General features: G+C 66.2%; 51 protein-coding genes (1 of these 51 only partly in view). 21 read left to right on the forward strand and 30 right to left on the reverse strand.

Annotation, left to right across the window (positions count from 1 at the left end):
- Positions 1-246 carry the 3' portion of a rhomboid family intramembrane serine protease gene (locus tag SOM47_RS13260; RefSeq protein ID WP_042613285.1) on the forward strand. 378 nt of this gene lie to the left of the window's left edge, so the window shows 246 of its 624 coding nt (coding positions 379-624); its start codon lies off the left edge, out of view; it ends in the stop codon at positions 244-246.
- Here SOM47_RS13260 and SOM47_RS13265 read toward each other — a convergent pair.
- Positions 194-427, reverse strand: coding sequence for a hypothetical protein (locus SOM47_RS13265; RefSeq protein WP_320505928.1), 234 nt, complete (start codon positions 425-427; stop codon positions 194-196). The two genes, SOM47_RS13260 and SOM47_RS13265, sit on opposite strands and share 53 nt — an antisense overlap.
- A 198-nt stretch (positions 428-625) precedes the next feature.
- Here SOM47_RS13265 and SOM47_RS13270 point away from each other — a divergent pair, with 198 nt between their 5' ends.
- The 3 genes from SOM47_RS13270 to cfa are packed head-to-tail and all read left to right on the forward strand — an operon-like array spanning position 626 to position 2,987.
- Positions 626-925 carry a GNAT family N-acetyltransferase gene (locus SOM47_RS13270; protein WP_320505920.1) on the forward strand — a complete coding sequence of 100 codons (300 nt, stop codon included), beginning with the start codon at positions 626-628 and terminating at the stop codon, positions 923-925.
- A 38-nt stretch (positions 926-963) separates the two neighbouring features.
- On the forward strand, positions 964-1,854 hold the full coding sequence (locus SOM47_RS13275; protein ID WP_414715804.1) for a PdaC/RsiV family protein: 891 nt from the start codon (positions 964-966) through the stop codon (positions 1,852-1,854).
- Positions 1,855-1,868: 14 nt separating this feature from the next.
- On the forward strand, positions 1,869-2,987 hold the full coding sequence (cfa, locus tag SOM47_RS13280) for a cyclopropane fatty acyl phospholipid synthase (RefSeq protein ID WP_080335111.1): 1,119 nt from the start codon (positions 1,869-1,871) through the stop codon (positions 2,985-2,987).
- Positions 2,988-3,053: 66 nt separating this feature from the next.
- Here the strand turns inward: cfa and SOM47_RS13285 are convergent, their stop codons facing one another.
- On the reverse strand, positions 3,054-5,222 hold the full coding sequence (locus tag SOM47_RS13285) for a M3 family metallopeptidase (RefSeq protein WP_042613287.1): 2,169 nt from the start codon (positions 5,220-5,222) through the stop codon (positions 3,054-3,056).
- A gap of 116 nt (positions 5,223-5,338) precedes the next feature.
- On the opposite strand from SOM47_RS13285, the gene SOM47_RS13290 reads away from it, so the two are divergent.
- The gene (locus SOM47_RS13290; protein WP_320505843.1) at positions 5,339-5,812 is read left to right on the forward strand and encodes a glutathione peroxidase; all 474 of its coding nucleotides are present in this window, start codon (positions 5,339-5,341) and stop codon (positions 5,810-5,812) included.
- A gap of 88 nt (positions 5,813-5,900) precedes the next feature.
- Here the strand turns inward: SOM47_RS13290 and SOM47_RS13295 are convergent, their stop codons facing one another.
- From SOM47_RS13295 to sigJ, 5 genes are all read right to left on the reverse strand, one after another.
- Positions 5,901-6,680 (reverse strand): ferredoxin--NADP reductase, encoded by a 780-nt coding sequence (locus tag SOM47_RS13295; protein ID WP_320505844.1) that lies wholly within the window; start codon positions 6,678-6,680, stop codon positions 5,901-5,903.
- Between the two features lie 93 nt (positions 6,681-6,773).
- Positions 6,774-8,645: an ABC transporter ATP-binding protein gene (locus SOM47_RS13300; RefSeq protein WP_320505845.1), complete on the reverse strand. Its 1,872-nt coding sequence runs from the start codon at positions 8,643-8,645 to the stop codon at positions 6,774-6,776.
- A gap of 57 nt (positions 8,646-8,702) precedes the next feature.
- Positions 8,703-10,580: a sulfatase-like hydrolase/transferase gene (locus tag SOM47_RS13305; RefSeq protein ID WP_320505846.1), complete on the reverse strand. Its 1,878-nt coding sequence runs from the start codon at positions 10,578-10,580 to the stop codon at positions 8,703-8,705.
- Positions 10,581-10,783: 203 nt separating this feature from the next.
- On the reverse strand, positions 10,784-11,230 hold the full coding sequence (locus tag SOM47_RS13310; protein WP_320505847.1) for a carboxymuconolactone decarboxylase family protein: 447 nt from the start codon (positions 11,228-11,230) through the stop codon (positions 10,784-10,786).
- 36 nt (positions 11,231-11,266) lie between these two features.
- Positions 11,267-12,166 (reverse strand): RNA polymerase sigma factor SigJ, encoded by a 900-nt coding sequence (sigJ, locus tag SOM47_RS13315; RefSeq protein WP_192083358.1) that lies wholly within the window; start codon positions 12,164-12,166, stop codon positions 11,267-11,269.
- 153 nt (positions 12,167-12,319) lie between these two features.
- On the opposite strand from sigJ, the gene SOM47_RS13320 reads away from it, so the two are divergent.
- Positions 12,320-13,837, forward strand: coding sequence for a fumarate hydratase (locus SOM47_RS13320; protein WP_320505848.1), 1,518 nt, complete (start codon positions 12,320-12,322; stop codon positions 13,835-13,837).
- A gap of 156 nt (positions 13,838-13,993) precedes the next feature.
- On the opposite strand, the gene SOM47_RS13325 is transcribed toward SOM47_RS13320, so the two are convergent.
- Both SOM47_RS13325 and SOM47_RS13330 read right to left on the reverse strand, forming a co-directional pair.
- Positions 13,994-15,148: a phospholipase A gene (locus tag SOM47_RS13325; protein ID WP_192083360.1), complete on the reverse strand. Its 1,155-nt coding sequence runs from the start codon at positions 15,146-15,148 to the stop codon at positions 13,994-13,996.
- Positions 15,149-15,273: 125 nt separating this feature from the next.
- Positions 15,274-15,759, reverse strand: a complete 486-nt coding sequence (locus SOM47_RS13330; protein WP_042615392.1) for a DUF456 domain-containing protein — start codon at positions 15,757-15,759, stop codon at positions 15,274-15,276.
- A 233-nt stretch (positions 15,760-15,992) separates the two neighbouring features.
- Here SOM47_RS13330 and SOM47_RS13335 point away from each other — a divergent pair, with 233 nt between their 5' ends.
- On the forward strand, positions 15,993-16,196 hold the full coding sequence (locus tag SOM47_RS13335; RefSeq protein WP_019185917.1) for a cold-shock protein: 204 nt from the start codon (positions 15,993-15,995) through the stop codon (positions 16,194-16,196).
- Positions 16,197-16,277: 81 nt separating this feature from the next.
- Here SOM47_RS13335 and SOM47_RS13340 read toward each other — a convergent pair whose 3' ends face one another.
- Positions 16,278-16,769: a glycine zipper 2TM domain-containing protein gene (locus tag SOM47_RS13340; protein WP_042615391.1), complete on the reverse strand. Its 492-nt coding sequence runs from the start codon at positions 16,767-16,769 to the stop codon at positions 16,278-16,280.
- Positions 16,770-16,953: 184 nt separating this feature from the next.
- Between SOM47_RS13340 and SOM47_RS13345 the strand changes: the two genes are divergently transcribed.
- On the forward strand, positions 16,954-17,766 hold the full coding sequence (locus tag SOM47_RS13345; RefSeq protein ID WP_320505849.1) for a tRNA threonylcarbamoyladenosine dehydratase: 813 nt from the start codon (positions 16,954-16,956) through the stop codon (positions 17,764-17,766).
- A 31-nt stretch (positions 17,767-17,797) separates the two neighbouring features.
- Here SOM47_RS13345 and SOM47_RS13350 read toward each other — a convergent pair whose 3' ends face one another.
- Positions 17,798-18,577 (reverse strand): TatD family hydrolase, encoded by a 780-nt coding sequence (locus SOM47_RS13350; RefSeq protein WP_192084132.1) that lies wholly within the window; start codon positions 18,575-18,577, stop codon positions 17,798-17,800.
- Positions 18,574-18,786, reverse strand: coding sequence for a DUF6116 family protein (locus SOM47_RS13355; protein ID WP_320505921.1), 213 nt, complete (start codon positions 18,784-18,786; stop codon positions 18,574-18,576). Before SOM47_RS13355 ends, SOM47_RS13350 begins: the two co-directional genes overlap by 4 nt.
- A gap of 161 nt (positions 18,787-18,947) precedes the next feature.
- Here SOM47_RS13355 and SOM47_RS13360 point away from each other — a divergent pair, with 161 nt between their 5' ends.
- From SOM47_RS13360 to SOM47_RS13380, 5 genes are all read left to right on the forward strand, one after another.
- A complete protein-coding gene (locus SOM47_RS13360) occupies positions 18,948-19,778 on the forward strand; it encodes a glycine zipper 2TM domain-containing protein (RefSeq protein ID WP_319277628.1) in 831 nt (276 codons plus the stop codon).
- Positions 19,779-19,858: 80 nt separating this feature from the next.
- Positions 19,859-20,404: a GNAT family N-acetyltransferase gene (locus SOM47_RS13365; protein WP_320505850.1), complete on the forward strand. Its 546-nt coding sequence runs from the start codon at positions 19,859-19,861 to the stop codon at positions 20,402-20,404.
- Positions 20,405-20,515: 111 nt separating this feature from the next.
- Positions 20,516-21,076 (forward strand): NADPH-dependent FMN reductase, encoded by a 561-nt coding sequence (locus SOM47_RS13370; protein WP_320505851.1) that lies wholly within the window; start codon positions 20,516-20,518, stop codon positions 21,074-21,076.
- A 231-nt stretch (positions 21,077-21,307) separates the two neighbouring features.
- The gene (locus SOM47_RS13375) at positions 21,308-22,732 is read left to right on the forward strand and encodes a replicative DNA helicase (protein ID WP_042615386.1); all 1,425 of its coding nucleotides are present in this window, start codon (positions 21,308-21,310) and stop codon (positions 22,730-22,732) included.
- A gap of 151 nt (positions 22,733-22,883) precedes the next feature.
- The gene (locus SOM47_RS13380; RefSeq protein WP_101098542.1) at positions 22,884-23,099 is read left to right on the forward strand and encodes a hypothetical protein; all 216 of its coding nucleotides are present in this window, start codon (positions 22,884-22,886) and stop codon (positions 23,097-23,099) included.
- A gap of 88 nt (positions 23,100-23,187) precedes the next feature.
- Here the strand turns inward: SOM47_RS13380 and lpdA are convergent, their stop codons facing one another.
- From lpdA to purB, 6 genes are all read right to left on the reverse strand, one after another.
- Entirely contained in the window at positions 23,188-24,624 is a 1,437-nt protein-coding gene (gene lpdA, locus SOM47_RS13385) for a dihydrolipoyl dehydrogenase (RefSeq protein ID WP_042615384.1), read from the reverse strand.
- A gap of 132 nt (positions 24,625-24,756) precedes the next feature.
- Positions 24,757-25,968: a dihydrolipoyllysine-residue succinyltransferase gene (sucB, locus tag SOM47_RS13390; RefSeq protein ID WP_182656755.1), complete on the reverse strand. Its 1,212-nt coding sequence runs from the start codon at positions 25,966-25,968 to the stop codon at positions 24,757-24,759.
- Positions 25,969-26,009: 41 nt separating this feature from the next.
- On the reverse strand, positions 26,010-28,841 hold the full coding sequence (locus SOM47_RS13395; protein ID WP_320505852.1) for a 2-oxoglutarate dehydrogenase E1 component: 2,832 nt from the start codon (positions 28,839-28,841) through the stop codon (positions 26,010-26,012).
- Between the two features lie 187 nt (positions 28,842-29,028).
- Positions 29,029-29,931, reverse strand: a complete 903-nt coding sequence (locus SOM47_RS13400; RefSeq protein ID WP_320505853.1) for a GNAT family N-acetyltransferase — start codon at positions 29,929-29,931, stop codon at positions 29,029-29,031.
- 2 nt (positions 29,932-29,933) lie between these two features.
- Positions 29,934-31,361, reverse strand: coding sequence for a ribosomal protein uL16 3-hydroxylase (locus SOM47_RS13405; protein ID WP_320505854.1), 1,428 nt, complete (start codon positions 31,359-31,361; stop codon positions 29,934-29,936).
- A 588-nt stretch (positions 31,362-31,949) separates the two neighbouring features.
- The gene (gene purB / locus SOM47_RS13410; RefSeq protein ID WP_320505855.1) at positions 31,950-33,317 is read right to left on the reverse strand and encodes an adenylosuccinate lyase; all 1,368 of its coding nucleotides are present in this window, start codon (positions 33,315-33,317) and stop codon (positions 31,950-31,952) included.
- A 201-nt stretch (positions 33,318-33,518) separates the two neighbouring features.
- On the opposite strand from purB, the gene SOM47_RS13415 reads away from it, so the two are divergent.
- Positions 33,519-34,955, forward strand: a complete 1,437-nt coding sequence (locus SOM47_RS13415; protein ID WP_320505856.1) for a class II fumarate hydratase — start codon at positions 33,519-33,521, stop codon at positions 34,953-34,955.
- A 293-nt stretch (positions 34,956-35,248) separates the two neighbouring features.
- Here SOM47_RS13415 and SOM47_RS13420 read toward each other — a convergent pair whose 3' ends face one another.
- From SOM47_RS13420 to SOM47_RS13445, 6 genes are all read right to left on the reverse strand, one after another.
- Entirely contained in the window at positions 35,249-35,674 is a 426-nt protein-coding gene (locus SOM47_RS13420; protein ID WP_042615505.1) for a hypothetical protein, read from the reverse strand.
- An 89-nt stretch (positions 35,675-35,763) separates the two neighbouring features.
- Positions 35,764-36,339: a hypothetical protein gene (locus SOM47_RS13425; protein ID WP_192083371.1), complete on the reverse strand. Its 576-nt coding sequence runs from the start codon at positions 36,337-36,339 to the stop codon at positions 35,764-35,766.
- A gap of 27 nt (positions 36,340-36,366) precedes the next feature.
- The gene (locus tag SOM47_RS13430) at positions 36,367-37,248 is read right to left on the reverse strand and encodes a DUF4097 family beta strand repeat-containing protein (protein WP_192083372.1); all 882 of its coding nucleotides are present in this window, start codon (positions 37,246-37,248) and stop codon (positions 36,367-36,369) included.
- A gap of 18 nt (positions 37,249-37,266) precedes the next feature.
- On the reverse strand, positions 37,267-38,283 hold the full coding sequence (locus SOM47_RS13435; protein WP_042615508.1) for an ABC-2 transporter permease: 1,017 nt from the start codon (positions 38,281-38,283) through the stop codon (positions 37,267-37,269).
- The gene (locus SOM47_RS13440; RefSeq protein ID WP_042615509.1) at positions 38,280-39,155 is read right to left on the reverse strand and encodes an ABC transporter ATP-binding protein; all 876 of its coding nucleotides are present in this window, start codon (positions 39,153-39,155) and stop codon (positions 38,280-38,282) included. The genes SOM47_RS13435 and SOM47_RS13440 overlap by 4 nt, the downstream gene beginning before the upstream one ends.
- Positions 39,152-39,514 (reverse strand): GntR family transcriptional regulator, encoded by a 363-nt coding sequence (locus tag SOM47_RS13445; protein ID WP_042615510.1) that lies wholly within the window; start codon positions 39,512-39,514, stop codon positions 39,152-39,154. Before SOM47_RS13445 ends, SOM47_RS13440 begins: the two co-directional genes overlap by 4 nt.
- 984 nt (positions 39,515-40,498) lie before the next feature.
- Here SOM47_RS13445 and SOM47_RS13450 point away from each other — a divergent pair.
- The 4 genes from SOM47_RS13450 (at position 40,499) to SOM47_RS13465 (ending at position 43,197) form a co-directional block, all read left to right on the forward strand.
- Positions 40,499-41,095 (forward strand): glutathione peroxidase, encoded by a 597-nt coding sequence (locus SOM47_RS13450; RefSeq protein WP_080335243.1) that lies wholly within the window; start codon positions 40,499-40,501, stop codon positions 41,093-41,095.
- 95 nt (positions 41,096-41,190) lie between these two features.
- Entirely contained in the window at positions 41,191-42,168 is a 978-nt protein-coding gene (locus tag SOM47_RS13455) for an FKBP-type peptidyl-prolyl cis-trans isomerase (RefSeq protein ID WP_042614872.1), read from the forward strand.
- Between the two features lie 81 nt (positions 42,169-42,249).
- Positions 42,250-42,492, forward strand: coding sequence for a SlyX family protein (locus tag SOM47_RS13460; RefSeq protein WP_101100590.1), 243 nt, complete (start codon positions 42,250-42,252; stop codon positions 42,490-42,492).
- A gap of 9 nt (positions 42,493-42,501) precedes the next feature.
- A complete protein-coding gene (locus tag SOM47_RS13465; RefSeq protein ID WP_320505857.1) occupies positions 42,502-43,197 on the forward strand; it encodes a DUF2058 domain-containing protein in 696 nt (231 codons plus the stop codon).
- Positions 43,198-43,397: 200 nt separating this feature from the next.
- On the opposite strand, the gene metH is transcribed toward SOM47_RS13465, so the two are convergent.
- Genes metH through SOM47_RS13480 form a run of 3 tightly spaced genes read right to left on the reverse strand, consistent with a single transcriptional unit; the run spans position 43,398 to position 48,122 of the window.
- Positions 43,398-46,082, reverse strand: a complete 2,685-nt coding sequence (gene metH, locus SOM47_RS13470; protein ID WP_320505858.1) for a methionine synthase — start codon at positions 46,080-46,082, stop codon at positions 43,398-43,400.
- Entirely contained in the window at positions 46,079-47,185 is a 1,107-nt protein-coding gene (locus SOM47_RS13475) for a homocysteine S-methyltransferase family protein (RefSeq protein WP_320505859.1), read from the reverse strand. The genes metH and SOM47_RS13475 overlap by 4 nt, the downstream gene beginning before the upstream one ends.
- 7 nt (positions 47,186-47,192) lie before the next feature.
- A complete protein-coding gene (locus SOM47_RS13480) occupies positions 47,193-48,122 on the reverse strand; it encodes an ArsR/SmtB family transcription factor (protein WP_042614877.1) in 930 nt (309 codons plus the stop codon).
- Positions 48,123-48,523: 401 nt separating this feature from the next.
- On the opposite strand from SOM47_RS13480, the gene SOM47_RS13485 reads away from it, so the two are divergent.
- The 3 genes from SOM47_RS13485 to SOM47_RS13495 all read left to right on the forward strand — a co-directional run bounded on the left by SOM47_RS13485 (position 48,524) and on the right by SOM47_RS13495 (position 51,192).
- Positions 48,524-48,979, forward strand: coding sequence for an REP-associated tyrosine transposase (locus tag SOM47_RS13485; RefSeq protein ID WP_414715809.1), 456 nt, complete (start codon positions 48,524-48,526; stop codon positions 48,977-48,979).
- 654 nt (positions 48,980-49,633) lie between these two features.
- Complete coding sequence (locus tag SOM47_RS13490; protein ID WP_414715810.1) at positions 49,634-50,809, forward strand: acyl-CoA dehydrogenase family protein; 1,176 nt, start codon at positions 49,634-49,636, stop codon at positions 50,807-50,809.
- Positions 50,810-50,898: 89 nt separating this feature from the next.
- Positions 50,899-51,192, forward strand: a complete 294-nt coding sequence (locus tag SOM47_RS13495; protein ID WP_042614879.1) for a hypothetical protein — start codon at positions 50,899-50,901, stop codon at positions 51,190-51,192.
- Positions 51,193-51,294: 102 nt separating this feature from the next.
- Here the strand turns inward: SOM47_RS13495 and SOM47_RS13500 are convergent, their stop codons facing one another.
- The 3 genes from SOM47_RS13500 to SOM47_RS13510 are packed head-to-tail and all read right to left on the reverse strand — an operon-like array spanning position 51,295 to position 56,420.
- Positions 51,295-54,468: a multidrug efflux RND transporter permease subunit gene (locus SOM47_RS13500; RefSeq protein ID WP_042614880.1), complete on the reverse strand. Its 3,174-nt coding sequence runs from the start codon at positions 54,466-54,468 to the stop codon at positions 51,295-51,297.
- A 15-nt stretch (positions 54,469-54,483) separates the two neighbouring features.
- A complete protein-coding gene (locus SOM47_RS13505; protein ID WP_320505861.1) occupies positions 54,484-55,764 on the reverse strand; it encodes an efflux RND transporter periplasmic adaptor subunit in 1,281 nt (426 codons plus the stop codon).
- Positions 55,764-56,420: a TetR/AcrR family transcriptional regulator gene (locus SOM47_RS13510; RefSeq protein WP_320505922.1), complete on the reverse strand. Its 657-nt coding sequence runs from the start codon at positions 56,418-56,420 to the stop codon at positions 55,764-55,766. The genes SOM47_RS13505 and SOM47_RS13510 overlap by 1 nt, the downstream gene beginning before the upstream one ends.
- Positions 56,421-56,629: the final 209 nt, after the last annotated feature.

A 56,629-nucleotide genomic window follows, 5' to 3' on the forward strand; every position in this document is an offset into this window, starting at 1 on the left:
TTCATCCTGCTCAGCCCGTGGACGATCATCCTGGTGTTCTTCATCCCGGCGCCGGCCATCCTGTACGCGGTGTTCTACGTGGGCTACAGCATCTGGATGGACAAGAAAGGCGGTGACCGCATCAACCACAGCGCCCACCTGGCCGGTGCGGCGTTCGGCGTGCTGTTCCTGCTGGCGATGAACCCGGGCATCTTCAACCACTTCCTGCGCGAGCTGTCCAACCCGCGCTTCGGCCTGGGTGGCTGACGCCCGCCAGGTTCCCGCTGTCCACGCCATAGGTATCCAGCAGGCGGGTGAAGACTTCGTCGCCGATCTGCTGGAACTGCGTTTCGTCGGTATGGCCTTCCACGGCAAGCTGCAGCAGGCCTTCCAGCAGCGCGTCGTCGGTGGCGGCGCCCTCGGCGGGCGGGGCAAGGTAGTGACGCATGGGAATCTCCTTGGGGATGGACGGGCCGGCCCGGCGAGGCCTCCAATGCGCCCCGTCGACAGGGGTATCGGCCGTTGCCGCTCGGGCTTTAACGGTGCGCAGCGGTGGCCCCGATTTCGCTTGCCCCTGTTCAGGCTTCACACGATCATGGCGGCAGGCTGCGCACCATCGGTGATGCTGCCCCAGGAGATCGGTCCCATGGCTTCGGTCACGCCCCCCGGATTGGCTTACGAGGTCACCCATGATGTGGCTGCGCACCGCTTCACCGCACGGGTGCAAGGCCATCTGGCGTTGCTGGAATACCAGCTCAAGCGCCGCCGCATGGTGATCACCCATACCGAGGTGCCCGATGCCATCGGCGGGCGCGGCATCGCCGGGGAACTGACCCGCGTGGCGCTGCGATGGGCACGCGACAACAGATACAAAGTGGTTCCCGCGTGCGCTTACGCGGAGGCGTTCTTTGAACGTCACGAAGAATTCAATGACCTGTTGGCCTGATCGGCCCACGGGGTTCGTTCCAGAAAGGAAACCGATACATGACGCTGCAAGTCCAGGGGAAATCGATGAAGTCGTTGCGCCGTAAAGTGCCTGCCGCTGGCGTGCTGGGCGTGGCCATCGCGGCCATGCTGCTGGCCGGTTGTGGGCGCGAGGATGGCAACAGCGCTGGCCCCCAGCCTGCCGCCGCCGATACCGCCGGGCAGCTGCCGGCGCCGGTGGCCGAAGCACCCGCCGATGCACCGGTAGCGCTTGCTGATGTGATCGAGACCAGCCCGCAGGCGGTGGTCGGCATCAGTTATGCAGCCGGGCTGGACAAATACCCGGGGCTGGCCAAGGCGCTGCAGGACTACGCTGCCGCCGCGCGTGGCGAGCTGCAGCAGGCCCTCGATGGGCTGGGCAACGACAAGCCGACGATGCCGTACGAGTTGTCGCTGGCGTTTGAAAAGCAGCTGGAAACCCCGGAGCTGGTGGTGGTGCGCGCCGAGGGCAGCCGCTACACCGGCGGTGCCCACGGCGAGCCGCTGGTCGCCCGCTTCGTCTGGCTACCCGGCCCGCAGCAGATGCTGACCGCCGATCACCTGGTTCCGGACGCCAAGGGGTGGAAGGTGATCAGTGACTTCGTGGCCGACCAGCTGCGCGAGCGCGTAGCGACGCGCCTGAGCAGCGAGGACATGGAGCCGGGCGAACTGCAGGAATCGCTGCGCAGCGCCTCGCGGATGATCACCGAAGGCACCGGCGCCCGGCCGGACAACTTCCGCCAGTTCGAACCGATGACCGATGCCGGCGGCAAGGTGACCGGGCTGCGGTTCGTGTTCCCCCCCTACCAGGTCGGTCCCTACTCCGAAGGCACGCAGACCGCCGAGGTACCAGCGTCCGTGCTGGTGCCGCATGTGGCGCCGGAGTATGCAGGACTGTTCGCCCACGGCTGAGCAGGGAGGTGACGGTGGACGCCGCGCTGCAGGTTCGGCTCACCGCGCTGATGCATGAAGCCGGCGTCACCCTCGGCGGCACCCGGCCCCAGGATATCCACGTGCATGACCCGCGCTTCCACGCGCGGGTGCTGGCGGGCGGGTCGCTGGCGCTTGGCGAGAGTTACATGGATGGATGGTGGGATGCCAACCAGCTGGATTGCTTCCTGCTGCACCTGCTGCAGGCCCACCTGGACGAGCGCGTGCACAGTTGGCGTGAGCTGGCCGATGCAGTCCGCGCACGCCTGGTCAACGTGCAGGCCGGGCAGCGAAGTTTCGAAGTCGGGCGCCGCCACTACGATCTCGGCAACGACCTGTACGCGGCGATGCTGGGGCAGCGGCTGGTGTACAGCTGCGGGTACTGGAGGCAGGCCCAGGACCTGGATGCCGCACAGGAAGCCAAGCTCGACCTGGTCTGCCGCAAGCTGGCACTGCGCCCCGGCCAGCGCGTGCTCGACATCGGCTGCGGCTGGGGGGAAGCGCTGAAGTTCGCCTGCGAACGCTACGGCGTCAGTGGCGTGGGGGTGACCATCTCCGAGGAGCAGGCCGCGTATGCGCGTGAGCGCTGCGCAGGATTGCCGGTGGAGATCCGGTTGCAGGATTACCGCGCGCTGGATGAGCGCTTCGATGCGGTGTTCTCCATCGGCATGTTCGAACATGTGGGCGAACGCAACTATCGCGCGTTCTTCGACGTGGCCCGGCGTTGCCTGGCGCCGCACGGCTTGCTGTTGCTGCATACCATCGGTCGCAATGTCAGCGGCCACCGCACCGATCCATGGATCGCCCGTTACATCTTCCCCAACTCGATGCTGCCTTCGGCGGCGCAGATCACGCGCGCGTTCGAGGGCCGCTTCGTGCTTGAAGACTGGCACGGCTTCGGCACCGACTACGACCTGACGCTGCAGGCATGGCGGCGCAATGTGGAAGCGGCCTGGCCGCGGCTGGATCGGCAGCGTTACGACGAACGCTTCAAGCGCATGTGGCGCTTCTACCTGGCCGGTTCGATGGCCGCGTTCCGCTGCCGGCATGCCCAGTTGTGGCAGCTGGTGCTGTCGCCCGAAGGCGTGCCCGGCGGATACGTCGCGCCGCGTTGAGGCCGCCGGCAAAAAAAACGCCCGGTTGCCCGGGCGTCTTTTCATTCAGCGTGCGTCAGGCGCTGGTCAATTGCCGGCGCCGGTCAGGCCACGCTTCTCCAGCAGCGGCTCGATCTGCGGCTCATGGCCGGCGAAGTCGCGGAACAGCTGCATCGCATCCACGCTGCCGCCGCGCGACAGCAGGGTCTTGCGGAAGTGGTCGCCGTTCTTGCGGCTCAGGCCGCCGTTCTCGTTGAACCACTTCTGGGTGTTGGCGTCGAGCACTTCGGACCAGATGTAGGCGTAGTAGCCGGCCGAGTAGCCGCCCATGATGTGGCTGAAGTACGGGGTCTTGTAACGCGGCGGCACCGGCGCGTAGAAGATGCCGTCCTTGGCCAATGCGGCGGCTTCGAACTTCATCACCTCGGCGGCGGCCGGGACCTGGTCCGCGCTGATCTGGTGCCAGCGCTGGTCCAGCATCGCCGCACCCAGGTATTCGGTGGTGGCGAAGCCCTGGTTGAACTTGGCGGCGGCGACCACCTTGTCCAGCAGCGCCTGCGGCATCGCCGAACCATTCTGGTAGTGCTTGGCGTAGTTCTTCAGGATGACCGGATTGTCAGCCCACATCTCGTTGACCTGCGAGGGGAACTCGACGAAGTCGCGCGGCACCGAGGTGCCGGAGAAGTACGGGTACTTCACGTTGGAGAACATACCGTGCAGCGCGTGGCCGAACTCGTGGAAGGTGGTGGTCACTTCATCCCAGGTCAGCAGGGTCGGCTTGCCGGCCGGCGGCTTGGGGATGTTGAGGTGGTTGGCCACCACCGGTTTGAAGCCGGACAGCTCGGACTGCGAAACATAGGAGTTCATCCACGCACCGCCGCGCTTGGAGGCGCGTGCATACGGGTCGAAGATGAAGATCGCCAGCTGGCTGCCGTCGGCATCGAACACGTCGTACACGGTGACGTCTTCGTGGTAGACCGGCAGGTCGGTGCGCTGCTTGAAGGTCAGGCCGAATTCGAGTTCAGCGGCATGGAACACGCCGTCTTCCAGCACGGTCTTCATTTCGAAGTACGGCTTGAGCTGGGATTCGTCGAAGTTGTACTTCGCCTGGCGCACCTTCTCGCTGTAGAACGCCCAGTCCCAGGCTTCCAGCTTGAAGGTCGGCTTGCCGGCGGCCTTCTGTTCCTGGTCGATCATCGCCTGCAGGTCGGCGGCTTCGCGCTTGGCGTTGGCCACCGCGGCCGGGGCCAGCTGGCCCAGCATCGCGTTGACCGCTTCGGGGGTCTTGGCGGTCTGGTTGGTCAGGTTGTAGGCGGCGAAGTTGGGGAAGCCCATCAGCTTGGCCTTGTCGGCGCGCAGCTGCATGATGCGCGCCACCAGCGCGGTATTGTCGAACTCACCGCCGCGGCTGCCGCGGGTGGTGGACGCTTCGTAGATCTTCTGGCGCAGCGCACGGTTGGCCAGGTTGGTCAGCGGCGGCTGGCCGGTGGTGTTGAGCAGGGTGATCACGTACTTGCCGTCCAGGCCGCGCGCCTTGGCGGCTTCGGCGGCAGCGGAGATCTGCTCCTGCGACAGGCCGTCCAGTTCCTTGACGTCGTCCACGGTGATGGCCGAGGCGTTCACTTCGGACTGCACGTTCTGACTGAATTTGGTGCCCAGGTTGGCCAGCTCGGCGTTCATTTCCTTGAGCTTGGTCTTGTCCGTCTCGGACAGCTTGGCGCCGGCGCGGACGTAGTTCTCGTAGTATTTCTCGACCAGGCGAACGCCCTCAGCGTCCAGGCCCAGCTTGGCGCGGTCGTCATACAGCGCCTGGATGCGGGCGAACAGCTTGCCGTTCAGCGCGATCGCATCGCCGTGGGCGGCAAAGCGCGCTGAATAGTCGGCCTGCAGCTTCTTGCGGGTGTCATTGGTATCGGCACCGACCAGCGCGAAGAACACGGTGGTGGCGCGGTCCAGCGTCTCGCCGCTCTTCTCCAGCGCGATCAGGGTGTTTTCGAAGGTCGGCTTGGCCTTGTTGTTGGCGATGGCCTCCACTTCCTTCAGCTGCTGCGCCATGCCGGCGTCGAAGGCCGGGGCGAAGTCGCTGTCGGTGATCTTGTCGAACTGCGGGTAGTGCAGCGGCAGCGGGCTGTCGGCGAAGAACGGATTGGCCTGCTGCGCGGCGGTGCTGGCAGCCGGGGTGGCGGCGCCGGCGGAATAGGCGGGCAGGGCAAGGCCGAGGGTCATGGCCACGGCAAGGGCAAGGCGGGTGGTCAAGGCAAGGTACTCCACGAAGACAAGTCCCCGAGGGTAACCCGGCCCCGGACGGGTGGGCTTGTGTCGAAAGGCATGGGCGTTCAGGCTGCTGGGGTGTTCCCTGCAGCGGCCGGCCGATGACAAGCGCCTTTGATTTCGACATGACCACCCTGGAAGGCGAGCACGTTCCGCTGTCGTGCCATCGCGGAAAGCGGCTGCTGCTGGTCAACGTGGCCAGCCGCTGCGGCTTCACCCCGCAGTACACCGGCCTGGAGCAGCTGTGGCAGGACCATCGCGAACGCGGCCTAGTGGTGATCGGCTTTCCGTGTAATCAGTTCGGCGCGCAGGAGCCCGGCGATGCCGCCCGGATCCGCGCGTTCTGTTCGCTGGACTATCCGGTGAGCTTCCCGCTGTCAGCCAGGATCGAGGTCAACGGGCCGGCGGCCGATCCGCTGTGGCAGTGGTTGTCCACGCAGAAACGCGGCCTGTTGGGCAGCGCGCGCATCAAGTGGAATTTCACCAAATTCCTGATCGACCGCGATGGCCAGGTGCAGTCACGCTTCGCTCCCACCACCACCCCGGCCCAGCTCCGCCGCCACCTCGAAAAATGACGCGGGGATCGGTAGCGCCGAGCCATGCTCGGCGGGCTTCACCGTTCACGGCCCGCTGCGCTCGCCGAGCGTGGCTCGGCGCTACCGGTTACTTTTCGACGAAGGCGCGTTCGAAGACGTAATGGCCGGGGCTGCCGATGCGCGGGGAGACCTGGAAGCCCTTGGCGTCCAGCACCGTGCGCAGATCGGCCAGCATCTGCGGGCTGCCACAGATCATCGCGCGGTCGTTGGCCGGGTCCAGTTCCGGCAGGCCCAGGGTGCGCTGCATCTGCCCGCTTTCCAGCAGCGAGGTCAGCCGGCCCTGATTGGTGAAGGGTTCGCGGGTGACCGCCGGGTAATACAGCAGCTTGTCGCCGATCATCTCGCCCAGGAACTCGTGCTCGCGCAGTCCGCGTTCGAAGTAATCGCGGTAAGCCAGATCCTTTTCGTAACGCACGCCGTGGGTAAGGATCACCTTGTCGAAGCGCTCGTAGGTTTCCGGATCCTTGATCACCGAAAGCCACGGCGCCATGCCGGTGCCGGTGCCCAGCAGGTACAGGTTCCTGCCCGGGTGCAGGTCGCTGATCAGCAGGGTGCCGGTCGGCTTCTTGCCGACCAGTACCTTGTCGCCCGGCTTGATGTGCTGCAGGCGCGAAGTCAGCGGGCCGTCCTGCACCTTGATGCTGAAGAACTCCAGGTTTTCTTCCCAGTTCGCGCTGGCGATGGAATACGCGCGCAGCAGTGGCCGCGCCTCGGTTTCCAGGCCGATCATCACGAACTGGCCGTTCTCGAAGCGGAACCCGCTGTCACGGGTCAAGGTGAAACTGAAGTAGGCATCGGTCCAGTGGCGGACCTCAAGCACCGTCTCGGCGCCGAAAGCAGCAGACATGGGGGTAGCGTATCCAGGAAATCGTCCCGGATATTCTACCTCAAATGAGACAGGTTCTCATTGGCCGGAATGAGAGGCGTTCGTGACCACCGTTCAGCGATAACCGGCAGCCTGCAGCTCGAACAGCTCGGCATAGCGGCCGCCTTCGGCCATCAGCTGTGCATGGCTGCCACTGGCCTCGATCCGGCCATCGGCCAGCACCAGGATGCGATCGGCCATGCGCACGGAGGAAAACCGATGCGAGATCAGTACCGCGGTGCGCTGTTCGGACAGCTCGCGGAAGCGCTGGAACACTTCGTACTCGGCGCGTGCATCGAGCGCGGCGGTCGGCTCGTCCAGGATCATCACCTGGGCCTGGCGCATGTACGCGCGGGCGATGGCGATCTTCTGCCACTGGCCGCCGGACAGGTCCACGCCCTGCTTGAAGCGGCGGCCGATCACCTGCTGGTAGCCGCCGGGAAGCGCCTGGATGACCTCTTCGGCCATGCCGCGGCGGGCGGCATCGCGGATGCGCTGCGTGTCGTCCAGCGCATCGACCTGGCCGACACCGATGTTCTCGCCGGCGGTGAGGTTGTAGCGCACGAAGTCCTGGAAGATCACCCCCATGTTGGCGCGCAGGTCGTCCAGGTCGTAGTCGCGCAGGTCGCGACCATCAAGCAGGATCCGGCCCTCGTCCGGGTCGTACAATCGCGCCAGCAGCTTGACCAGGGTGGTCTTGCCGGCGCCGTTCTCGCCGACCAGCGCGAGCACTTCGCCGGCATGCAGCTGGAAGTCGAGATGGCGCACGGCCCAGCTCTCCGCATCCGGATAGCGGAAGCCAACGTTCTCGAACACGAAGCCCACGCGGATCGGTCGCGGTACCGGCACCGCATCGGGGCGGGTGTGGATTTCCGGGGTGATCTGGAAGAACGAGAACAGATCATCCAGGTACAGCGCCTGGCTGGCCACCTGCGAAAAACCGATCAGCAGGCCTTCAAGCAACTGGCGCAAACGCAGGAAACTGCCGGCCAGGAAGGTCAGGTCACCAATGCTGAAATCACCGCGCACGGTGCGCCAGGCGATGTACGCATAGGCGGTGTAGTAGCCCAGCGTACCCAATGCGGCCAGCAGCGTGCCCCAGAACGCACGCTTGCGCGCCAGCGCGCGGTTGGCGTGGAAGAAACGATCGGCGAGGAGTTTGTAGCGGTCGATCAGGAACCGGTGGAGGTTGAATATCTTTACCTCCTTGGCGGTTTCCACGCTGGCGCCGACCTGGCGCAGGTAATCCAGCTGCCTGCGTTCGGGGGTCCATTGAAAATTGAGGCTGTAGCCAGCCGCATTGAAATGCGATTCGCCGATGAAGGCCGGCACCAGCGCCAGTGCCAGCAGCACGATCAGCCACGGCGCGTAGACCAGCAGGCCCACCGCGAGGCTGGCCACGGTAATCGCATCCTGGACCTGGCCGAACAATTGGCTCATCAGGTTCATCCGCCCCATGGTCTGGCGCCGCGCACGGTCCAGCTTGTCCTGCAGTTCGGGGTCCTCGAAGTCCTCCAGGTCCAGCGAGGCCGCGTGCTCCATCAGGCGCACGCTGGTGACGTTGGTGAACAGTTCCGACAGCAGTGAGTCGGCGTAGCTGACGATGCGTCCCAGCAGGTCCGATGCGATGGCCAGGCCGAACTCCAGCGCCAGCAGGGACAGCAGCGGAGTGAGCGATCCGCTGGCCAGCGCCTCGCCGAATGGCGGGAAACCGGCCTCATGCTGGCTGAGCAGCACGGCCGAATCGATGATCAGCTTGCCGACATACAACATCGCCACCGGCAGCAGGGCGCGGATGATGCGCAGCCCCAGGCTGGCGCTGGCCAGCCACGGGTTGGTCTGCCAGACCTGGCGCAGGAAGGGCGGCAGGTTGCGCATCGCCGAGAAGCGCTGGCGCAGGCTGGGATTCTTCTGGCCGGGCGCACCGGCAGCGGAGGAGGCAGGCATGGGCGCTATTGTGCGCGCCGCCGCCGTGGTTGCGGCATGAACCCTCCGCGCGTCGGCTCAGCCCGCCGGTTCCGCGCTGACAGGCGACTGCAGTGCGCCGGGCTGCAGCAGTTGCATCTGATCGAGGACCGCTGCGCTGGCTTCACTGGGCGGGCGTGCATTCTCGACCGGAAGATAGTCGGCGTCGCGCACTTCGATGCCGTACGGGCGGATCAACAGCGTTTCCGCACCGATGCGTACCGCACGGGCCGTCCATGATTCGACCAGCAGCGGGCGTTCCGCCGGCAGAGGCCCGAACAGGTCCAGCCCGGCGGCGAAATCCGAAGGGGGGTTGCTGCAGGCCAACAGGTGGCGCATCAGGGTCGGGACGATGTCCATGTGGCTGGTGACGGCCGATTCCAGGGCCGGTGCGCGGCCAGGCCAGCGTATCAACATCGGCACGCGGGTCTGTACGTCGCTGAAGTTGCTGTTGTGCCCCCAGTCGTTCTGGCCGAGGTCGTTGAATGATTCGCCATGGTCACTGGTGATGATCACAACCGTGCTGTCGGCTTGTCCGGTGTCCTCCAGTGTCTGCAACAGCTGGCCGATCAGCGTATCGGCCTTGAGCACGGCGTTGCGGTAGCGGTTGAACAGGGGCGCCGGATCGGTGGAGCGCCCGGCCCTGAGGTGGGCGCCTGGTGCGGCCTGCGGCAGGAACCGCTGCTCGGCCTCTGTCGGCACGGCGTAGGGCGCGTGCGCCCCGTCCAGAAGGATGAAGCCGAAGAAGGGCTGGCCAGCGGTCTGTGCATGCAATGCGTTGGTCATCCGGGTGACCACATCACGGTCGCGTCGGTCCTGCGCGGCATCATCCGGCGCCGTGTGCAGCGGTGCATCCGTCTCGACGAACACCGCGCGGTCCATGCGGGCACCGCGCAGCGAGGCGCCACCGTACAGATGGAAGGCATAGTCTTGCTGCTGCAGCTGGCGCAGCAGCTCCGGCCCACGTCGATGCTGGATCATGGTGTTGGTGTGCAACGCCGGCAGGCCGTAGAACAGCCCGAACAGGCCGTGCATGGTGTTGTTGCCGGTGCTGTAGTGCTGTCCTGCCTGCCATGCCGTCGCGGCGAAGCCGGATGCATGCGGCATCTGTTCGGTCGTGAGCATGTCATGGCGGAGCGAGTCGACCACGATCATCAGCACATTGAGGGGCCGCTGCGCATGGCACTGCAGCGGCGCGCGGGGATAGAGCAGGGCGGTGCCGTGGGCCGGCTGCTCGGCAAGCGAGCGCTGCGAGCGGTCGTCGCGCGCCCACCCCAGTTCCACCATCTGCCGCCGTGCGGTGGCAGTGTGCAGCCACGGAATCGCACGCAGGCCCGCCATCGCATCCGCACGGCCCTTGCCGTCATACCAGATACCCATGGCCTGGGTGACCACCACCAGCGGCAGCAGCAGGCCCAGCCAGCGCCCGTCCAGGCGCGCGCCAGGCCCGTCGCGCAGCCGGCGGGCGAACAGCAGCTGCGCCGCCGCCAGAGCGGTGACCCCGGCGGTTGCGGCCACCCAGGTCCCGGGCGTCAGCCCAAGCTGGCCCAGCAGGCCACCATTGAGCATCAGCGCGACCACCAGGCCGTTGATATGGAAGCCGAACTGGTGGAAGACGCGTGCATCGATCAGGATCGCCATCCACCACAGGGTGGTCAGCACCACGACGGTAGGCAGCGCCCAGGCGCGCAGTGGTCTGATCATTCCAAGCAGCCAAGCGGGTGTACCGCACAGGGCCATGCCAAGACCCAACTGCGCAGCGAGCGCCACCCCTGCGAACAGCTGCGCATCCATCGCGGTAGGCCATTCGATGTTGAGCAGCACCGGCACGGCGGACAGCACCGCATTGATCAGCAGATACGTCGGCAGCCACGCGCTGTGACGCGTAGCGAAAGGGATGCAGCCTGAGTCAGCCATGCGTAACGTCCCGCCTTGAAGAAGGCGGGACCATACGGGGGAAGCGGTCGCCCAGGCCGCGATATAGGCACAAAAAATGGTGCGTGCCTAACGAATAGACAGTCAGGGCGACTTGCTGGCGCGAATGACTGGTTTCAGCGTAGGAATCATCGCGATCAGCATGCCGAACGCAGAGCGCCGACATGCAGCTGCGATTCAGTTACTTACGGCAGCGGCGGGAGCAGTCCGGCGCCCAGCCGGTTCCAGGCATTGATCACCGCCACTGCCATGCTCAGGTCACTGATGCCCTTGTCATCGAAATGCGGCCGCAGCGCATCGAAGGCGGCATCGGACGGCGCACCGTCCGGCAGCCGCGTCAACGCTTCGGCCCAGCCCAGCGCGGCCCGCTCGCGGGCATCGAAGAAGCGGCTCTCGCGCCAGGCCGCCACGGTATCCAGCTTGCGCGGCTCGATGTCGGCCTTACGCAGTGCGGTCGAATGCATGTCCAGGCAGTAGGCGCAGCCGTTGATCTGCGAAACGCGCAGATAGACCAGCTCCTGCAGTTCGTGATCCAGCGAGCTGGCATGCACGGTCGTGCTCACCGCCAACAGTCCCTTGAAGGCATCAGCGGCGAGTCGGGTGTAGGCAACGCGGGGGGCAGCGGTATTCATTTGCAGGCTCCAATGGCGGCCCGGATGGGCGGCCTTTCACTGCAAGGACGCGCCAGCGCGCAGGCCTGTGACAGCCGCCCCGAGCTTTTCCGGATTGAGCACGCTGTACAGCGCGATGATGCGGCCCTGTTCAACCACGATCGTGGTGACCGACTGCAGTCGCGGGCCATCGAAACGCAGGATCGCCGGCTCCCCGTTGACCGTGCCGAGGCGTGCGGCCAACGAGCCGCCGCGACGGGCGATCGCCCAGTAAAGGCGGCCGATCCGCTCGGCGCCGAGCAGCGGACGGATGCCGGCGGTGACCACCCCACCGCCATCGGAAACGTGGCGGGCGTTGGCGTGCAGAAGGGCCTGGATCGCCTCGCTGTCACCCCGCTGGGAGGCGTCCATGAAACGCGCAAGCAGTTGACGATGCTGTCCTGCGTCGGCTGCGAAGCGTGGACGGCCCTCGCGCAGGCGTTTGCGCGCCCGGTGCACCATCTGCCTGCAGTTGGCTTCGCTGTGGCCCAACAGGGCGGCCACCTGCGTGTAGTCGTGGTCGAAGACCTCCTTCAGCAGGAAGGCGGCGCGCTCGTCCGGTGCCAGCTGTTCCAGCAGCGCAAGGAAGGCCAGCGACACATCCTCGGCCAGCGCATGTAGCTGCGCCGGGTCCGGCGCTGCAGGCAGCTCCAGAGTGATGTCCAGGGGCTCAGGCAGCCAGGGGCCGATGTAGTCGGTGCGCTGGCGTTTGAGCGCACGCAGGCGATCCAGTCCCAGCCGGGTGGTGGCGGTCACCAGCCATGCCAGGGGATCGGCGATCTCCGCATGCGCGGCGCCGGCCCAGCGCAGCCAGGCCTCCTGCACGATGTCTTCGGCATCGGCACGGCTGCCGAGCAGCCGGTAGGCCAGTGCCAGCAGGCGCGGGCGATGTGAATGGAAAGCCGATTCTGCGTTCATGTACCCAGGACGCCCCACCGAGGGACGCTGTGACAGGTGCCGCCAGTGGAACACGGTTTCGTCGGCGGCGTCAGCGTCCCGGCGCTACAGCGGCGGGCGCGCGGGGTAAAATGGGCGGATTACCCCCGCCAGCCCCGAGCAAGCGAGCAAGCCGTGACATCGATCAAGCAGGAAGACCTCATCCAGTCCATCGCCGACGCGCTGCAGTACATCTCGTACTACCACCCGGTGGATTACATCAAGAGCTTGGCCGCGGCCTACGAGCGCGAGGAATCCCCGGCGGCCAAGGAAGCGATGGCCCAGATCCTGATCAATTCGCGGATGTGCGCCGAAGGCCATCGGCCGATCTGCCAGGATACCGGCATCGTCACCGTGTTCCTGGAAATCGGCATGAACGTGCGCTGGGACGACGCCACCATGGGCGTGGAGGACATGGCCAACGAAGGCGTGCGCCGCGCCTACAACCATCCGGACAACAAGCTGCGCGCCTCGGTACTGGCCGATCCGGCCGGCAAGCGCATCAACACCAAGGACAACACCCCCGGCGTGGTCAACGTCAAGGTGGTGCCGGGCAATACGGTGGATGTGATCGTCGCCGCCAAGGGCGGTGGTTCGGAAGCCAAGAGCAAGTTCGCCATGCTCAATCCTTCCGATTCGATCGTCGACTGGGTGCTGAAGACGGTGCCGACGATGGGCGCCGGCTGGTGCCCGCCGGGGATGCTCGGCATCGGCATCGGCGGCACCGCCGAAAAGGCGATGCTGCTGGCCAAAGAATCGCTGATGGAGCCGATCGACATCAACGAACTGAGGGCCCGTGGTGCGTCCAACCGCGCCGAAGCGCTGCGCCTGGAGCTGTTCGACAAGGTCAACGCGCTGGGTATCGGGGCGCAGGGCTTGGGCGGCCTGACCACCGTGTTGGACATCAAGGTCAAGGACTTCCCCACCCACGCAGCGAACCTGCCGGTGGCGATGATCCCGAACTGCGCGGCCACCCGCCATGCGCACTTCACGTTGGACGGCAGCGGTCCGGTGATGCTGGATCCGCCGTCGCTTGAAGACTGGCCGCAGATCACCTACGACGCATCCAAGGGCACCCGCGTGGACCTGGATACGATCACCCCGGCCGACGTGGCCAGCTGGAAGCCGGGCCAGACCCTGCTGCTCAACGGCAAGCTGCTGACCGGCCGCGATGCCGCGCACAAGCGCATCGTGGAGATGCTGGACAAGGGCGAACCGCTGCCGGTCGACTTGAAGGGGCGCTTCATCTACTACGTGGGCCCGGTCGATCCGGTGCGCGATGAAGTGGTGGGCCCGGCCGGCCCGACCACCGCCACGCGCATGGACAAGTTCACCCGCCAGGTGCTGGAGCAGACCGGTCTGCTGGGCATGGTCGGCAAGGCCGAGCGCGGTCCGGCGGCGATCGAGGCGATCCGTGACAACAAATCGGCCTACCTGATGGCGGTCGGCGGCTCGGCTTACCTGGTGTCCAAGGCGATCAAGGCGGCCAAGGTGGTCGGCTTCGCCGACCTGGGCATGGAAGCCATCTACGAGTTCACCGTGCAGGACATGCCGGTGACGGTGGCGGTCGATTCGACCGGCGAGTCGGTGCATCAGACCGGTCCGCGCGAATGGCAGGCACGGATCGGCAAGATTCCGGTCGTGGTGGCCTGAAGCGCGCGGGTGGGTGATGATCGTGGATCGTCACCCACCGCGTGTTACAGGATGTCCAGCGCCCGTTCGGGCGGGCGGCGCAGGCGCGTGCCCCTTTTCGGTGATCACGATCGGCCGGTGATCAGCCGCGGGTGCGCGGCCATGGCGTGACGGACATCAGAACCACTCCAGCAATGACACGCCCACGCCGATGTAGGTGGCCTTGTGGTTGTAGTCGATCATGCTTTCGCCGTAGCCATCGAACACCTGGACGTGGCCGCGCAGCAGGTTGCTGATCGGGAAGCCATAGTCCAGCTGCAGCGCGCCGTGCGAACGGTCGCCGCTGCGCAGCGAATGCCGCCCCATCAAGGCGATTTCATGGCCATTGCGGTTCCACACCAGGGTGGCATCGCCGCGGCCCATGTAGTCCTCGATGTCCGGGTTGTTGTCATCACTGCGCGACTCCGGCAGCCGGTACCACGGGCGCAGCGTCAGTGCCCAGTTTTCGCGGTCCAGGCCGACGCTGACGATGACCCGGTTCCAGCTGCGCGAGAACGGATCGGCGCGGCCATTGGACTGGTGGTTGATGCCGATGGCGCTCATGCGGCCACGCCAGCCACCGATGGAGTAGCCATTGCGGAACACCGCCATGACCTCCGGTTCGTAGTTGGTTTCACGGAACGGGCGCGAATTGTCCGCGTTGTAGGCCTGCCAGCGCGAGCTCTGCGTGTAGCCGGCCCAGATGTCACCGTTATCGCCGAACAGGTTCTCCACGATCTTGGTCTTGAAGCTCAGCTGGAACTTCAATTCGTTGCTGTCCAGCAGCTGCGGGGTGGTGACCGTGTTGGCCGGGTTCGGCGATTGCGGGGTGAGGTTCTTGTTGCTGGTCCAGAACGCGGGCAGCAGGTACACCGGCTTGTAGGCGCGCAGCTGGAACGGCCCCAGCTTGGAGTCTTCGGCCAGCTCCCAGCGGCTGTCCAGCAGCGATCCGCGGCCGGCATTGGCCAGCGCTGCATCGTGCGGGGCCGGGCGGAACAGGTCGCCCACGCGCGAGCGCAGCTTCTCCTCGCCTTCGCTGACGCGGACTTCGCGCCGTTCTTCCTTGCGTGCCTCAGCGGCGGCTTCGGCTGCGGCGTCGGCCTGCGCCGTGGTGGCCTGGGTGGGACCGAACAGCTGGTCATAGCAGGCAAGCCGCGCCGCGTCGGTGGTGATGGCGGCACACGCGCTGGGCGATGTAGCAGGCGAAGCGGTGAATTCCTGCGCGGCCAGCGGGGCACTGGACAGGGCCAGCACGAACGGAGCCAGGCGGGGAAGCGGGGAAGTGAGGGTCATTGCTGCGGGCCCTTGAACGAGGCTGAATTGGAGTAAGTGAACGCAGTGTGGCGTGCGCTGGCGTGACCCGCCAGTGCGCGGTTATGACAGTCATGCGCGTGAGGCAGCGTGAAAGTGGAGTGAGCTCAGAGCAGCCAGGCGAACGCGAACAGCCCCAGCATCGCCACCAGCAGTGCGACCTTCAAGGCCATGCCCAGCAGGATGCCCAGCCAGGTCGCCAAGCCGACCTTGGTGGAGCGGCCGAGTTCGCGGCTGTGCCAGTACTCGCCGGCCAGCGCGCCCAGCAGCGGGCCCAGGAACAGCCCGACCGGCATGAAGAACAGCCCGGCGATGCTGCCGATGAAGGTGCCCCACAGGGCCTTGCGGCTGGCCCCCACGCGTTGCGCCCCCACCACGGTCGCCAGGATGTCCACCACGAAGGACAGCACGGTCAACACCGCCAGCACGGTGAGCACCGGCCAGCCGACGTGGACGAAGCCGTCAGCCCATGCCGCCAGCAGCAGGCCGAGGAAGACCAGCGGAATGCCGGGTAGCGCGGGGAGCACGATGCCGGCGATGCCCAGCGCGATGCACACTGCAGCGATCAGATACAAGATGAATGAGAGGTCCATGCTAAGCCGTATGGAGTACGAAAAGGGGTTGACACATCGATCAATCTACCCGTTGCAATTTGATTTATGTCGGGTTAACGTGACCGCGCTGAGCTTGGCAAGGTCACCGTGGATCGTGGCCTGATGATGGTAGATCCCCGCGATCCGCTGCATCGTTGTACCTCGCTTCCTCCTTGCTCGTCAGCCGCCTGTCAGGGCGTAACCAATTACAAGACAGTAAGGGAGTAGCAAAGATGGCTGAGAAGGGCACCGTCAAGTGGTTCAACGATGCGAAAGGCTTTGGTTTCATCAGCCGTGAGAGTGGCGAGGATGTGTTCGTTCACTTTCGCGCCATTGAATCGCAGGGCTTCAAGTCGCTGAAGGAAGGCCAGGCCGTCGAGTTCGAGGTGGTCACCGGCCAGAAGGGTCTGCAGGCGGACAAGGTCAAGCCGCTCTGATTGAACGCGCCGCGTTTGTTTCAGCAGAAGGGCCCGCGTGAGCGGGCCCTTCTGGTTTGCATCGCGGTAACCGCCGGTCGATCAGCGCAGTACCACGCGACCGTTCACCACGCGCACATAGGTGTTCTCGCGGATGCCGCCCAGGTCGCGCTGGTTCACCACGATGGTGCGGCCATCGTCCATGCGCACCGAGATGTCGTAGGTATCGCTGGTGACGTTCTTCTGGATCTGGTTGCCGGCCAGTGCGCCGCCCACTGCGCCTGCCGCGGCTGCGATGTTCTTGTTGCCCCGGCTGCCGCCGGTGTGGTCGGAGATTTCATGGCCGGCGACTGCGCCGACGATGCCGCCCAGCACCGCGCCGGTCGCAGAAGGCGCCGCGCGGCCGGAGGCCACGGTATTGATGCGGGTCACGATGCCGCAGTCCGCGCAACGGTTGGTGTTGTAGTTGCCACCGTTGTTGCTGTAGCCGCTGTTGTTGTTGCCGTAACCGCCGCCGCCGTAACCGGGGGAGGTGGCACAACCGGCCAGGGCGAGGGTGGCGATTGCACTTGCGGCAATGAGCTGGATCTTCATGGGTGGTTCTCCTGGCCAGAAAGAGTGGTAAGGCGTCTGGTGCGCGTGGGAGGATCGTCCTTCTTTGAACGTGAACGGCGTGCCAACCCTTCCCGGGTTTCATGGCTGGCGGATGAACCGCGCCCCGCGGACGAGCGACGCGGCACCTGCGCGGGAACGGCCGAAGAGCCGTTAAAATGGCGCGATGAACGATCAGATCAAAGAACGCTTCGCCGGCGTGGAACGGCTGTATGGGCGCGGATCGCTGGAAACCCTGCAAGCACGCCGGGTCGCCGTGGTCGGCATGGGCGGGGTCGGTTCGTGGGTGGTGGAGGCGCTGGCCCGGTCGGCCGTTGGACACCTGACCTTGATCGATGCCGACGACATCTGCGTGTCCAACACCAACCGCCAGTTGCCGGCCCTGGAAGGCAACTACGGGCGCAACAAGTCGGTGGCGATGGCCGAGCGCTGCCGCGCCATCAATCCGGGCATCGACGTGGACCCGGTCGAAGCGTTCCTGACCCCGGCCAACATGGTCGAGCTGCTGGATCGCGGTTTCGACCTGGTCATCGATGCCTGTGACAGCTTCCGGGTCAAGGTGGAAACCATCGCATGGTGCCGTCGGCGCAAGCTGCCGCTGCTCACCGTCGGTGCCGCCGGTGGCCGTACCGATCCCACCCTGGTGCGGGTGCGTGATGTATCGCGCACCGAACACGATGCGATGCTGGCGCTGATCCGCAAGAAGCTGCGCAGCGAGTTCAACTTCCCCAAGAACGCCAAACGTTACTTCGGCGTGCCGGCGATCTATTCGCTGGAAAACGTGCGCTATCCGCAGGCCGACGGCAGCGTCTGCGGCATACGCCCGGAGCTGGGCCCGGATGCCACGCTGAAGCTGGACTGCGGCGCCGGCCTCGGTGCGGCGACCCACATCACCGGCGCGTTTGCTTTCACTGCGGTGGCCAAGGCACTGGAAATGCTGCTTGCGCCGAAGAAGCCGCAGGCGGAAACGGCCGCCTGAGCGGCCGTGGGCCCCGCCCAGGCGGCGGGGGTCAAGCCGCTGTGGCAGGCAGGCCGAACAGCCGCTGCGCGTTGGCGGCGGTCGCCTCGGCAAGCGCCTGCAGGCTGATGCCACGGCGTCCGGCGATGTGCGTGGCGATGTCATGCAGCCGCGCCGGTTCGTTGCGCTGTCCACGGATGCCTGCATCCGGCTGGTCGGGGGCATCGGTTTCCAGCAGCAGTTGTTCCAGCGGCATGGCCTGTACGAGGCGGTGCAGTCGCTGCGCGCGGTCGTAGGTGACCGGTCCGCCCAGTCCCAGCAGGAAACCCGCCTTGTGCAGCTGCGCGGCCTGTTCGGGGCTGCCTGAGAAACTGTGGACCACCCCGCGCAGTCCGCCCACCCGGCGCACCGCGGCGATCACCGCATCCACCGCGCGCCGCGCATGCACGATCACCGGCAGGTCGAACTCGCGTGCCAGCTCCAGCTGCGCCACGAAATAGTGCTGCTGCAGGTCGCGGTCGAGGTCTTCGATGAAGAAGTCCAGGCCGCACTCGCCGATCGCGCATGGACGCTCGCGTTCGATCCACTGCCGGAGCTCGTCCACGTGTTCGCGCGTGTGCTCGGCCAGGAACACCGGATGCAGTCCATAAGCGGGATACAGCCCCGGGGCCTGCAGGCATACCTCGCGCAGCTTCGGCCAGCTCGCGGCAGTGACGGCCGGTACCACCTGCGCCATCACGCCGGCAGCGCGTGCGCGCGCGATCACCTGCGCACGGTCCGGATCGAACTCACCTGCATCCAGGTGGCAATGGCTGTCCACCAGCACGATCAGCGCAGCTCCAGCGGTGGCTTGGCCGGTTGCCGGGTCTTCCAGCTGGCAAGCAGCAGGGTGCCCATGCCGAGCAGCAGCTCGTCCACGAACGGAATCGGGTCCGGTACCACCAGGGTCACCGCGAACAGGCCGGCGGTGAGTTTGAACAGGGTGGGGAAGCGCAGTCGGCGCGCCCAGTTGAGCAGGGGCAGCAGCATGGGATTGGCCATCGTGGGGTTCCGTGCGGACAACTGCAGACGCTACCATGGAGCTTGGCCGGCAGTTTCCTGAATGGGAGTCAGGATCTAAAGGTTCTGTCGATATTCCGTTCAGGCAGCGCATGCTGCAATCCACATCGTGAACGTTGCGGGTGGTCCGCAAGGAGCAGGTCATGAAATCAACTACTACTACTGTCCTGGTCGCCGCCGGCGCGCTGCTGGTCGGTGGCATCGCCACCGCCGCCTTCATGAAAAGCGGTGACACTTCTCCTGGTTACGTGACCGCCGCCGACGGCACGCTGCTGCCCGATGGCAGCGTGGCTGATGACGGTGCGCGCACCGACGCGCTGGATGTCGATGCCCGGCGCGGCCTGGAATATGCCGACGTGCTGAAGGTCGCGCCGATCACCCAGAAAGAGAAGGCCTACGCCACGGTCATCGGTACAGAGGCGGTACGCCAGACCTCCAGCACGCAGACTCCGCATGAAGTGTGCGAGGACGTGGTGGTGCAGGAACGCCTGCCCGAGCGCGACGGCAACGTCGGCGGCACGGTCGCCGGCGCGGTCATCGGCGGCCTGCTGGGCAACCAGGTCGGCGGCGGCAACGGTCGCAAGGTCGCCACTGCGGCCGGCGCGGTAGCAGGTGGCATGATCGGCAACAACGTGGACAAGCGCCACGTCGGTGGCCGCGTGGTCAACCGTACCGAGCGCCAGTGCCATACCGAAACCACGACCTCCGAGTCGAGCCAGGTGACCGGCTACAACGTCACCTACCGTAACGAAGACGGCACCACCGGCACCATGCGCATGGACAGCAAGCCGGGCACCCGGATCGCCATGGGCAACACCGACGTGGTCAAGGGTTACGACGTGACCTACCGTTACGACGGTGCCGAGAAGACCATCCGCATGAACGACAAGCCGGCCAGCGATCGCCTGCCGGTGGTCGACGGGCAGCTGGTCACCCAGACCGCCGCGGCCGATGTGGGCACTACCCGCCAGTAACATCGAACGCGCGTGAGTGCGGTACAAGGACAGGTCGGCGCAAGCCGGCCTGTTCTCTTTTGTGCGGCCAGGAAACCTGCATGAGCATCTTCGATCTCCGCCTTGAAACCGAGCGCCTGATCCTGCGGCCACCACAGGCGGCCGATTTGCAGCCATACCTCGACTTCAGTGCCGACGAGGCGGTGATGTCCCACTTGGGCGGTGTGCAGCCGCGATCGGTGGCCTGGCGCAGCTTCTGCGCGCTGTCCGGCGCCTGGCACCTGTTTGGCGTGTCGATGTTCAGCGTCATCGAAAAATCCACGGGGCAGTGGGTGGGTCGACTGGGCCCGTGGCAGCCGCTGGACTGGCCCGGTACGGAGGTGGGCTGGAGCATCCGCCGCCAGAGCTGGGGCCTGGGCTATGCCCCGGAAGCGGCGACTGCGGCGATCGACTGGGCCTTCGCCAGCCTGGGGTGGGGGGAGGTCATCCACACCATCGCCCCGGACAACGTCAATTCGAAAACCGTGGCCGCCAAGCTGGGCAGCACCCTGCTGCGGATCGACGAACTGCCGCCGCCGCATGCCGGCAAACCGGTGGAAGTGTGGGGCCAGAGCCGCGCCGCGTGGCAGGCGAGGCGAAGCCGGTGAACCGCTTGGCAGGCGCGCGTGCTTGCCAGACTGCGCCACGGCACCGGGCCTTCACCGGCGCCGAAGGCGGGCGGGGCTAGTCTGGCCTGCCCTGAACGATGAGGTGATCCCGTGGCCGAGTACACCATCGCCGTGCTGGTTGGCAGCCTGCGCAAGGCGTCGATCAACCTTCGGCTGGCGCGCGCGCTGGAGAAACTCGCCGCGGGCAAGGCACGCTTCGATTTCGTGGAGATCGGCGACCTGCCGCTGTACAACCAGGACTTCGACGCCGATTATCCGGCGCAGGGCAAACGGCTGAAGCAGCAGATCCGCAACGCGGATGCGGTGCTGTTCGTCACTCCCGAATACAACCGCTCGGTGCCGGGCGTGCTGAAGAATGCCATCGACATCGGCTCGCGCCCGTATGGCCACAGCGCCTTCGCCGGCAAGCCGGCAGCGGTGATCGGCGCCTCCATCGGGGTGATCGGCACCGCTCTGGCCCAGCAGCACCTGCGCAACATCCTGGCCTACCTGGACATGCCGGTGCTGGGTCAGCCGGAGGCCTTCCTGCACTTCAAGGAAGGGCTGATCGACGAAGCAGGCACCATCAGCAACGCCGGCACGCAGGAGTTCCTGCAGGGCTTCGTCGACCGCTTCCTGACCCTGGTGGCGGTACACGGCAAGGGTGCCTGAACCGGCCGCTGAGCGGGGCGGGGTGACCGACGCCTGCGATCTGCGATAATGGTGGCCTGCAGGTGCCGCAACGGCGCCTGTCGCAGGTAGTGCGACGCCTCCGCGCCACGCTGGCCGGGCATTGGCGGATATCCCCCGTTTCTCCACGGCTTATCCACAGGCTTGTCCATGGCGGCAGGGTGGCCCGCGTGCCTACACTGATCTCGCCACTTCTGTAGGAAATTCCGCCGCATGGCTGCTCGTTCCGGCTTCAAGTCCGACCGCAGGGAGCGTTCCGATCGCTTCGAACGCGATGAATCGCGCATTGATTCCCTGCGCGTGCCGCCGCATTCGGTCGAAGCCGAGCAGGCGGTGCTGGGTGGCCTGATGCTGGCGCCGGACGCGTTCGACCGCGTCAACGACCAGTTGAACGACGTCGATTTCTACCGTCGCGACCACCAGATGATCTACCGTGCGATCCGGGAGCTGTCCGAGCGTGATCGTCCGTTCGATGCGGTGACCCTGGGCGAATGGTTCGAATCGCAGGGGAAGATGGAGCTGGTCGGCGATGGTGCGTACCTGATCGAGCTGGCCAGCACCACGCCGTCGGCGGCGAACATCGTGGCCTATGCGGAAATCGTGCGTGACAAGGCCGTGCTGCGCCAGTTGATCCAGGTCGGCACGGACATCGTCAACGATGGTTTCCAGCCCGAAGGACGCGAGAGCAGCGAACTGCTCGCCAGCGCGGAAAAATCGGTGTTCGCCATCGCCGAACAGGGCGCGCGCGGGCGCACCGATTTCGTGGCGATGCCCGGTGCCTTGAAGGATGCCTTCGAAGAGCTGCGCAACCGTTTCGAGAACGGCGGCAACATCACCGGCCTGCCGACCGGCTACAACGATTTCGATGCGATGACCGCCGGCCTGCAGCCGACCGATCTGATCATCCTGGCGGCCCGTCCGGCGATGGGCAAGACCACCCTGGCGCTGAACATCGCCGAGTACGCGGCGATCAAGTCGAAGAAGGGCGTGGCGATCTTCTCGATGGAAATGTCGGCCTCGCAGCTGGCGATGCGCTTGATCTCCTCCAATGGCCGCATCAACGCCCAGCGGCTGCGTACCGGCCAGCTGGAAGACGAGGACTGGAGCCGGGTCACCGGCGCGATCCGCATGCTGAAGGAAACCAAGATCTTCATCGACGATACGCCGGGCGTGTCGCCGGAGATCCTGCGTTCCAAGTGCCGCCGCCTGAAGCGCGAGCACGACTTGGGCCTGATCGTGATCGACTACCTGCAGCTGATGAGCGTGCCGGGCAACAGCGAAAACCGCGCCACGGAAATCTCCGAGATCTCGCGCGGCCTGAAGGGCCTGGCCAAGGAACTCAACGTGCCGGTGATCGCGCTGTCCCAGCTCAACCGCTCGCTGGAAACGCGTACCGACAAGCGCCCGGTGATGGCCGATCTTCGCGAATCCGGCGCTATCGAGCAGGATGCGGACATGATCGTCTTCATCTACCGCGACGATTATTACAACAAGGAAAACTCGCCGGACAAGGGCCTGGCCGAGATCATCATCGGCAAGCACCGTGGTGGCCCCACCGGCTCGTGCAAGCTGAAGTTCTTCGGCGAGTACACCCGCTTCGACAACCTGTCCCATGACTCGGTGGGTTCGTTCGAGTAACGGCGGTTGCAACGGGTAGTGACGGCCGCTGGCCGTCATGCCCCGGCTGTTGGTCGCCCTATCCCCGGTTTCGTCGCAAACCCGTTGCGGGGCCGCAGTCCGGCAGCAAGTATGACCCCCAGGGCGGCACGGCGCCGCCAGGGAGACTGTCATGAAGACCTTGTTCGCGCTGGGTGTGTGGTGCCTGCTGTTCGTGCTGTGCTGGCCGTTGGCGATCCTCGCCCTGCTGGCATGGCCGTTCGTGTGGCTGCTGAGCCTGCCGTTCCGGCTGGTCGGGGTGACCTTCTCGGCGTTGTTTGCTTTCCTCGGCGCAGTGTTGATGCTGCCGGCCAGGCTGCTGGGAGGAGGGCGGCCGCAGACCGCATGAAGCAACGGCGCAACAAAAAACCCCGCCTTGGCGGGGTTTTTCGGTTGCAGGCGTGACGGCCAGCGGCCGTCACTACCGCAGGGCGATATCAGTTCGCCTTGTGGATCGCGCGCTTGCTCACGGCCATTGCCGCGTCGTGCACCACTTCGGACAGCGACGGATGCGCGTGGCAGATGCGTGCCAGGTCATCGGCCGAACCGCTGAACTCCATGGTCAGCACGCCTTCGTGCACCAGTTCGGACACGTTCGCGCCCACCAGGTGCATGCCCAGGATGCGATCGGTTTCGGCATGCGCCAGCACCTTGACGAAGCCGCTCGGCTCGATCATCGCTACCGCACGCCCGTTGGCGGCGAACGGGAAGCTGCCGGCCTTGTACGGAATGCCTTCGGCCTTCAGCTGCTGCTCGGTCTTGCCGACCCAGGCCAGCTCCGGCTCGGTGTAGATGACCCACGGAATGGTGTCGAAGTTGACGTGGCCCGGCAGGCCGGCGATCAGCTCGGCAACCGCGATGCCTTCCTCGAAGCCCTTGTGCGCCAGCATCGGGCCGCGCACGCAGTCACCGACCGCCCACACGCCGTTGACGCCGGTGTGGCAATGCGCGTCCACTTCGATCTGGCCACGCTCGTTGATCTTGACGCCCGTGCCTTCGGCCAGCAGGCCCTTGGTGGCGGCGCGACGGCCGACGGCCACCAGCAGCTTGTCCACGACCAGCGACTTCTCGCCTTCGCCGTCGGTGTAGGTCAGCGCGACTTCGGCCTTCTTGCCCTTGCCGGTGACTTCAGCCTTGGACACCTTGGCGCCCAGCTTGATGTCCAGGCCCTGCTTCTTGAACTCCTTCAGCGCGACCTTGCCCACTTCGGCATCGGCGGCGGCCAGGAAGTCCGGCAGTGCTTCCAGGATGGTGACTTCGGCGCCGAGGCGCTTCCACACGCTGCCCAGTTCCAGGCCGATCACGCCGGCGCCGATCACGGCCAGGCGCTTGGGGACTTCGGTGAAGTCCAGGCCGCCGACGTTGTCGACGATGGTCTCACCGTCGAACCTGGCGAACGGCAGTTCGATCGAATCCGAACCGGCGGCGATGATCACGTTGGTGCCCTTCAGCTCGACGATCGAACCATCGTGCTGGGTCACCTTGACCACGTTGTCCTTCTGCAGTTCGCCGAAGCCGTAATACGCGGCCACCTTGTTCGCCTTGAACAGCATGGCGATGCCACCGGTGAACTGCTTGACGATCTTGTCCTTGCGGCCAACCATCGCTTCGACGTCCATCTTGGCGTCCTTGAAGCTGATGCCGTGGTCGCCGAAGATGTGGCCCATGTTCCAGTACTGGCGCGAGGAGTCCAGCAGCGCCTTGGACGGGATGCAGCCCACGCGCAGGCAGGTGCCGCCGAGGGCGGGCTTGCCGTCCTTGCCCAGCGCGGCGTCGATGCAGGCCGTCTTCAGGCCCAGCTGGGCGGCACGGATGGCGGCGTGGTAGCCGGCCGGGCCGGCACCGATGACGACGACGTCGAATTGTTCAGCCATTTGAGAGTCCTTGATGCATTCCTCGACCCGTGCAAGCGGGCCGGTGGCGCAGTGCGCCGGGAGGCGGGGAGGGCCGTTGGCCATGCCCCGGAACGACAGACCCCTCCCGCGGGCGGGAGGGGTCGGCGGGTCTTACAGGCCGAACAGCATGCGGCCCGGGTTTTCCAGCTGGTTCTTGATGTCCACCAGGAACTGCACCGAATCCTTGCCGTCGATGATGCGGTGGTCGTAGGACAGCGCCAGGTACATCATCGGCGCGATCACGACCTGGCCGTTTTCGGCGATCGGACGTTCCTTGATCGCGTGCATGCCCAGGATGGCGCTCTGCGGCGGGTTGATGATCGGGGTGGACAGCAGTGAACCGAAGGTGCCGCCGTTGGTCACGGTGAAGGTGCCGCCCTGCAGGTCGTCCAGGCCCAGCTTGCCGTCACGCGCTTTCTTGGCGTAGTCGGCGATGCCCTTTTCGATGTCGGCGAACGACTGGCGTTCAACGTTGCGCAGCACCGGCGTCACCAGGCCCTTGTCGGTGGACACGGCGATGGAGATGTCCGAGTAGCCGTGATAGATCACGTCGCTGCCGTCGACCGATGCATTGACCAGCGGGAAGCGCTGCAGCGCGTTGGCAGCGGCCTTGACGAAGAAGCTCATGAATCCGAGCTTGATCCCGTGGGCCTTCTGGAACTCTTCCTGCAGCTCCTTGCGCGCGGCCGACACCTTGGCGAGGTTGACCTCGTTGAAGGTGGTCAGCATCGCGGTGCTGTTCTTGGATTCCATCAGGCGGTCGGCGATGCGCTTGCGCATGCGGGTCATCGGCACGCGTTCTTCCGGACGCGCACCACCGGCCTTGCCGGCGCCGCCGTTGCGGGCGTAGTTGACGATGTCTTCCTTGGTCACCGCGCCGCGACGGCCGGTGCCGTCCACGTCGGCCGGGTTCACGCCTTCGGTGATCGCCGAGAAGCGGGCGCCCGGGGGCAGCGAATCGGCAGCCGACTTCGATGCGGCCGGGGCAGCGGCAGCGGCCTTCGGTGCCTCGGTGGCCTGCGCCGGTGCGGCTTCAGCCTTCTTCTCTTCAGCGGCCGGGGCCGGCGCAGCGGCTTCAGCCACCGCGCCTTCCTCGATGATCGCCAGCACCTGGGCGCTGGTGACCGTGTCGCCTTCCTGGAACTTGATTTCCTTCAGCACGCCGTCGACGGTCGACGGGACTTCCAGAACGACCTTGTCGGTCTCCAGGTCAACCAGATTCTCGTCACGCTTGACGGCGTCGCCGACCTTCTTGTGCCAGGTGGCGATGGTGCCGTCGGAGACGGATTCGGGCAAAACCGGGACTTTGACTTCGGTGGCCATGCGGGAGCTTCCTGGGTTCGTATTTCTGGAATAGGGGAGGGTTATTCGGCGACCGAGTCGTCGAACGGGTTGACCAGGGCATCGGCGACCAGCTTCTGCTGCTCGATGACATGGTCAGCCATGTGGCCGGCGGCCGGCGATGCCGAACGCGCGCGACCCGCGTAATGGAGGTTCTGGCCATCGGCGACGCAGAACTGCAGGTGGTGGCGGATCTGGTACCACGCGCCCTGGTTCTGCGGCTCTTCCTGCGTCCACACCACGTCGGTGGCCTTGCCGTACTTCTTCAGTTCGGCAGCCAGCAGCGCGCGCGGGAACGGATACAGCTGCTCCACGCGGATGATCGCCACGTCGTCCTGGCCACGCTTGGTCTGGTCTTCCAGCAGGTCGTAGTAGACCTTGCCCGAGCACAGCACCACGCGCTTGACCTTCTTCGGGTCGGCCTTGGCGTCGCCGATCAGGTGCTGGAACTCGCCATTGGCCAGCTCTTCCAGCGTCGACACGGCCAGCTTGTGGCGCAGCAGCGACTTCGGCGACATCACCACCAGCGGCTTGCGGGTGGTCAGGTGCTGCTGGCGACGCAGCATGTGGAACGCCTGCGCCGGGGTGGACGGGACCACCACCAGCATGTTCTCCAGCGCGCAAAGCTGCAGGAAGCGCTCAAGGCGCGCCGAGCTGTGTTCCGGACCCTGCCCTTCGTAACCGTGCGGCAGCAGCAGGGTCAGCCCGGTCAGGCGGCCCCACTTGGCTTCACCGGCGGCGATGAACTGGTCGATGACCACCTGCGCGCCGTTGGCGAAGTCGCCGAACTGGCCTTCCCAGATGCACAGGGTGCCCGGGTCGGTGGTGGAGAAGCCGTACTCGAAGGCCATCACCGCTTCTTCGCTGAGCAGCGAATCGATGATGGTGGCCTTCTCCGGCGAATCCACCAGCTCGCGCAGCGGCAGGTAGTACTGGTCGGTGTTCTGGTCGTGCAGGATCGCGTGGCGGTGGGTGAACGTACCGCGGCCGACGTCCTGGCCGACCAGGCGCAGGCGGTGGCCTTCGTCCAGCAGGGTGGCGTAGGCGAGGTTCTCGGCAAAGCCCCAGTCGCCCGGGATTTCGCCGGCCGCCATCTTGCGGCGGTCCTCGTACACCTTGGCCACGCGCGAATGCACCTGCACGGTGTCCGGAATGGTGGTGATCTGCTTGGCCAGCGAGGTCAGCTTTTCCATGCCGACGGCGGTGCTGATCGTGTCCGACAGCTTGCCGTCCAGCAGCTTGGGCCAATCCACGAACAGCGGGCTGGTCGGCGGGGTCTTTTCCACGGTGGCCAGCTCGGTGGTGTACTCGCCGCTGTCCAGCTTCACGCGGTAGCCATCCACCAGTGCCTTGCCGGCACCGGATTCGATCACGCCGGCCTGTTCAAGCTGCTCGGCGTACATCTCGCGGGTGGTCTTGTGCTTGCGGATCACCTGGTACATCAGCGGCTGGGTGATCGCCGGTTCGTCGGCCTCGTTGTGGCCCCAACGGCGGTAGCACATCAGGTCGATGACCACATCCTTGGCGAACTTCTGCCGGAACTCGAAGGCCAGCTTGGCGGCGAACACCACCGCTTCCGGGTCATCGCCGTTCACATGGAACACCGGCGCGGCGATCATCTTGGCCACGTCGGTGCAATACAGCGTGGAGCGCGAATCTTCCGGGTTGGACGTGGTGAAGCCGACCTGGTTGTTGACCACGATGTGGACCGTGCCGCCGACGGCGAAACCGCGCGCCTGCGACATCTGGAACAGCTCCATCACCACGCCCTGGCCGGCAAACGCGGCATCGCCGTGGATCAGGATCGGCATCACCTGCTTGCGCGCGGTATCGCTGCGGCGCTCCTGGCGCGAGCGCACCGAACCGGCAACCACCGGATCGGCGATTTCAAGGTGCGAGGGATTGAAGGCCAGCGCCAGGTGCACCGGGCCGCCGTCGGTGCTGACGTCGGCCGAGAAGCCCATGTGGTACTTCACATCGCCTGCGGAGGCGTGGTTGTCGTGCTCGAACTTGCCTTCGAACTCGTCGAACAGCTTGCGCGGATTCTTGCCCAGCGTATTGACCAGCACGTTGAGGCGGCCGCGGTGGGCCATGCCGATCACCACGTCCTTGACCCCGTCCTTGCCGGCGTCACGGATGATGGTGTCCATCATCGGGATCAGCGAATCGCCGCCTTCCAGCGAGAAGCGCTTCTGGCCCACGTACTTGGTGTGCAGGTAGCGTTCCAGGCCTTCGGCTGCGGTCAGCCGTTCCAGCGTGCGGCGCTTGGTATCGGCATCCAGCGCGTAATCGCCACCGGCGAGTTCGAGCTTCCTGTATATCCACTGGCGCTGCTCGACTTCGGAGATGTGCATGAACTCCGCGCCGATCGATCCGGTGTAGGTCGCTTTCAGGCGCGCCAGCAGGTCGCGCAGCTTCATGCGCGGCTGGCCACCCACGCCGCCGGTGCTGAACTCGGCGTTCAGATCGGCATCGGACAGGCTGTGGAACGGCAGGCCCAGGTCCGGCGGGTTGGTCGGTTCGGCAAGGCCGAGCGGATCCAGGCGGGCACCGAGGTGGCCACGCGAACGGTAGGCGGTGATCAGGCGGCCGACATTGCGCTCGCGCTCGTCGCCGGCCCCTTCGCCGGTGCCACTCTTCAGCGCGCCCTTGGCGGCGTCGGCGATGTGCGCGATGACGCCCGAGTGCGGAATGTCACCCGCTTCACGGCCCTGGAAGCCGTCGAAGTAGGCCTTCCATTTGGGATCGACACTGTCCGGGGAGACGAGGTACTGCTCGTACAGGTCCTCGACATAGGAGGCGTTGCCGCCGGCGAGCTGCGATGACTGCGCAAACTGCTTCAGTAGATTGTCCACGATGGAGAGTGATTATTCGCTTTGTGGGGTAGGGCTCTGGAAGTACCCGGCCGACTGGATGAATAGCCATGCACGGGCGCGTTCAAACACCCAAATTGTACCCCCATCCGCCGGGGAAGGGGCGTTGCAGCGACGCGATCGGGGCCCCCGGTGTCGCTGCCAGACAGGTTGCGCGGGGCCGGCGGGCTCAGATGCCGAGGGCGCGCAGCTCGCTGCAATCGCGCGAACGGTCCCAGACGCGCTGCAATTGCTGCTCCAGCGGCTGCGAACGTGAAGGCAGTGCGATGCCGGCCTCGCCCTCGAGGCGATGTCCCATCAGACGAAAGTAGTAGTCGCCTGCATCATTGGCGATGCCGGCCGAGGCCAGCGCCCGGTCAACCGGATCGCTCACCTGGCGGACCTGGACCACGCTGGGCAGGCGCTGCAGCAGGGCCAGCAGCGGCGCACCTGCGGCCTGGACCGCGGCGGCATCATGCACGATGACCCGCAGCTGCTTGTCGTGCGCACGGGTGGCGAAGCGGCGCAAGGCCGCCTGTACGGGAGCGGCATCCAACAGGCCGGGATCCAGCTGGCGGCTGTGGATCCACAGCCGTCGGCGCGCCCGGTGGATGACCGCGGTGGTCACCGCCACGGCGGCCTGCAGCCCTTCGATGGCCGCGGCGGCGCCGAGCGTGCGGCGCATCTGAACGTGCGCGATGCCGGCCTCTTCGAAGTGTCCGCCTTCGGTAATGAAACCCTGGCGCGCGTAGAAATCCGTTGCCGGGAGCTGGGCATGCAGGTGCACGTGCGGCAGCCCGGCCGCTGCGGCGGCACGCACCAGCTCCTCCAGCATGGCCTCGCCGACGCCCCGGCTGCGCCATGCCGCCAGCACCGCCATGCGCCCGATGCGGCCATCGGGCAACAGCCGTCCGGTACCGATCGGCGTCCCGTCTGCATCGCGTGCCAGCACGTGGGTGCAGACCGGATCCAACGCATCGCGCTCGAGCTCGGCCGGCACGCCCTGTTCGACCACGAATACCTGCTGGCGCACGCCGTGGATGGCCGCGTGGTGCGCGGCGTGGTCGGCCCGCTGAACGCTGAAGGCGGCCATGTTCAGTGGCGGCGCTGGCCGGCGCCGTCCTCCGGCTCGTCCTCTTCGTCCTCCTCGTCGAAGCTGACCACCACTTCCACGCCGTCCTCATGCACATTCACTTCGCGCACGTCATCGGAAAAGTCATCGACCTCGATGGTGTCCACGGTATCCCGCGCGATCACGATCTCCGCGTCGGCATCCAGCACCTCTTCCACGTCGTCCTCGGCAGCGGGATCGGTCAGCTGGTAGAAGCCCAACACCATCAGTTCCTGCAGGGCCTGCCGACCCTTGGCGGTCAGGCCGTTCCATGCCGACAGCTCAAGCCGCTCGGCGGCGGCGATGCGCTGCGCATCCTTGACCGACACCGCCAGGTCCAGCCCGCTGCAGTACAGGCTGGCGCCACGCTTGGCACGCCGCCAGGCCAGGCGCGCCCAGGGATGGCGTTCCAGCAGCAGGCCGTTGGCCAGGGCGTGGTCGACCTCGTCCAGCGACGGCGCCGGGCCGCTCGGCATCACTTCGCCGGCGGCGCGGTAGGTGGTGATGAAGCGGCCGAACCAGTCGCCCAGCTTGTCCGGGTCGTTCATGCGGATGGCATTGAGCGCGGCCACGACGCGGTTCATCGCCGCCACGTCGATCTCGTTCGGATCCTCCGGCAGCTTCAGGTCGGGGTCCTGGTAGCGGATGCCTTCATCGGCATCCACCACCAGGGTGTCCAGGTAATCACTGATCAGTTCGGCCGATGCCGGTGCGCGCATGCCGAAGGAGAAGGTCAGGCAGGCATCTTCGGCCACGCCGTTGTGCGGCACGTTCGGCGGCAGGTACAGCATGTCACCCGGCGCCAGCACCCAATCGTGGCTGGGCTTGAATTTCGTGAGCTGCTTGAGCTCGATCTCCGGGCGGAAATCCAGCGGCGGGCGCTTGCCCTTGGTGGATTCGCTGGCATCGATCTGCCAACGGCGATGGCCCTGGCCCTGCAGCAGGAACACGTCGTACTGGTCCACGTGGGCGCCGACCGAGCCGCCGGTGGCGGCGAAGCTGATCATCACATCGTCCATCCGCCAGCGCGGCAGGAAATCGAAGTGCGCGATCAGCGCGCGCACGTCCGGGTCCCACTTGTCCACGTCCTGCACCAGCAGGGTCCAGTCTTTTTCCGGCAGGGCGGGAAACACCGATTCCTGGAACGGGCCGGTGCGCACGCGCCAGCCGTCGGTGCTGCGGTCATGTTCGATCAGGCGCGCCAGCACGCCGTTTTCGCAGGCCAGCCCGGCGAGGTCTTCGGGCTGCACGGGGCTCTGGAAGCCGGCGAAGGCGTTGCGGATCAGCAGCGGGCGCTTCTGCCAGTAATCGCGCAGGAAGGTCGCCGGGTCCATGCCCAGCGGCTTGGCGGGGGTGGCGTGGACTTCGATGGCGAAGGTCTTGGCAGTGGAAGCGGATTTGCGTGCGGCCATGGGGGAGGTCCTTGCAGCGGAGACAGGGCGCGGCCTGTGCAGCCGCTGATGGCCTATTGTCCGCGTTCGGACGGGGTGGTGTCGAACCGGTGGGACCCCCTCGCGGGTGTCTCTGGGATCTAGAGCCGCATCTGGGGTGGGCCGGGCGGGGAGGCTGTGCGGGGCACGCGCAAGTACGTCCATGTAGCTCTTCGCGGCTCCTGCCGCTCAAGGCCCCGCACAGCCTCCCCGCCCGGCCCCCTGACAGGTTCCGGGCGCCGCCACCCGCGTAATAAGAAGAAGAAAAAGCGGTAGCGCCGACCAATGGTCGGCGAGCGCAGCGGGCCGTTGGGTGGAACATTCCGCCGACCATGGGTCGGCGCTACCGCATGTTCCACGGCCGCCATGGACCTGTCGAAGGTGGGGCGGGGTGGGTTGGCGGGGGCGTTGAGCGCCATGGATGGCGCGAAACGAGGCCCGCAGGAGCGGCTCCTGCCGTCCCCCGCCAACCCATCCCGCCCCGCCAACAGGCAGCCCTGCAGCTCAGGCTTTTGACGTTGCTCCGGCTTGAAAAAGCAGGTGCCGGGCGCAGCCCGGCAACCCCCCCCCTTACACCGCGCGGGCGAGCTCGGCTGCCAAGCCGACGTAGCTACCCGGGGTCAGCTCGCGCAGGTGCTGCTTGGCATCGGCCGGCAGCTCCAGCGATTCGACGAACGCACGCATCGACTCGGCGGTGATGCCCTGGCCGCGGGTCAGTGCCTTCAGCTGCTCGTACGGGTTGGGCAGGCCATGGCGGCGCATCACGGTCTGCACGGCTTCGGCCAGCACTTCCCATGCCGCGTCCAGGTCGGCATCCAGGCGCTGCGGGTTCACTTCCAGCTTGCCGATGCCCTTGGCCAGCGAATCCAGTGCCACCTGGGAGTGACCGAATGCCGTGCCCAGTGCGCGCAGCACGGTGGAATCGGTCAGGTCGCGCTGCCAGCGGCTGATCGGCAGCTTGGCGCTGAAATGTTCGAACAAGGCGTTGGCGATGCCGAAGTTGCCCTCTGCGTTCTCGAAGTCGATCGGGTTGACCTTGTGCGGCATGGTCGAGGAACCGACTTCGCCTTCCTTCAGGCGCTGCTTGAAGTAACCCAGCGAAATGTAGCCCCAGACATCGCGCGACAGGTCGATCAGGATGGTGTTGGCGCGGCGCGCGGCATCGCCGATCTCGGCGATGTTGTCGTGCGGTTCGATCTGGGTGGTGTACGGGTTGAACACCAGTCCCAGGCCTTCGACGAAGCGCTGGGCGAAGGTCGGCCAGTCCACGTCCGGATAGCTGGAAACGTGCGCGTTGTAGTTGCCCACCGCACCGTTGATCTTGCCGGTCAGCTCCACCGCAGCCAGTTGGCGGCGCTGGCGCTCCAGGCGGGCGACCACGTTGGCCAGCTCCTTGCCCAGGGTGGTCGGCGAGGCGGTCTGGCCATGCGTGCGCGACAGCATCGGCTGGGCAGCCTGTGCGTGGGCAAGCGAGCGCAGCGATGCGGCGATGCCATCCAAGGTGGGCAGCAGCACCTCGCGGCGGGCCTGCTCCAGCATCAGCCCGTAGCTGAGGTTGTTGATGTCTTCGCTGGTGCAGGCGAAATGCACGAACTCCAGCGCCGGGGCCAGTTCGGCATCGTCCTTCAGCTGTTCCTTGATGAAGTACTCCACCGCCTTGACGTCATGGTTGGTGGTGCGCTCGATCTCCTTCACCCGCGCGGCCTGGGCCGGGCTGAAGTCCTTGGCCAGCGCGCGCAGGCGCGCGGTGGCGGAGGCAGAGAAGGCCGGCAGTTCGATCACGCCGGGCTCCGCGCCCAGGGCCAGCAGCCATTCCACTTCCACCGTGATGCGGGCCTTGATCAGTCCGTACTCGGAAAAAATCGGGCGCAGCGCATCGACCTTGCCGGCATAACGGCCATCGAGCGGGGACAGGGCGAGCAGGGCGGATTCGGACATGTCGGCAGGCAGCTGTGAGACGGCGGGGGCCATATTGTAGGGGCGTGCCTGCTCGACTGTCGAAAACACCGGCAGCGGCGCCGAAGTGACGGTCGGCGGCCGTCACGACCCTGTATCCTGAAACCAGATGCCAGCCTGGGGAACCTGCCCGATGCCAGCCGCAGTTTCCCTTTCCCCCTGAAAGCATGCGGAGTTGATCGGATGAGCAAGCGTTCCAGCACGAATTCCACCCCCGGTTTCCGGACCGAACATGACAGCATGGGCGAGCTGCAGGTGCCTGCCGATGCGCTGTGGGGCGCGCAGACCCAGCGTGCAGTGGACAATTTCCCGGTGTCCGGCCAGCGCATGCCGCGTGGCTTCATCCGTGCCCTCGGCCTGGTCAAGGGCGCGGCGGCGGGGGTCAATGCAGAGCTCGGCCACCTGCCCAGGAACATCGCCAAGGCGGTGCAGGGCGCTGCGGCCGAAGTGGCCGCCGGTGAGTGGGACGCGCATTTCCCGATCGATGTCTACCAGACCGGTTCGGGCACCTCGTCGAACATGAACGCCAACGAGGTCATCGCCACGCGGGCCAACCGTGGTGGCAAGGCCGGGCGCACGCCGGTGCATCCCAACGACCACGTCAACCAGGGCCAGAGTTCCAACGACGTGATCCCGACCGCCCTGCGCGTGTCGGCGGCACTGGCCGCGCAGGAAGACCTGCTGCCGGCGCTGGCGCACCTGCGCAAGATCATCGACCGCAAAGGGCGCAGCCTGCGCAAGGTGGTCAAGACCGGGCGTACGCACCTGATGGACGCCATGCCGCTGACCTTCGAGCAGGAGTTCTCTGCCTGGTCGGCGCAGCTTGCCTCGGCGCAGCAGCGCTTCGACGACAGCCTCAAGCGCCTGCGCCGGCTGCCGCTGGGCGGCACCGCGATCGGCACCGGCATCAACGCGGATCCGCGTTTCGGCGTGCGCGTGGCCAAGGCGCTGAAAGCCAGCACCGGGGTCAAGTTCGAAAGTGCCGCCAACAAGTTCGAAGGCCTGGCGGCGCAGGATGATGCGGTGGAGATGTCCGGCCAGCTCAACGCGCTGGCGGTGGCACTGATCAAGATCGCCAACGACCTGCGCTGGATGAATGCCGGTCCGCTGGCCGGTCTGGGCGAGATCGAACTGCCGGCCCTGCAGCCGGGTAGTTCGATCATGCCGGGCAAGGTCAACCCGGTGATCCCGGAGGCGACGGTGATGGCCTGCGCGCAGGTGATCGGCCACCACACCGCGATCACCGTGGCCGGACAGACCGGCAATTTCCAGCTGAACGTGACCCTGCCGCTGATCGCGGTGAACCTGCTGGACAGCATCACCCTGCTGGCCAACGTGTCGCGGCTGTTGGCGGACAGCGCCATCGACGGGCTGAAGGTGCGCGAGGACAGGGTGCGCGAAGCGCTGGACCGCAATCCGATCCTGGTGACCGCGCTGAACCCGATCATCGGCTATGAGAAGGCCGCGGCGATCGCCAAGCGTGCCTACAAGGAGCAGCGCCCGGTGCTGGAAATCGCGCTGGAGGACAGTGGCCTGGCCGAGGCCGAACTGCGCCGGCTGCTGGATCCGAAGGCGCTCACCGCCGGCGGCATCCACGCAGGCGGCGGCAGCGGCGGCTGATCCACCGACGATCAAAAAAAGCGCCGCGGGACGGCCCGCAACCGTCCCGCGTCCGCGGAAATGCCGTGGGACTGCACGGAACTCTGCCGCGTTCGCGGAAATTCCGTAGTGCCGACCTTGGTCGGCAACCGCGTAAAGCGCGGCACAAAACCCCGAAGCCCGTCGAACGAAACGGCCGTTTACCGGTCGCGGTTGATATGCCGGACGGACCCGCGTGACGGCCAGCGGTCGTCACCCACACATAGGCCGGACGGAACCGCGTGACGGCCAGCGGCCGTCACTACCCACGATCCTCAGCGACGATCGGCCTGCAGGTTGCCGAAGGTTTCGGTGTAGTCCTTGAACTCCGGGATCACCTGCACCAGGTCGGCCGGGATCGGGTTGCTGCCTGCCGGTGGCACGATCTTCACCGGCTTCCTGTCCGGGTCGGCCGGCGCGTCGACCAGGGTGTTCTGGCGCAGCACCTGCAGGTGGCCGAACATCTGCTGCAGCATCTGCTGCTGGTCGGCCCGCAGCGGGATTTCGATCTCATCGACCTTCATATGGCCGTTGGCCAGGATGATGATGTTCGGCGCCGGTGCACGACGCACGGTGACCATGCTGTCGCTGACGGTGATCTTCGGTTTGCTGCGTTCGACGCGGTGGTTGCGGTACTCCTGGTCGCAGCCGGCAAGCACGAGGCAGGACAGGGCGGCCAGCAGCAGGAACAGCTTCTTCATGGCGGTCCACGGGAATGGGGGAGCGCGTTAGTGTAATCCCCGCAGCGCGGGCCGGCCGCCGCCAGATCGCTGGCGACGGCCGGGTGCGCTCATTCGTCGCAGCCGTCCACGTCGGCCTGGTCCATCGTTGCGTACGGCGCGAACGCAGGCAGCGAGGCCGCCAGTGCCTGCTGGGTCGCCAGCATGGCCGGCAGCTTGTCACACAGCCCCTTGGCCTGGACCTTGAGCTTGTCCGCCTCGGCATTGACACGCTGTTCGATGCCCTCGGTCTGCCCGGAAAACACGCCTTTGAGCGCTTCGCCAGCGGCCTTGACGCCCAGGTTCGCGCCGGCCACGCCGATGTCCATGCCGGCCAGAGCGATGCCTTCCACCTGGTGGCGGTACTCCAGCAACTGGGCGCGTTGGGCGGGCGTGGTCACCACGTCCTTGCCCTCGATCAGCAGGGCACCCGCGGGGGTGATTTCAGCGGTCGGCAGGCCATCGACCGACAGTTTGAAGTTGCCGGTGCTCATTTCCCTGCGGGCCTTGTCGGTGGCCTCCTGCACCGAACGGCCGATGCTGCTGCCGGTATCGCTGAGGGACTTGGCCGCGTCGGTGCCCTGGTCGGTACAGGCCGCCAACGGCAGGGCCAGCAACAGGGTGGACACCAGGATGCGCATCTTCATGGTCGATTCTCCCGTGTGTCTGTCTGGTTACTTGCCGCGGGGAAGGGTAACGGTGCCGCGCACGCCGCTGTGGCGGACATCGCCGCTGCCACTGCGCTGGACGGTCAGGTTGCCGCCCACGCCGTCAACCCGGATGCCGCCCGAGCCGTGGCTGCCGACCAGCAGGTTGCCGCCGACATCACGCAGTTCGACATCGCCGGAGCCGAGCACACCGATCTCCACGTTACCGCGCACCTGGCGGGCGTCGGCGTCGCCGGAACCGATGGTGCGGATGGCAACGTTGCCACCCACATCGCGCAGTTCCAGGTCGCCTGAGCCGATGCTGCCAACGGTTAGGTCGCGGCGGATGTTGGATACCTTTGCATCGCCAGAGCCCACCGACAGCAGATTCAGGCTGTCGGCTCCGTCGATCATCAGGTCACCGGAGCCGACTGCGGCATGCACGCTGCCCTGGGTGCGCAGCACATCGGCATCGCCGGAGCCCACGTCCACGCTGAGCGAGCGCGCGCCTTCCACATGCGCATCACCGGAGCCGACCTTCAGCTGCACCATGACATCGGCCGGCACACTGCCGCGGATGTCCAGCCACGCGTAGTTGTCACCGATCACGATGCCCTGCTGGCCCTCGCGGCGCAGGCTGACCACCAGCTTGTCGCCGCTGCGCTGCTGGGTCAGGGTCAGGTCGCGCAGCCAGTCGGCACTGGAGGCACACGCCCGGCCGGACAGCTGCGCCGGGCCGCTGCCGGCGACCACGTGCAGGTCATGCTGGTTGACCTCCAGCACCACGGTCTTCGCACCGGCCAGTTCCAGCTTCAGGTCACGGTTGTCGGTGAACTTGCAGGGTGCGTCGTTGGCCAGGGCGGACAGCGGCAGCAGCATCAGGGTGGCGCAGGCAAGCAGGGTACGCATGGCGGGTGGCTCCTTGACTCAGATTTCGCCGGCGCGGCGGCGCAGGCGGATGGCGAGGAAGATGAAGACGATGCCGACCGCGGCGCCGATCCAGAGGTCCGGCATGGCCAGTGCACCGAGCTGGTTGGACGGCGACAGCAGTTCGACGATCGATTCGGCGTCTCTGGCTGCACCGGAGCGGTAGGCCAGTTCCACGCCGGGCACGGTGCCCAGCAACAGGCGGCCGACGATGTGCTGCCAGAACCATCCGCTGGTCATGTCCAGCAGGCCCATCACCTTGGTGGTGCTGACCACGATGCCGGCAAACAGCGGCAGCATCACCGCCCACAGGAACGGCTTGCTCTTGGCCCAGGACGAGCACAGCAGCAGCCAGCCGACGGTCGGCAGCGACCACAGGGCGAACACCGGGATCCAGCTCAGGTGGCCGGCGGCGAGCAGCAGCGGGCTGGACGGCCCCCAGATCAGCGACATCGGGTCGCCGCCATGGGTCAGCGCCACGATGGAAATGACGCCCAGGAAGCACAGCATGGTCAGGACCGAGGCCGCCACGGCGATCAGCGGAGCGATCACGATCGCGCTGAGCACCTTGGATAGAACGGTCTGGGTGTCCGACAGCGGCAACGACTTCCAGAACAGGATGCTGCGGTCACGGCGGTCGTCATACAGCGCGCCCAGGCAATAGAAGAACACAACGAAGGCCATCACCACGAACGGCCACGCCGAGCTCAGCGCCAGCGTTGCATCCAGGCCGTTGCCGAGCTCCACCAGATCCTTGGGATCCAGCTGGCGGGTCAGCAGGTCCAGGTCCAGGCCGTTGACCTGGATGTTGCTGTTGTTGATGTGCAGGTCGCCCTGCGAAGCGGCGCGGCGCAGCACGAACAGGCCGATGATGATGCCGATGGTGCTCATCACCAGCGAGGCGATGCCGGCGATGATCGGGGCATACAGGAAACCGCCGCGGTTTTCCCAGTATTCGCGCTTGAGCAGCCAGCGCAGGGTGCCGGCCTTGCTGATCGGATGGTTCACGGCGTTCATGCGTAGGTTCCCTTCATGATGGCGACGAACAGGTCAGCCAGGCCGGGGTTGCGGGTTTCGCCGAGCGTTGCCAGCTGGCTGCGCGGCACGTTGTCGAACAGCAGCACGGATTTGCCGAAGGGCAGGCTGCGCTCGTCGATCGGCTTGAGCGCGCGGGCGGTATCGAGCTGGTCGGCGTTCACCAGCACTTCGGTGTAGCGCTCGCCGACCTCGTCCATTTCGGCGCTGAGCACGACCTTGCCGTCACGGATGAACATGACGTCAGTCAGGATGTGCTCGATCTCCTCCACCTGGTGGGTAGTGACGATGATCGTTTTCTGTTCGTCGAAATAGTCTTCCAGCAGGCGCTGGTAGAACTCCTTGCGGTACAGGATGTCCAGTCCCAGGGTGGGCTCGTCCAGCACCAGCACGCGGGCATCGATGGCCATCACCAGGGCCAGGTGCAGCTGCACGATCATGCCTTTGGACAGTTCGCGAACGCGCTGCTTCGGCTGCAGTTTGGTGGTGGACAGGAAGCGCTCGCAGCGGGCGCGGTCGAAGCGCGGATGCACCCCGGCAACGAAATCGATGGCTTCGCGGACCTTCAGCCAGCGCGGCAGCACGGCCACGTCGGCGATGAAGCAGATATCGTTCATCAGCTCATCGCGGTGGCTGCGCGGATCCTTGCCGAGCACGCTCAGCTCGCCTTCCACCGAGGTCAGGCCCAGCAGCGCCTTGAGCGCAGTGGTCTTGCCGGCGCCATTGGGGCCGATCAGGCCGACGATGCGGCCGGCCGGAATGCTGAAGCTGGTGTTGTCCAGTGCGAGGGTGCGCTTGTAGGCCTTGCGCAGGCCCCGCGCGGTGATCACATCCTGGTGTGCTGCGGCGTTCATGAGAGTTTCCCCTGGGTCAACAGTTCGTTCACGTCCAGGCCCAGGCGCTGGATGCGCTCGAGCACGGCCGGCCATTCTTCGTTGAGGAAGCGATCGCGCTCGCTGCTGCGCAGCTGCGTTGCCGCTTCGTCGGTCATGAACATGCCCAGGCCGCGGCGCTTTTCGACCAGGCCTTCATCGGCCAGCTCCTGGTAGGCACGGGACACGGTAATGGGGTTGAGCTGGTAATCGGCCGCCACCTGGCGGACCGAGGGCAGGGCGTCGCCCGGCTTGATGATTCCGTCAAGCATCATGGCAATCACGCGCTCCTTCAGCTGACGGTAGATGGGGGCGCCATCGCTCCACTGGATATCGCTCATGGTCAGCTCCGGGGATTCAGCGACTGTGCGAAAGAAAAATACGGCATGGACAGGGAGCTGTTCAGCCGCCGCGGGGGGGAGGGTGCCGGCGGTGCATTCCCAGCGTCCGGCATTCCTGCGTCCTGCAGGCTGTCGAGGGCGGAGGCGGCTTCGCTTTCGTCGGCACCGCCGTGCGCCACACCGAACCACAAAGACAGGAGCAGCAGGCCCGCCGCGCTGGCGGCCGTACGGGTCATGCGACGTTGGACTGACGTATTCATCGGTTCCCCCTGTCTCAGGTGACTGGTGTTGTAGTCAACTATAACACCACAGATTCAGAGTGCAAGCGGTCTGCGTCACCAACTGATGGCAGGGGTGGTCCGGACTGGACCCGGCGGTTGCGTTTTCAAGCCGAAGCGAAGCAACGTCAACCTCAAGAGCCGCAGGGCTGCTTGCTGGCGGGACGGGGCGGCTGTGCAGGACACGCCGTGAATCCGTCCATGGAGGCTCGCTTTTCGCATCCATGCGAAAAGACGGTCCTGCACAGCCACCCCGCCCCACCTTCGACGGGTCCATGGGGGCCATCGGACCTTCGGTAGCGCCGACCCATGGTCGGCGGAATGTTCCCGCCAAGGGCCCGCTGCGCTCGCCGACCATGGGTCGGCGCTACCGCTTTTCTTCTCTTTTTCCAACGCGGGTGGCGGCCGCCGGAACCTGTCAGCGGGCCGGGCGGGGAGGCTGTGCGGGGCCTTGAGCGGCAGGAGCCGCGAAGAGCTACATGGACGTACTTGCGCGTGCCCCGCACAGCCTCCCCGCCCGGCCCCAGCAGCAACCCAACTACAGCCACCCGCGAGCGGGTTTCCACCCGTTCGACCCACCCCGACCGAAGCCAGCCCGCGGGCGCTGCGCGATCGCCGACATAAGGCGCACAAGGCCCAGTGGTATAGTTCGCGGCGAAATACGGACCCCGCGTCCGGCCCTTTATTCCTGCCAGGAACACCTTCCATGCTGCGATCTGTTTCCCTGCCGCGCCGCGGCCCGGTCCTGCCCCGTCTGCTGGGTTCGCTGCTGGTGGCCGCAAGCCTGGCCTTGCCGCTGATGGCCTCGGCCGCTGGCCTGCTGGACGTCGCTTACCGCCCGCTGGCGGGCAAGGACCCGGTGAACCTGGCCCAGCGCTATCACGGGCGCGTCCTGCTGGTGGTCAATACCGCCAGCAAGTGCGGCTTCACCCCGCAGTACGAAGGCCTTGAGGCGCTGCAGAAGTCATATTCCGCGCGCGGTCTGAGCGTGTTGGGCTTCCCGTCCAATGACTTCAAGGGACAGGAGCCGGGCGACGAGAAAGACATCCAGGAGTTCTGCACCCTGACCTATGGGGTCAAGTTCCCGATGTTCGAAAAGGTGCATGTCGTCGGGGATCAGGCGACCCCGCTGTACAAGGGGCTGACCGCCGCCACCGGCGTAGCGCCGGGCTGGAACTTCCACAAGTACCTGATCGGGCGCGATGGCACGGTCATCGCCCAGTTCCCGAGCCGGGTGAAGCCGGATGACAAGGACCTGGTGGCGGCGATCGAACGCGCGTTGGCGGCCCCTGCGGGTCATTGAACGACGCACGTGCGCCTCGACATATCGGACACGCGTGCGACAATGCGTGTTTTCGCGCCGACGTCGGCGTTTTTTCACTTCCAGGAATGCAACACATGAAGATGGGAATGCGTGGCGCTGCGGCGTCGGTTCTGATTCTGGCGATGGGCACCACCGGCGTGGCGCTGTCGCAGCAACCGGCTGCCGCCCCGGCAGCCAAGGAGACCAGTAATTTGAATTCCAAGCAGAAGCTCGGCTATGCCATCGGCGGCGATGTCGCCCGTTCGCTCGAAGCGATCAAGACGCACATCGACCTGGCCGCCATGCGTGAAGCCGTGCAGGCCACCTTCGATGGCAAGCAGCCGCTGATCACCCAGGCCGATGCGCAGAAGACCGACACGGCGCTGCGTACCTCCATGGCGATCGCCAATGGCCAGCAGGTTCCGGGCCAGGCACCGGGTTCGGCGCCGCCGAAGGTGGACAACCGCCAGGTCGGCCTGATGCTGGGCAGCTACATGGTCGGCCCGTCGCTGGCCGAGCTGAAGGGCGACATCGAGCTGGACGCGCTGTTCGACGCGGTAAAGACTGCTTTCGATGGTGGCCAGCCGAAGCTGAGCCAGGAAGAGGGCGCGGCGATCCTGCAGTCCTTCATGGCCACCAAGCAGGCTGAAATGCAGGCCAAGGCTGCGCAGCTGGGCCAGACCAACCGTCAGGAAGGCAATGCGTTCCTCGCCAAGAACAAGACCGTGCCGGGCGTGGTCACCACCGCGTCGGGCCTGCAGTACCAGGTCATCCGCCCGGGCAGCGGCGAGCGCCCGCTGCCGAGCAGCAAGGTCAAGGTGAACTACGAAGGCAAGCTGCTGGACGGCACCGTCTTCGACAGCAGCTACCAGCGCGGCCAGCCGGTCGAGTTCGGCCTGGACCAGGTGATCAAGGGCTGGACCGAAGGCGTTTCGCTGATGCCGGTGGGCTCGAAGTACCGCTTCTGGATCCCCGGTGAGCTGGCCTACGGCGAGAACGGCACCCAGGGTGGCCCGATCGGTCCGAACGCCACGTTGACCTTCGACGTCGAACTCATTTCCGTGCAGCCGTAAGGCACGCACGCGCCCTGCCATACCCGCCGGGACAACCGGCGGGACTGGCGCTCCATGTCATTGGCCGGGGACGATCAACGCATGTCTGAAACTTCATCGAGCGAACGCGAGCAGGCGCTGGAAGCGCGTCTGGTCGAGCTGGAAATGCGTGTCTCCTTCCAGGAGCAGGCATTGGCCGAGCTGAGCGAGGCGCTGGCCGATGCACGCATGGAGGGCTCCCGCAACGAGGGCCTGATGCGGGTATTGCTGGAGGACCTGGGCAAGGTCCGCAACGCGCTGTATTCCTCTGATCCGGTGGATGAGCCGCCACCGCCGCACTACTGATCTGTCCTTATGAGCGATACCCTCCGCGACCAGCTGATGGGCCTGGGCTTCAAGCCCGCGCCGAAGCCTGAACGCAGCAATGACCGCAAGCCGGACCGCAAGCCGGAGGCGCGTCGTGATGGCCGCCCCGCGGGCGGCAAGCCTGCGCACGCCGGTGCCCGGCCGAACCACGGCGAGCCGGGTGAAAACCGCCCGGCGTCTGCCCGCCCGGGTAATGCCGGCAGCCCCGGCAACCGTCCCGGCACGCGTCCACAGGGCACACGCAAGCCGCGCTCGCAGGAAGAAATGGACCTGGCCAAAGCCTATGCCATCCGTGCGCAGCGTGAGAAGGAAGAGCGCATCGAAGCCGAGCGCCAGAAGCAGGAAGAAGCCCGCGTGCGCCGCGAGGCGAAGGCGAAGCTGGAAGTGCTGCTGAAGGACGCCTCGTTGAACGTGGATGAGGCCGAGATCGCGCGGCACTTCCCGTACGGCGGCAAGATCAAGCGCATCTACGTCACCGCCGACCAGCTGAAGGCACTCAACGCCGGCGAACTGGGCGTGGTGCAGGTCGCCGGGCGCTACATGCTGGTGACCGCGGAGATGCTGGCCCAGGCCGAGGCGATCTTCGCCCAGGCCGTGGCGCTGAAGGTGGACCCGAACGCACCGGCCGAGGATGATCCCTACGCCGATCCGCAGTATCAGGTGCCTGACGACCTGGTCTGGTAAGCGCCGCCACGCTATCGCCGAGCCATGCTCGGCGGCTTTGGCCGCTGCGCTCGCCGAGCACGGCTCGGCGCTACCCCCGGCCAGCATCGGTAGCGCCGACCCACGGTCGGCGAGCGCAGCGGGCGGTTCGCGGCATTATCCCCGTCCGGCATCGGTAGCGCCGACCCATGGTCGGCGAGCGCAGCGGGCGGTTCGCGGCCTTATTCCGGATCGTAATCCAGGTTGGAGGCCAGCCAGCGCTCTGCCTGCACGCGGTCCACGCCCTTGCGCCGGGCGTAATCGGTGACCTGCTCGCGGCTGACCCGGCCAACCACGAAATACTGGCTCTTCGGGTGGCTGAAGTAGTAGCCCGAAACCGCGGCCGTGGGCAGCATCGCGAAGCTTTCGGTCAGCTGCATGCCGGCGTTGCCCTGTGCGTCCAGCAGCCGGAACAGGGTGTCCTTCTCGCTGTGTTCCGGGCAGGCCGGATAGCCGGGAGCAGGCCGGATGCCGCTGTACTTCTCGGCGATCAGGGCGTCGTTGTCGAGAGTCTCGTCGTTGGCGTGGCCCCAGAATTCCTTGCGCACGCGCTGGTGCAGGCGCTCGGCCAGCGCTTCGGCGAAGCGGTCGGCCAAGGCCTTGAGCAGGATTGCGTTGTAGTCATCATGGGCGGCCTCGAAGCGCGCCACGTGCGCATCGATGCCGATTCCCGCGGTCACCGCGAACGCACCGATCCAGTCTTGGCGACCGCTGTCGGCGGGGGCGATGAAATCAGCCAGGCAGAAATCCGGACGCTCGGCCGGCTTGTCGACCTGCTGGCGCAGGAAATGCAGCGTGGCCTCGCCGTCTGGGTGCTGGACGCGGACGTCATCGCCCACGCTGTTGGCCGGCCACAGCCCGAACACCGCGCGTGCCTGCAGCCACCGCTCTTTGACGATGCGGTCCAGCATCTGCCGCGCGTCGCGATACAGCTCGCTGGCCTGGCTGCCGACGATCTCATCGGTGAGGATCGCCGGATACTTGCCGGCCAGCTCCCAGGCTTGGAAGAACGGCGTCCAGTCGATGTATTCCACCAGTTCGGCCAAGGGATAGTCATCGAACACATGCAGTCCGGGCTGGTTGGGCGCCGGCGGCACGTAGTCCGCCCAGCCGCCATCGAAACGCTGCCCGCGTGCGTGGGCCAGGCTGACCAGGCGCTTGGCATCGCCGCGGTTGCTGTGGCGCAGCCGGATGTCGGCGTAGTCGGCTTCGTTGGCGGCCACGAAGGCGTCGCGCAGATCGCGCGAGATCAGCGACTGCGCCACGCCGACCGCACGCGAGGCATCCTTCACCCACACCGTGGGTGCCTTGTAATGCGGGTCGATCTTCAGCGCGGTGTGCGCGCGCGAGGTGGTGGCGCCGCCGATCATCAACGGCACCTCGAAGCCCTGGCGCTGCATCTCGCGCGCCACGTGGCTCATCTCTTCCAGCGACGGGGTGATCAGGCCGGACAGTCCGATGATGTCGGCGTTCTCGGCGCGTGCGGCATCCAGGATCTTCTGCGCCGGCACCATCACGCCCAGGTCGATCACCTCGAAGTTGTTGCAGGCCAGGACCACGCCGACGATGTTCTTGCCGATGTCGTGCACATCGCCCTTGACCGTAGCCATGATGATCTTGCCGTTGCTGCGCGCGGTGTCGCCGCTGCGCAGTTTTTCCGCTTCGATCCAGGGCAGCAGGTAGGCCACCGCCTTCTTCATCACCCGCGCCGACTTGACCACCTGCGGCAGGAACATCTTGCCGGCGCCGAACAGATCGCCGACCACTTTCATGCCGTTCATCAGCGGACCTTCGATGACATCCAGCGGGCGCGTGGAGGCCTGCCGCGCTTCTTCGGTGTCCTGCTCGACCCAGGCATCCAGGCCGTGCACCAGCGCGTGGGCCAGGCGGTCGGTGACCGGCTTCTCACGCCAGGCGAGGTCTTCGACCCTCGCCGCGCCCTTGCTGCCCTTGTAGCGCTCGGCGATTTCAAGCAGGCGCTCGGTGCCATCGGCGCGGCGGTTGAGGATCACGTCCTCCACGCGTTCGCGCAGCTCCGCGTCCAGTTCGTCGTAGATCGGCATCGCGCCGGCGTTGACGATGCCCATGTCCATGCCGGCGGCGATGGCGTGGTACAGGAACACCGAGTGGATCGCCTGGCGCACCGTCTCGTTGCCGCGGAAGGAGAAGGACACGTTGGACACGCCGCCGGAGACATGGCAGTGCGGCAGCGTGCGCTTGATGATGCGGGTGGCTTCGATGAAGTCCACCGCGTAGTTGTCGTGCTCTTCGATGCCGGTGGCGACGGCGAAGATGTTCGGGTCGAAGATGATGTCCTGCGGCGGGAAGCCGATTTCATCCACCAGGATGCGGTACGCCCGCTTGCAGATCTCGACCTTGCGTGCGCAGGTATCGGCCTGGCCGGCTTCATCGAAGGCCATCACCACCGCAGCGGCGCCGTAGCGCAGGACCTTGCGCGCATGCTCGCGGAACAGGTCTTCGCCTTCCTTGAGCGAGATCGAATTGACCACGCTCTTGCCCTGCAGGCATTTCAGCCCGGCCTCGATCACGCTCCACTTGGAGGAATCGACCATCACCGGGATGCGCGCGATGTCCGGCTCGGACATGATCAGGTTGAGGTAGCGGGTCATCGCCGCCTCCGAATCGATCAGGCCTTCGTCCATGTTGACGTCGAGAATCTGCGCACCGCTGGCCACCTGCTGGCGCGCCACGTCGACCGCTTCCTCGTAGCGCTCTTCCTTGACCAGCTTGCGGAACTGGGCGCTGCCGGTGACGTTGGTGCGCTCGCCGATGTTGATGAACAGCAGGTCCGGGGTGATGACCAGCGGTTCCAGTCCGGACAGGCGGGTATGAGGGGCCTTGCTCATGCCGCCTGCTCCCTTGCGCCGGGTAGCGCACGCGGCGGCAGGCCGGCGACCGCCTCGGCGATGGCGCGGATATGCGACGGGGTGCTGCCGCAGCAGCCGCCGACCAGGTTCAGCAGGCCATCAGTGGCGAAGCCACGCAGGGTGGCGGCCATCTCTTCGGGGGTTTCGTCGTACTCGCCAAACGCATTGGGCAGGCCGGCATTGGGGTGGGCGCTGATGTAGCAGCCGGCCACCTGGGACAGGGTTTCGACATGCGGGCGCATCGCATCGGCGCCGAGTGCGCAGTTGAGCCCGATCGACAGCGGTCGCGCATGCGCCAGCGAGGCATGGAAGGCTTCGGCGGTCTGCCCGGACAGGGTGCGTCCGGAGGCATCGGTGATGGTGCCGGAAATCATCACCGGCAGGCGTGCGCCGCGCGCATCGAAGGCCTCTTCCACGGCGAACAGCGCTGCCTTGGCGTTGAGCGTGTCGAAGATGGTTTCCACCATCAACGTATCGGCACCACCATCGATCAGCCCGTCGATGGCCTCGCGATAGGTGTCGCGCAGCTCGTCGAAGCTGGTGTTGCGGAAGCCGGGATCGTTGACGTCCGGGCTGATCGAGGCGGTGCGGCTGGTTGGGCCGAGCACCCCGATGACGAAGCGCGGCTTGTCCGGGGTGGTCGCTTCCATCGCATCGCAGCAGGCACGCGCCACGGCGGCGCCGGCCTTGTTCAGTTCGTACACCAGATGCTCGAGATGGTAGTCGGCCTGGCTGACCGAAGTGGCGTTGAACGTGTTGGTCTCCACCAGGTCCGCGCCAGCCTGCAGATACTCGGTATGGATGCCGGCGATGATTTCCGGCCGGGTCAGCAGCAGCAGGTCGTTGTTGCCCTTCAGGTCCTGCTCCTGCACCGGACCATGGTCGCAGCCGGCGCCATGCACGTGGCCGTCGGCACGGGTATCCACGCCGCCGATGAAGCGCTCACCCCGATAATCGTCCTCCTGCAGCCCATGGCGCTGGATCATCGTCCCCATCGCACCGTCAATGATCAGGATGCGTTCGCGCAGGGCGCTCAGCAGGGCAGTGGCACGTTCGGGATGCAACCAGGGCAGGGCGGGCACGGCGACCTCAGGCTTTGTTGGCGATCAGCGAAATGACTTCGAAATGCGGCGGGCGCTTTTCGCGCGTCACTGTCTCCAGGCTCGATACCTGCAGCCCGGCCTTGTCGACGAACTTGCGCAGCTCCTTGTCACTGAAGCCGAGGTTGACGTGGCCGTAGGCGTCCACCGCCGCCTTGTGTTCATGGCGGGCCAGGCTGCACAGCAGCAGACGGCCGCCCGGGCGCAGCACGCGGGCCGCTTCGGTCACTGCCTGGGCCGGCTTGGCGGCGTAGGTGAGTGCATGCATCAGCACCACCAGGTCGAAGCTGCGATCCTTGAAGGGCAGGGCATGCATGTCGCCTTCGCGCACTTCCACGTTGGGCAGGCGGCGCAGGCGCTCGCTGGCGGCGGCGACCACGCGCGCGCTGGTGTCGATGCACACATAGCGGCTGGCATGCGGGGCCACCAGTTCAGCGAGCACGCCATCGCCAGAGGCGATATCCAGCACGTCGCCGGTTTCCAGCAGGGGCAACGCGGTGCGTGCCAACGCCTCCCACGTGCGGCCCGGGGAGTAATGCCGTTCCATGTCACCGGCCACGCTGTCGGCCCAGTTCTGGTCGGCGGCACGGCTGGCCAGCACCGAGGCTACGCGTTCGGCGTCCTGGCGCAGCAGCGGGTCGTCGCTGCCGGTGCTCAAGGCATGCCACAATGCGCGCTGTGCCGGGTCCAGCTGGGCGTCGTCGAAGCGGTAATACGCGGACACGCCCGCGCGCCGGTCGCGCACCAGCCCGGCCTCTTTCAGGCGTGCCAGATGCGTCGATACCCGTGGCTGGGCCAGCCGGGTGATCGCCGACAACTCGGCCACAGTCAGTTCTTCCTGCTCCAGCAGCGCCAACAGGCGCACCCGGGTGGCGTCGGCGAACACTTTCAGCCGGGTCGACCAATCCTCGAGATCCATAAATATCCACCTATCGCGATAGAGAGATATTTTCGCCTGCAGGCGATGAACGGTCAAGCAACCGGAGGTCGGCGGTAGCGCCGACCCATGGTCGGCGAGCGCAGCGGTGCGTGGGCGGAGGGATTCCGCCGAGCATGGCTCGGCGCTACCGGGCGGCCAGACGGTAGCGCCGACCCATGGTCGGCGAGCGCAGCGGTGCGTGGGCGGAGGGATTCCGCCGAGCATGGCTCGGCGCTACCAGGGCGGCCAGACGGTAGCGCCGACCCATGGTCGGCGAGCGCAGCGGTGCGTGGGCGGCGGGATTCCGCCGAGCATGGCTCGGCGCTACCGGGCGCTTTTCCCATCCAATGCTGCTTGATCTGCTGATCCCCGCATCTGAACGCCTGCCCGAGACTTGGTGTATGTCGAGTCGCCATCTCCACCGCGGGCGCTTTTCTCGCCCAGGCAGCGTCTACGTCCTGACCACGGTTACCCGCGCACGTTGTCCAGTGTTCGAGGTTTCCAGCAATGCCGCGATCGTTGTCGATTGCCTGCGTGACATCGAGCGTGCGGGTATCAGCCATACCTTCGCCTGGGTCGTCATGCCCGACCACGTGCATTGGTTGCTGCAGCTGCGCCAGGGCACGCTGGGTGCCTGCATGCAACGGTTCAAATCACGCAGCAGCCGTCTGATCGGTCAAGCGGCCGGATCCGCGTCACGGCTGTGGCAGCCCAGCTACTTCGAGCACGCGCTGCGGTCGGACGAATCGCTGCTCAAGCAGGCGCGCTACATCGCGGCCAATCCCGTAAGAGCGGGTCTTGTCGATCGGCTGGGTGTCTATCCCTTTGCCTGGTGCCGCTGGCCCATGGATCCGTGACGCGTTCGGATCGGTAGCGCCGACCCATGGTCGGCGAGCGCAGCGGGCCGTGGGCGGAGGGATTCCGCCGAGCACGGCTCGGCGCTACCAAAGCGGGGAAGGGCGGCAAGACGGTAGCGCCGACCCATGGTCGGCGAGCGCAGCGGTGCGTGGGCGGGGGGATTCCGCCGAGCACGGTTCGGCGCTACCAAGGCGGCCAAGACGGTAGCGCCGACCCATGGTCGGCGAGCGCAGCGGTGCGTGGGGGGAGGGATTCCGCCGAGCACGGCTCGGCGCTACCAAAGCGGGGGAGGGCGGCCAAGACGGTAGCGCCGACCCATGGTCGGCGAGCGCAGCGGTGCGTGGGCGGCGTCAATCGGCCGAGCACGGCTCGGCGCTACCAAAGCGGGGAAGGGCGGCAAGACGGTAGCGCCGACCTATGGTCGGCGAGCGCAGCGGTGCGTGGGGGGAGGGGTTCCGCCGAGCACGGCTCGGCGCTACCAGGGCGGCCACACGGTAGCGCCGACCCATGGTCGGCGAGCGCAGCGGTGCGTGGGTGGCGGGAATCCGCCGAGCACGGCTCGGCGCTACCAGGCGGCGCAGCCGGCCGTGGGTGGAGGACTTCAAGGTTCAGCGCCCCAGTCAGCTGGCGATACCCCGCCCCCAGTACAATCCCTGATTCATTACCCGGGAGGGGTCGTTGTGGATTTCAGCTTTACCGAAGAGCAGTTGATGCTGCAGGACGTCGCGCGCCGCATCGCGCAGGAAAAAATCGCGCCCAGCGCCGAGCACCATGACCGCACCGGCGAGTTCCCGCTGGCCAACATCCAGCTGCTGGGCGAGAACGGGTTGATGGGCATCGAAGTGCCGGCCGAGTATGGCGGCGCGGGCATGGACCCGATCGCCTACGTGCTGGCCATGGTGGAAGTCGCTGCCGGTGACGCGGCCCACTCGACCATCATGTCGGTCAACAATTCGCTGTTCTGCAACGGCATCCTCACCCACGGCAATGAAGCCCAGAAGCAGAAGTACGTGCGCGCCATCGCCGAAGGGACCGCCATTGGCGCCTTCGCACTGACCGAGCCGCAGTCCGGCTCGGATGCCACGGCCATGCGCTGCCGCGCGGTCAAGCAGGCCGACGGCAGCTACGTGATCAACGGCAAGAAGAGCTGGATCACCTCCGGTCCGGTGGCCAAGTACATCGTCCTGTTCGCGATGACCGATGCGGACAAAGGCGCCAAGGGCATCACCGCGTTCCTGATCGACACCGACAACGCAGGCTTCAGCCGCGGCAAGACCGAGCCCAAGCTCGGTATCCGCGCATCGGCGACCTGCGAGATCGAGTTCAACGATTACGTGGCACAGGCTGAAGACGTGCTGGGCCAGGAAGGCGAGGGTTTCAAGATCGCGATGGGCGTGCTCGACGCCGGCCGCATCGGCATCGCCTCGCAGGCCATCGGCATTGCCCGTGCGGCGTATGAAGCGACGATCGAATATGTGAAGGAGCGCAAGGCGTTCGGTGCGGCCATCGGCACGTTCCAGATGACCCAGGCCAAGATCGCCGACATGAAGTGCAAACTGGACGCGGCCCTGCTGCTGACCCTGCGTGCGGCATGGGTGAAGGGAGAGGGCAAGCGTTTCAGCAACGAAGCGGCGATCGCCAAGCTGACCGCATCCGAAGCGGCGATGTGGATCACCCACCAGGCCGTGCAGATCCATGGCGGCATGGGCTATTCGAAGGAAATGCCGCTGGAGCGTTACTTCCGTGACGCCAAGATCACCGAGATCTACGAAGGCACTTCGGAGATCCAGCGTCTGGTCATCGCGCGCAACGAAACCGGGCTGCGCTGAGGCTTGGGCGAACGCAATGAAGCGGATCCATGAGCCGCTTCATTGCTGCGATCACCTAGAATGCCCGTCCTTTCAAGACAGGTACGGGCATGGTCATCTATCGCGGTGCAGGGTTCTTTACCCTGCTGACACCGATCGTCGCAGTGCTGTTGCTGCTCTGGCTGTACCCCGATCCGTCCGTCGCCAAGGGCAACATCACCTTGGCGCAGTTCCTGCTGGGTTGCGGCATCGGCGCGGCAATCAACGTGGTGCTGGGGGTCGTGCTCAATCGCGGCGTGCGCCCCGAGGGCGTGCCGGCGCGGCATCACTTCTTCTACCTGCCCATGCAATGGCCATCGCTGGCCATCGTGTTGGCGTGCGCGGTGGTTGCCGTACTGCGTTGAGCGGCGGGTGCGAATCAAAAAAAGGCCCCGGAGTGATCCGGGGCCTTTTCATTTGAAGCGTGACGGCTGGAAAGGCATGACGCTCAGCGGCCGTCACTACCCTCAGCGGTCCGGGCGGTGTGCGCCCTCTGCTTCGTGCTGGCGCTCCACGAACTCCTTGGAGGGCTCGTCCAGCTTGTCGCCCAGCATGCGGCGGACCACGATGAAGAACACCGGGATCATCAGCAGGCCGAGGAAGGTGGCGAACACCATCCCGCCGATCACGCCGGTACCGATGGCGTGGCGGGAATTGGCGCCGGCGCCGGTGGAGATGGCCATCGGGATCACGCCCATGATGAAGGCGAAGGAGGTCATCAGGATCGGACGGAAGCGCAGGCGGGCCGCCTCGATGGTGGCGTCGCGCAGGGTCCTGCCGGCAGCGCGCTGTTCCACCGCGAACTCCACGATCAGGATCGCGTTCTTCGCCGCCAGGCCGATCACCGTGATCAGGCCGATCTTGAAGAACAGATCGTTGGGCAGGCCGCGGGCCATCGAGAACACCAGCGCACCCAGCACGCCCAGCGGCACCACCAGCAGCACGGCGACCGGGATCGACCAGCTTTCATACAACGCGGCAAGGCACAGGAACACCACCACGATGGACAGTACCAGCAGCAGCGTGGCGGCGTTGCCCGCCAGGATTTCCTGGTAGGACATGCCGGACCAGTCGTAGCCGAAGCCGGCCGGCAGTTCATCGCGGACGATGTCTTCCATCGCGGTCATCGCTTCACCGGAGCTGCGCCCTGGTGCCTGCGAGCCCACGATGTTCACCGCCGAGTAGCCGTTGTAGCGGCTCAGCGACGGCGGCGCCGATACCCATTCCGAGCGCACCACGGTGCTCAGCGGGATCATCGTGCTGGTGCCGTCGGCATTGGTGTCCAGCGTGGACGGGCTGTAGAAGCTCTTCAGCGATGCTTCGCCGGTGCGGTACGGCGCATCGGCCTGCATGGTCACGCGCTTGATGCGCCCTTCGCTGAAGAAGTCGTTGACGTACACCGGCGCCAGCATCAGCTGGATGGTGCTGTACACGTCCGACACCGACATGCCCATTGCCTGCGCCTGCACGCGGTCCACGTGCAGGGCCAGCTGCGGGGCGTTTTCCAGTCCGTTGGGGCGCACGCCGGTCAGCAGGTCGCTCTTCTGCGCGGCCGCACCCAGCAGGGTGTTGCGGGCATTGGTGAGCTGCTCGAAGCCTGCACCGGTCCGGTCCTGCAGCCACATGTCGAAGCCGCCGAACTGGCCCAGGCCCTGCACGGTAGGCAGGTTGACCACGAAGATCTGCGCTTCCTTGATGCCGTAGAACGCGCCGTTCATGTTGCCGATCAGCTCGGGCACGGTGACCTCGCGGTCGGCCCAGGGCTTGAGCCGGATGAAGCCCATGCCCACGTTTTCGCCGGAACCGACGAAGCTGAAACCTGCGATCTGCAGCAGGCCTTCGAAGCCCTCCTGCTTTTCCAGGATGCCACGCATCTGCGCGAACACTTCGTTGGTCTGGGTCTTGGTCGAACCCGGCGGCAGCTGCACGATGGCCAGTGCGTAGCCTTGGTCTTCCTCGGGCAGGAAGCTGCCCGGCATGCGGGTGAACAGGAACGCGCACAACGCACCGAGCACCACGAACAGGATCATCCAGCGCGGCGCATGCTTCACCGCCGAGGTGATGTGGCCCACGTAGGTGCCGCTGATCCTGTCGTAGTACTTGTTGAAGGTTCGGTAGACGATGTTCGGCTTGTCGTTGTGCGTCGGCTTGAGGAAGGTCGCGCACAGCGCCGGGGTGAAGCCCAGCGCCAGGAACGCCGAGAACGCCATCGAGATGGCGATCGTCAGCGCGAACTGCTTGTAGATCTCACCGGCCGCACCGCCCTGCAGCGCAGATGGGATGAACACCGCCGCCAGCACCACGGTGATGGCCACCACCGCGCCGGTGATCTGGGTCATTGCCTTCTGGGTGGCTTGTTTCGGCGCCATCCCTTCGTCGGTCATGATGCGTTCGACGTTCTCGATCACCACGATCGCGTCATCGACCACGATGCCGATCGCCAGCACCAGCGCGAACAGGGTCAGCTGGTTGATCGTGAAGCCGATCATCCACATGCCCAGGAACGTACCCAGCAGCGCGACCGGGATCACCAGCGTCGGGATCAGGGTGGCCCGGAAGTTCTGCAGGAAGATCAGCATCACCAGGAAGACCAGGATGATGGCCTCGACCAGCGTCTTGATCACTTCTTCGATGGAGATCTTCACGAAGGTGGTGCTGTCGTACGGCGAGAACCAGCTGACACCGGCCGGGAAGCTCGGTTGCAGCTCGTCCATCTTCGCGCGCACCGCTTCGGCCACGTTCAGTGCATTCGCACCGGGCAGCAGCTGGATGGCGAAGGCACCGGTCGGCTTGCCGTTGTACTGCGTATCAAAGCCGTAGTTGCCCGCACCGAAGCCGATCCGGGCGATGTCCTTCAACAGCACGCGCGAGCCATCCGGGTTGGCGCGCAGGATGATGTTCTCGAACTCTTCGGGAGTGCTGAAGCGGCCTTCGGCCGATACCGTGGCGGTGAAGTGCTGGCCCACCGGGGCCGGGTCCGAACCCAGCGAACCGGCGGCGAACTGCACGTTCTGCTCGCGCACCGCCGCCAACACCTGGCTGGCCGACAGGCCGTAGCCCTGCATGCGCTCGGGGTTGAGCCAGATGTTCATGGCGTACTCGCCACCGAACTGCTGGGTGCTGCCCACGCCGGGAATACGCGAGACCTGGTCCAGCACGCGCGAGGCCACGATGTCGTTCAGCGCGTCACGGCTGTTGCCGCCGGTATCCGAACGCAGCGCCACCACCATCAGGAAGCCGGCATTGGCCTTGGCCACCACCACGCCCTGCTGGGTCACTTCGCTGGGCAGTCGCGGGGTCGCAAGCGAGACCTTGTTCTGCACCTGCACCTGGGCGATATCCGCATCGGTGCCGGTTTCGAAGGTCAGGGTGACCGTGGCGCGGCCATTGGACGAGGACGAGGAGCTGAAATACAGCAGGTGATCGATACCGGTCAGCTGCTGCTCGATCACCTGGGTGACCGATTTTTCCGTGGTGTCCGCGCTGGCGCCCGGGTAGGTGGCCGACACGGTGACTTGTGGCGGGGCGATGCTGGGGTAGGACTCCACACCCAGGTTGAGGATCGCGATCACGCCGCTGAGCGAGATCAGGATCGCTACCACCCAGGCAAAGACCGGGTGTTCGATGAAAAATTTAGGCATGACGGAGTTTTCCCGTTACTGCTTGGTCGAATCGGAGGCCGGCGCTGCCTGCTCGGCAGCGGCCGGAGCCTGCTGGGCTGCATCGGGCGCGGCCGCATCGGCGGCGGCATCACCCTGGGCGGCCGGTGCCTGGCCCTGCGCCGGTGCACCCTTGGCAGCGGCGGCAGCCTGCTCCGGGCTCCACGGCTTGGCCGTTGCCGGTGCGCCTTCCTTGACCTTCTGCACGCCGGCGACCACCACCTTGTCACCCGGCTGCAGGCCTTCGGTGACCAGCCAGTTGCCGCCCTGCGCGCCTTCGGTCTTGACGTTGCGGCGCACCACCTTGCCATCGGCCCCGACCACCATCAGGTAGCCGCCGGTGGCATCACGCAGCAGCGCCTGCTGCGGCACCAGGTAGGCGTTGTTGCGCTCGCCCAGGGTGGCCTGGAAGCTGACGAAGGCGCCGGGCAGCAGGATCCGGTCCGGGTTCGGCAGCACCGCGCGCAGCGATACCGCGCCGGTGGCCGGATCGACCGTGGTCGAGGAGAAGTCCAGCGTGCCGTTCTGGCCGTAGGTGGTGCCATCGGAGAGCTTGACCTGCACGGTGGCCTTGCCATCGCCGCTCAGCGCCAGGGCGCCCTTGGCCTGTGCGGCGCGCAGCTGTGACAGCTCGTCCACGCTCAGCGAGAAGTTCACGTACAGCGGATCCAGCTGGTCCACGGTGGTCAGCAGGGTGACGTCGCCCTGGCCGACCAGCGCGCCTTCGGTGACCTGCTGCTTGCCGGCCACGCCGCTGATCGGCGCGGTGACTTCGGCGTAGCCCAGGCTGATGCGCGAGCTGCTGACCGCTGCCTCGGACTGCTTCACCGCCGCCAGCGCGGTGCGCTCGGCCGATTCGGCGTTGTCCAGGTCGGCCTTGGATACATACTTCTGCGGGGCCAGCGAGCGCGCACGATCCGCGGCGACCTTGGCGTTGGCATAGGTAGCGCGGGCCGAGGCGAGCTGGGCTTCAGAGGCGTTGAGCTCGGCGCGCAGCGGCGCCGGGTCGATCAGGAACAGGGTCTGGCCCTGCTTGACCTCACTGCCTTCCTGGTAGACGCGCTTGAGCAGCACGCCCGGCACGCGGGCGCGGACATCAGCGCTGCGGAACGGCGACAGCCGGCCCACCAGCTCACGCTGCAGCGGCAGGGTCTGCGGCTTGGCATCGATCACGCCCACTTCCGGCGGCGGCGGTGCCTGCTGTTCTTCTTTCTTGCAGCCAGCCAGGGCAATGGCAACAGCGCACGTCAGTACGAGGGTGCGGAGTGGGGCGATCATCAGGAGAAACTCCGGAGTTGGTTTGAATGCGGTTGGGGCGAAGCGGCCGGCGCGAACGCGCGCAGGAAGCTGTCGACGGAAAATCCAGCCCAGCGCCGACGCGTCCCGGCGTCGTCGCGATGAGGCATGTGGAAGCGTTGCCGATCGAAATCCTGGCCACCGATCATGCTGATTAGCAGCTCGGCCATGAAGTGCGGGTCGTCATGCCGAAGCTGCCCCCGCGCGATCGCGGATTCGATCCATTCAGCAAGGTGAAGCGTCAGCGTCCCGGTGCCGTCGCGCCACAGGCTGCGGGCCTCGTCGGGAAACTGCGCCGCATCGGCGGAAATCATCCGGCAGGCCTGGGCGACGTGCGGCTGGTTGAAATGCTCGAGATAATCGGTGGCGAACTGCATCAGGCTGCCGCGCAGGTCGTCTTCGCGCAGGCCGCGCAACCCGGCTGTGGCCCGGCAGACGTGCCGTTCCACTACCCGGCGCATCAGTTCCTGCTTGCTGCCGTAGCGCGAATACAGGGTCTGCTTGGAGCACCCCGCGTGCTGGGCTACTGCTTCCATGCTCATCTGCATGCCATGCCGGGCGAGCAGTTCGCGCACCGCATCGAACACACGAAGATCGCGCGCGTCCATGTCGGCAGCGGGGAGGGGAGCGGGGTTCACGGAGTGGACTATACCGTCCAGTTCAGGATTGTGGAAACGTTTTGAGACGTGTTGCGGCATGTTCTGTCACAGGCTTTGCCGATCCTGTCGGCATCGACCGCCGGTCGCGACAGCCGTACGTGGGTGAACGGTGCGTCCGGTCGCTGCGTCCGATGTAAACCGCACCCAACCCGTATCTGCATATTCCGTCCTGCAGCAAGGCCTTTTCC

It is taken from the genome of Stenotrophomonas sp. CFBP8980, from assembly GCF_034046095.1.
Taxonomy (GTDB): domain Bacteria; phylum Pseudomonadota; class Gammaproteobacteria; order Xanthomonadales; family Xanthomonadaceae; genus Stenotrophomonas; species Stenotrophomonas lacuserhaii.

What these genes read in the sequence shown, in the direction of transcription:
- SOM47_RS13265 (WP_320505928.1), bottom strand. Translation starts at nt 427, where the DNA reads ATGCGTCACTACCTTGCCCCGCCCGCCGAGGGCGCCGCCACCGACGAC.
- SOM47_RS13270 (WP_320505920.1), top strand. Translation starts at nt 626, where the DNA reads ATGGCTTCGGTCACGCCCCCCGGATTGGCTTACGAGGTCACCCATGAT.
- SOM47_RS13275 (WP_414715804.1), top strand. Translation starts at nt 964, where the DNA reads ATGACGCTGCAAGTCCAGGGGAAATCGATGAAGTCGTTGCGCCGTAAA.
- SOM47_RS13290 (WP_320505843.1), top strand. Translation starts at nt 5,339, where the DNA reads ATGACAAGCGCCTTTGATTTCGACATGACCACCCTGGAAGGCGAGCAC.
- SOM47_RS13295 (WP_320505844.1), bottom strand. Translation starts at nt 6,680, where the DNA reads ATGTCTGCTGCTTTCGGCGCCGAGACGGTGCTTGAGGTCCGCCACTGG.
- SOM47_RS13300 (WP_320505845.1), bottom strand. Translation starts at nt 8,645, where the DNA reads ATGCCTGCCTCCTCCGCTGCCGGTGCGCCCGGCCAGAAGAATCCCAGC.
- SOM47_RS13305 (WP_320505846.1), bottom strand. Translation starts at nt 10,580, where the DNA reads ATGGCTGACTCAGGCTGCATCCCTTTCGCTACGCGTCACAGCGCGTGG.
- SOM47_RS13310 (WP_320505847.1), bottom strand. Translation starts at nt 11,230, where the DNA reads ATGAATACCGCTGCCCCCCGCGTTGCCTACACCCGACTCGCCGCTGAT.
- sigJ (WP_192083358.1), bottom strand. Translation starts at nt 12,166, where the DNA reads ATGAACGCAGAATCGGCTTTCCATTCACATCGCCCGCGCCTGCTGGCA.
- SOM47_RS13325 (WP_192083360.1), bottom strand. Translation starts at nt 15,148, where the DNA reads ATGACCCTCACTTCCCCGCTTCCCCGCCTGGCTCCGTTCGTGCTGGCC.
- SOM47_RS13330 (WP_042615392.1), bottom strand. Translation starts at nt 15,759, where the DNA reads ATGGACCTCTCATTCATCTTGTATCTGATCGCTGCAGTGTGCATCGCG.
- SOM47_RS13335 (WP_019185917.1), top strand. Translation starts at nt 15,993, where the DNA reads ATGGCTGAGAAGGGCACCGTCAAGTGGTTCAACGATGCGAAAGGCTTT.
- SOM47_RS13340 (WP_042615391.1), bottom strand. Translation starts at nt 16,769, where the DNA reads ATGAAGATCCAGCTCATTGCCGCAAGTGCAATCGCCACCCTCGCCCTG.
- SOM47_RS13345 (WP_320505849.1), top strand. Translation starts at nt 16,954, where the DNA reads ATGAACGATCAGATCAAAGAACGCTTCGCCGGCGTGGAACGGCTGTAT.
- SOM47_RS13355 (WP_320505921.1), bottom strand. Translation starts at nt 18,786, where the DNA reads ATGGCCAATCCCATGCTGCTGCCCCTGCTCAACTGGGCGCGCCGACTG.
- SOM47_RS13360 (WP_319277628.1), top strand. Translation starts at nt 18,948, where the DNA reads ATGAAATCAACTACTACTACTGTCCTGGTCGCCGCCGGCGCGCTGCTG.
- SOM47_RS13365 (WP_320505850.1), top strand. Translation starts at nt 19,859, where the DNA reads ATGAGCATCTTCGATCTCCGCCTTGAAACCGAGCGCCTGATCCTGCGG.
- SOM47_RS13375 (WP_042615386.1), top strand. Translation starts at nt 21,308, where the DNA reads ATGGCTGCTCGTTCCGGCTTCAAGTCCGACCGCAGGGAGCGTTCCGAT.
- SOM47_RS13380 (WP_101098542.1), top strand. Translation starts at nt 22,884, where the DNA reads ATGAAGACCTTGTTCGCGCTGGGTGTGTGGTGCCTGCTGTTCGTGCTG.
- lpdA (WP_042615384.1), bottom strand. Translation starts at nt 24,624, where the DNA reads ATGGCTGAACAATTCGACGTCGTCGTCATCGGTGCCGGCCCGGCCGGC.
- sucB (WP_182656755.1), bottom strand. Translation starts at nt 25,968, where the DNA reads ATGGCCACCGAAGTCAAAGTCCCGGTTTTGCCCGAATCCGTCTCCGAC.
- SOM47_RS13400 (WP_320505853.1), bottom strand. Translation starts at nt 29,931, where the DNA reads ATGGCCGCCTTCAGCGTTCAGCGGGCCGACCACGCCGCGCACCACGCG.
- SOM47_RS13405 (WP_320505854.1), bottom strand. Translation starts at nt 31,361, where the DNA reads ATGGCCGCACGCAAATCCGCTTCCACTGCCAAGACCTTCGCCATCGAA.
- purB (WP_320505855.1), bottom strand. Translation starts at nt 33,317, where the DNA reads ATGTCCGAATCCGCCCTGCTCGCCCTGTCCCCGCTCGATGGCCGTTAT.
- SOM47_RS13415 (WP_320505856.1), top strand. Translation starts at nt 33,519, where the DNA reads ATGAGCAAGCGTTCCAGCACGAATTCCACCCCCGGTTTCCGGACCGAA.
- SOM47_RS13420 (WP_042615505.1), bottom strand. Translation starts at nt 35,674, where the DNA reads ATGAAGAAGCTGTTCCTGCTGCTGGCCGCCCTGTCCTGCCTCGTGCTT.
- SOM47_RS13425 (WP_192083371.1), bottom strand. Translation starts at nt 36,339, where the DNA reads ATGAAGATGCGCATCCTGGTGTCCACCCTGTTGCTGGCCCTGCCGTTG.
- SOM47_RS13430 (WP_192083372.1), bottom strand. Translation starts at nt 37,248, where the DNA reads ATGCGTACCCTGCTTGCCTGCGCCACCCTGATGCTGCTGCCGCTGTCC.
- SOM47_RS13435 (WP_042615508.1), bottom strand. Translation starts at nt 38,283, where the DNA reads ATGAACGCCGTGAACCATCCGATCAGCAAGGCCGGCACCCTGCGCTGG.
- SOM47_RS13440 (WP_042615509.1), bottom strand. Translation starts at nt 39,155, where the DNA reads ATGAACGCCGCAGCACACCAGGATGTGATCACCGCGCGGGGCCTGCGC.
- SOM47_RS13445 (WP_042615510.1), bottom strand. Translation starts at nt 39,514, where the DNA reads ATGAGCGATATCCAGTGGAGCGATGGCGCCCCCATCTACCGTCAGCTG.
- SOM47_RS13450 (WP_080335243.1), top strand. Translation starts at nt 40,499, where the DNA reads ATGCTGCGATCTGTTTCCCTGCCGCGCCGCGGCCCGGTCCTGCCCCGT.
- SOM47_RS13455 (WP_042614872.1), top strand. Translation starts at nt 41,191, where the DNA reads ATGAAGATGGGAATGCGTGGCGCTGCGGCGTCGGTTCTGATTCTGGCG.
- SOM47_RS13460 (WP_101100590.1), top strand. Translation starts at nt 42,250, where the DNA reads ATGTCTGAAACTTCATCGAGCGAACGCGAGCAGGCGCTGGAAGCGCGT.
- SOM47_RS13465 (WP_320505857.1), top strand. Translation starts at nt 42,502, where the DNA reads ATGAGCGATACCCTCCGCGACCAGCTGATGGGCCTGGGCTTCAAGCCC.
- metH (WP_320505858.1), bottom strand. Translation starts at nt 46,082, where the DNA reads ATGAGCAAGGCCCCTCATACCCGCCTGTCCGGACTGGAACCGCTGGTC.
- SOM47_RS13480 (WP_042614877.1), bottom strand. Translation starts at nt 48,122, where the DNA reads ATGGATCTCGAGGATTGGTCGACCCGGCTGAAAGTGTTCGCCGACGCC.
- SOM47_RS13485 (WP_414715809.1), top strand. Translation starts at nt 48,524, where the DNA reads ATGTCGAGTCGCCATCTCCACCGCGGGCGCTTTTCTCGCCCAGGCAGC.
- SOM47_RS13495 (WP_042614879.1), top strand. Translation starts at nt 50,899, where the DNA reads ATGGTCATCTATCGCGGTGCAGGGTTCTTTACCCTGCTGACACCGATC.
- SOM47_RS13500 (WP_042614880.1), bottom strand. Translation starts at nt 54,468, where the DNA reads ATGCCTAAATTTTTCATCGAACACCCGGTCTTTGCCTGGGTGGTAGCG.
- SOM47_RS13505 (WP_320505861.1), bottom strand. Translation starts at nt 55,764, where the DNA reads ATGATCGCCCCACTCCGCACCCTCGTACTGACGTGCGCTGTTGCCATT.